Source organism: Bradyrhizobium sp. 31Argb, from assembly GCF_043638955.1.
Classification (GTDB): domain Bacteria; phylum Pseudomonadota; class Alphaproteobacteria; order Rhizobiales; family Xanthobacteraceae; genus Bradyrhizobium.
Genome location: NZ_JBEGDB010000002.1, coordinates 1 through 57013, shown reverse-complemented (window position 1 = coordinate 57013; position 57013 = coordinate 1). Strand labels below are relative to the sequence as shown.

Annotated in this window: 52 protein-coding genes, 1 pseudogene and 2 riboswitches; of the genes and pseudogenes, 31 read left to right on the top strand and 22 right to left on the bottom strand. The window is 61.8% G+C overall.

All coding sequences use genetic code 11. The features are described from left to right. Positions 1–152: 152 nt before the first annotated feature. From AAFX91_RS00805 to AAFX91_RS00780, 6 genes and pseudogenes are all read right to left on the bottom strand, one after another. Positions 153–1265 (bottom strand): ABC transporter permease, encoded by a 1113-nt coding sequence (locus AAFX91_RS00805; protein ID WP_394565264.1) that lies wholly within the window; start codon positions 1263–1265, stop codon positions 153–155. Positions 1266–1267: 2 nt separating this feature from the next. Then, positions 1268–4047 (bottom strand): annotated as a pseudogene (gene rbbA, locus AAFX91_RS00800) (ribosome-associated ATPase/putative transporter RbbA). After that, positions 4044–5114: an HlyD family secretion protein gene (locus tag AAFX91_RS00795; RefSeq protein WP_394565263.1), complete on the bottom strand. Its 1071-nt coding sequence runs from the start codon at positions 5112–5114 to the stop codon at positions 4044–4046. Before AAFX91_RS00795 ends, rbbA begins: the two are co-directional and overlap by 4 nt. Before the next feature lie 205 nt (positions 5115–5319). After that, entirely contained in the window at positions 5320–5805 is a 486-nt protein-coding gene (locus AAFX91_RS00790; protein ID WP_394565262.1) for a DUF992 domain-containing protein, read from the bottom strand. 1 nt (position 5806) lies between these two features. After that, a complete protein-coding gene (locus tag AAFX91_RS00785; protein ID WP_394565261.1) occupies positions 5807–6397 on the bottom strand; it encodes a hypothetical protein in 591 nt (196 codons plus the stop codon). 114 nt (positions 6398–6511) lie between these two features. Then, positions 6512–6757 carry a hypothetical protein gene (locus AAFX91_RS00780; RefSeq protein WP_394565260.1) on the bottom strand — a complete coding sequence of 82 codons (246 nt, stop codon included), beginning with the start codon at positions 6755–6757 and terminating at the stop codon, positions 6512–6514. 334 nt (positions 6758–7091) lie between these two features. Between AAFX91_RS00780 and AAFX91_RS00775 the strand changes: the two genes are divergently transcribed. The 13 genes from AAFX91_RS00775 to AAFX91_RS00715 all read left to right on the top strand — a co-directional run bounded on the left by AAFX91_RS00775 (position 7092) and on the right by AAFX91_RS00715 (position 19279). After that, complete coding sequence (locus AAFX91_RS00775) at positions 7092–7805, top strand: Bax inhibitor-1/YccA family protein (protein WP_394565259.1); 714 nt, start codon at positions 7092–7094, stop codon at positions 7803–7805. A 248-nt stretch (positions 7806–8053) separates the two neighbouring features. Further along, entirely contained in the window at positions 8054–9262 is a 1209-nt protein-coding gene (locus AAFX91_RS00770; RefSeq protein WP_394565258.1) for an ATP-binding protein, read from the top strand. A 72-nt stretch (positions 9263–9334) separates the two neighbouring features. Next, a complete protein-coding gene (locus AAFX91_RS00765) occupies positions 9335–9955 on the top strand; it encodes a response regulator (protein ID WP_394565275.1) in 621 nt (206 codons plus the stop codon). Positions 9956–10160: 205 nt separating this feature from the next. Beyond that, positions 10161–10796 carry a response regulator transcription factor gene (locus AAFX91_RS00760; RefSeq protein WP_130578174.1) on the top strand — a complete coding sequence of 212 codons (636 nt, stop codon included), beginning with the start codon at positions 10161–10163 and terminating at the stop codon, positions 10794–10796. 306 nt (positions 10797–11102) lie between these two features. Next, entirely contained in the window at positions 11103–11405 is a 303-nt protein-coding gene (locus tag AAFX91_RS00755; RefSeq protein WP_130578173.1) for an urease subunit gamma, read from the top strand. A 19-nt stretch (positions 11406–11424) separates the two neighbouring features. Further along, positions 11425–11862, top strand: coding sequence for an urease subunit beta (locus AAFX91_RS00750; RefSeq protein WP_130578172.1), 438 nt, complete (start codon positions 11425–11427; stop codon positions 11860–11862). A gap of 40 nt (positions 11863–11902) precedes the next feature. Then, positions 11903–13624, top strand: coding sequence for an urease subunit alpha (locus tag AAFX91_RS00745; protein ID WP_282529353.1), 1722 nt, complete (start codon positions 11903–11905; stop codon positions 13622–13624). 10 nt (positions 13625–13634) lie between these two features. Beyond that, positions 13635–14327 (top strand): urease accessory protein UreE, encoded by a 693-nt coding sequence (ureE, locus tag AAFX91_RS00740; protein ID WP_282529354.1) that lies wholly within the window; start codon positions 13635–13637, stop codon positions 14325–14327. Continuing rightward, positions 14245–15030: an urease accessory protein UreF gene (locus tag AAFX91_RS00735; RefSeq protein ID WP_394565257.1), complete on the top strand. Its 786-nt coding sequence runs from the start codon at positions 14245–14247 to the stop codon at positions 15028–15030. The genes ureE and AAFX91_RS00735 overlap by 83 nt, the downstream gene beginning before the upstream one ends. A gap of 18 nt (positions 15031–15048) precedes the next feature. Then, positions 15049–15693, top strand: a complete 645-nt coding sequence (gene ureG / locus AAFX91_RS00730; protein ID WP_394565256.1) for an urease accessory protein UreG — start codon at positions 15049–15051, stop codon at positions 15691–15693. Then, positions 15690–16640 carry an urease accessory protein UreD gene (locus AAFX91_RS00725; protein ID WP_394565255.1) on the top strand — a complete coding sequence of 317 codons (951 nt, stop codon included), beginning with the start codon at positions 15690–15692 and terminating at the stop codon, positions 16638–16640. The genes ureG and AAFX91_RS00725 overlap by 4 nt, the downstream gene beginning before the upstream one ends. Before the next feature lie 62 nt (positions 16641–16702). Continuing rightward, on the top strand, positions 16703–17719 hold the full coding sequence (gene yut, locus AAFX91_RS00720) for an urea transporter (RefSeq protein ID WP_394565254.1): 1017 nt from the start codon (positions 16703–16705) through the stop codon (positions 17717–17719). Positions 17720–17833: 114 nt separating this feature from the next. Further along, positions 17834–19279 (top strand): GntP family permease, encoded by a 1446-nt coding sequence (locus AAFX91_RS00715; protein ID WP_394565253.1) that lies wholly within the window; start codon positions 17834–17836, stop codon positions 19277–19279. A 58-nt stretch (positions 19280–19337) separates the two neighbouring features. Here AAFX91_RS00715 and AAFX91_RS00710 read toward each other — a convergent pair whose 3' ends face one another. Further along, positions 19338–19736: a hypothetical protein gene (locus AAFX91_RS00710; protein WP_394565252.1), complete on the bottom strand. Its 399-nt coding sequence runs from the start codon at positions 19734–19736 to the stop codon at positions 19338–19340. Between the two features lie 359 nt (positions 19737–20095). After that, a riboswitch (cobalamin riboswitch) is annotated at positions 20096–20294 on the top strand. Positions 20295–20324: 30 nt separating this feature from the next. On the opposite strand from AAFX91_RS00710, the gene AAFX91_RS00705 reads away from it, so the two are divergent. Both AAFX91_RS00705 and AAFX91_RS00700 read left to right on the top strand, forming a co-directional pair. Next, positions 20325–21284 carry a TonB-dependent receptor gene (locus AAFX91_RS00705; RefSeq protein WP_394565251.1) on the top strand — a complete coding sequence of 320 codons (960 nt, stop codon included), beginning with the start codon at positions 20325–20327 and terminating at the stop codon, positions 21282–21284. A 45-nt stretch (positions 21285–21329) separates the two neighbouring features. Further along, entirely contained in the window at positions 21330–22391 is a 1062-nt protein-coding gene (locus AAFX91_RS00700; RefSeq protein WP_394565250.1) for a TonB-dependent receptor, read from the top strand. A gap of 31 nt (positions 22392–22422) precedes the next feature. On the opposite strand, the gene cobD is transcribed toward AAFX91_RS00700, so the two are convergent. Beyond that, positions 22423–23412 (bottom strand): threonine-phosphate decarboxylase CobD, encoded by a 990-nt coding sequence (gene cobD, locus AAFX91_RS00695; RefSeq protein WP_394565249.1) that lies wholly within the window; start codon positions 23410–23412, stop codon positions 22423–22425. Between the two features lie 9 nt (positions 23413–23421). On the opposite strand from cobD, the gene AAFX91_RS00690 reads away from it, so the two are divergent. Together AAFX91_RS00690 and cbiB are read left to right on the top strand one after the other, a co-directional pair. Beyond that, positions 23422–24303 carry an ABC transporter substrate-binding protein gene (locus AAFX91_RS00690; RefSeq protein ID WP_394565248.1) on the top strand — a complete coding sequence of 294 codons (882 nt, stop codon included), beginning with the start codon at positions 23422–23424 and terminating at the stop codon, positions 24301–24303. Between the two features lies 1 nt (position 24304). Next, a complete protein-coding gene (gene cbiB, locus AAFX91_RS00685; protein WP_394565247.1) occupies positions 24305–25276 on the top strand; it encodes an adenosylcobinamide-phosphate synthase CbiB in 972 nt (323 codons plus the stop codon). Here the strand turns inward: cbiB and AAFX91_RS00680 are convergent. Genes AAFX91_RS00680 through AAFX91_RS00655 form a run of 6 tightly spaced genes read right to left on the bottom strand, consistent with a single transcriptional unit; the run spans position 25249 to position 33088 of the window. After that, complete coding sequence (locus AAFX91_RS00680; protein WP_394565246.1) at positions 25249–26736, bottom strand: cobyric acid synthase; 1488 nt, start codon at positions 26734–26736, stop codon at positions 25249–25251. The two genes, cbiB and AAFX91_RS00680, sit on opposite strands and share 28 nt — an antisense overlap. Beyond that, positions 26736–27365 (bottom strand): cob(I)yrinic acid a,c-diamide adenosyltransferase, encoded by a 630-nt coding sequence (gene cobO, locus AAFX91_RS00675; protein WP_165421081.1) that lies wholly within the window; start codon positions 27363–27365, stop codon positions 26736–26738. Before cobO ends, AAFX91_RS00680 begins: the two co-directional genes overlap by 1 nt. After that, a complete protein-coding gene (gene cobN / locus AAFX91_RS00670; protein ID WP_394565245.1) occupies positions 27362–31072 on the bottom strand; it encodes a cobaltochelatase subunit CobN in 3711 nt (1236 codons plus the stop codon). The genes cobO and cobN overlap by 4 nt, the downstream gene beginning before the upstream one ends. An 18-nt stretch (positions 31073–31090) precedes the next feature. Beyond that, a complete protein-coding gene (gene cobW / locus AAFX91_RS00665; protein ID WP_394565244.1) occupies positions 31091–32104 on the bottom strand; it encodes a cobalamin biosynthesis protein CobW in 1014 nt (337 codons plus the stop codon). Between the two features lie 13 nt (positions 32105–32117). Next, positions 32118–32642 (bottom strand): bifunctional adenosylcobinamide kinase/adenosylcobinamide-phosphate guanylyltransferase, encoded by a 525-nt coding sequence (gene cobU, locus AAFX91_RS00660; protein WP_282529367.1) that lies wholly within the window; start codon positions 32640–32642, stop codon positions 32118–32120. Beyond that, positions 32639–33088 carry a DUF1636 domain-containing protein gene (locus AAFX91_RS00655; protein WP_394565243.1) on the bottom strand — a complete coding sequence of 150 codons (450 nt, stop codon included), beginning with the start codon at positions 33086–33088 and terminating at the stop codon, positions 32639–32641. The genes cobU and AAFX91_RS00655 overlap by 4 nt, the downstream gene beginning before the upstream one ends. A gap of 110 nt (positions 33089–33198) precedes the next feature. Beyond that, positions 33199–33380, bottom strand: a riboswitch (cobalamin riboswitch). Positions 33381–33456: 76 nt separating this feature from the next. Here AAFX91_RS00655 and cobT point away from each other — a divergent pair. Genes cobT through AAFX91_RS00630 form a run of 5 tightly spaced genes read left to right on the top strand, consistent with a single transcriptional unit; the run spans position 33457 to position 36545 of the window. Further along, complete coding sequence (gene cobT, locus AAFX91_RS00650; protein ID WP_207234445.1) at positions 33457–34512, top strand: nicotinate-nucleotide--dimethylbenzimidazole phosphoribosyltransferase; 1056 nt, start codon at positions 33457–33459, stop codon at positions 34510–34512. Then, complete coding sequence (cobS, locus tag AAFX91_RS00645; RefSeq protein ID WP_130578510.1) at positions 34513–35295, top strand: adenosylcobinamide-GDP ribazoletransferase; 783 nt, start codon at positions 34513–34515, stop codon at positions 35293–35295. A 28-nt stretch (positions 35296–35323) separates the two neighbouring features. Beyond that, the gene (locus AAFX91_RS00640) at positions 35324–35623 is read left to right on the top strand and encodes a hypothetical protein (RefSeq protein ID WP_394565242.1); all 300 of its coding nucleotides are present in this window, start codon (positions 35324–35326) and stop codon (positions 35621–35623) included. Positions 35624–35648: 25 nt separating this feature from the next. Further along, a complete protein-coding gene (locus AAFX91_RS00635) occupies positions 35649–35831 on the top strand; it encodes a CbtB domain-containing protein (protein WP_130578508.1) in 183 nt (60 codons plus the stop codon). Positions 35832–35837: 6 nt separating this feature from the next. Continuing rightward, positions 35838–36545 carry a CbtA family protein gene (locus AAFX91_RS00630; protein WP_394565241.1) on the top strand — a complete coding sequence of 236 codons (708 nt, stop codon included), beginning with the start codon at positions 35838–35840 and terminating at the stop codon, positions 36543–36545. A gap of 33 nt (positions 36546–36578) precedes the next feature. Here AAFX91_RS00630 and AAFX91_RS00625 read toward each other — a convergent pair whose 3' ends face one another. Next, positions 36579–37634 carry a hypothetical protein gene (locus tag AAFX91_RS00625; protein ID WP_394565240.1) on the bottom strand — a complete coding sequence of 352 codons (1056 nt, stop codon included), beginning with the start codon at positions 37632–37634 and terminating at the stop codon, positions 36579–36581. Further along, a complete protein-coding gene (locus tag AAFX91_RS00620) occupies positions 37631–38272 on the bottom strand; it encodes a TetR/AcrR family transcriptional regulator (protein ID WP_207234444.1) in 642 nt (213 codons plus the stop codon). The genes AAFX91_RS00625 and AAFX91_RS00620 overlap by 4 nt, the downstream gene beginning before the upstream one ends. A 93-nt stretch (positions 38273–38365) precedes the next feature. Between AAFX91_RS00620 and AAFX91_RS00615 the strand changes: the two genes are divergently transcribed. The 5 genes from AAFX91_RS00615 to AAFX91_RS00595 all read left to right on the top strand — a co-directional run bounded on the left by AAFX91_RS00615 (position 38366) and on the right by AAFX91_RS00595 (position 42600). Continuing rightward, entirely contained in the window at positions 38366–39553 is a 1188-nt protein-coding gene (locus AAFX91_RS00615) for a CaiB/BaiF CoA transferase family protein (RefSeq protein WP_394565239.1), read from the top strand. Next, on the top strand, positions 39550–40770 hold the full coding sequence (locus tag AAFX91_RS00610; RefSeq protein ID WP_394565238.1) for an ABC transporter substrate-binding protein: 1221 nt from the start codon (positions 39550–39552) through the stop codon (positions 40768–40770). The genes AAFX91_RS00615 and AAFX91_RS00610 overlap by 4 nt, the downstream gene beginning before the upstream one ends. 19 nt (positions 40771–40789) lie before the next feature. Beyond that, a complete protein-coding gene (locus tag AAFX91_RS00605) occupies positions 40790–41563 on the top strand; it encodes a crotonase/enoyl-CoA hydratase family protein (RefSeq protein ID WP_394565237.1) in 774 nt (257 codons plus the stop codon). Positions 41564–41566: 3 nt separating this feature from the next. After that, positions 41567–41899, top strand: a complete 333-nt coding sequence (locus AAFX91_RS00600; RefSeq protein WP_394565236.1) for an alcohol dehydrogenase catalytic domain-containing protein — start codon at positions 41567–41569, stop codon at positions 41897–41899. Positions 41900–42060: 161 nt separating this feature from the next. Continuing rightward, positions 42061–42600, top strand: a complete 540-nt coding sequence (locus AAFX91_RS00595; protein WP_394565235.1) for a zinc-binding dehydrogenase — start codon at positions 42061–42063, stop codon at positions 42598–42600. Here AAFX91_RS00595 and AAFX91_RS00590 read toward each other — a convergent pair. The 3 genes from AAFX91_RS00590 to AAFX91_RS00580 all read right to left on the bottom strand — a co-directional run bounded on the left by AAFX91_RS00590 (position 42581) and on the right by AAFX91_RS00580 (position 45900). Next, positions 42581–43606 (bottom strand): glycoside hydrolase family 5 protein, encoded by a 1026-nt coding sequence (locus AAFX91_RS00590; RefSeq protein WP_394565234.1) that lies wholly within the window; start codon positions 43604–43606, stop codon positions 42581–42583. The two genes, AAFX91_RS00595 and AAFX91_RS00590, sit on opposite strands and share 20 nt — an antisense overlap. Further along, positions 43512–44912 carry an O-antigen ligase family protein gene (locus AAFX91_RS00585; RefSeq protein ID WP_394565233.1) on the bottom strand — a complete coding sequence of 467 codons (1401 nt, stop codon included), beginning with the start codon at positions 44910–44912 and terminating at the stop codon, positions 43512–43514. Before AAFX91_RS00585 ends, AAFX91_RS00590 begins: the two co-directional genes overlap by 95 nt. A gap of 172 nt (positions 44913–45084) precedes the next feature. Continuing rightward, entirely contained in the window at positions 45085–45900 is an 816-nt protein-coding gene (locus AAFX91_RS00580; RefSeq protein ID WP_394565232.1) for a WecB/TagA/CpsF family glycosyltransferase, read from the bottom strand. Between the two features lie 529 nt (positions 45901–46429). On the opposite strand from AAFX91_RS00580, the gene AAFX91_RS00575 reads away from it, so the two are divergent. After that, positions 46430–47560: a GNAT family N-acetyltransferase gene (locus AAFX91_RS00575; RefSeq protein ID WP_394565274.1), complete on the top strand. Its 1131-nt coding sequence runs from the start codon at positions 46430–46432 to the stop codon at positions 47558–47560. 118 nt (positions 47561–47678) lie between these two features. Here AAFX91_RS00575 and AAFX91_RS00570 read toward each other — a convergent pair whose 3' ends face one another. Beyond that, positions 47679–48899 carry an FAD-dependent oxidoreductase gene (locus tag AAFX91_RS00570; RefSeq protein ID WP_394565231.1) on the bottom strand — a complete coding sequence of 407 codons (1221 nt, stop codon included), beginning with the start codon at positions 48897–48899 and terminating at the stop codon, positions 47679–47681. A 530-nt stretch (positions 48900–49429) separates the two neighbouring features. On the opposite strand from AAFX91_RS00570, the gene AAFX91_RS00565 reads away from it, so the two are divergent. Beyond that, a complete protein-coding gene (locus AAFX91_RS00565) occupies positions 49430–50776 on the top strand; it encodes a lipopolysaccharide biosynthesis protein (RefSeq protein WP_394565230.1) in 1347 nt (448 codons plus the stop codon). 7 nt (positions 50777–50783) lie between these two features. On the opposite strand, the gene AAFX91_RS00560 is transcribed toward AAFX91_RS00565, so the two are convergent. Then, complete coding sequence (locus AAFX91_RS00560) at positions 50784–52916, bottom strand: GumC family protein (protein WP_394565229.1); 2133 nt, start codon at positions 52914–52916, stop codon at positions 50784–50786. Between the two features lie 280 nt (positions 52917–53196). Between AAFX91_RS00560 and AAFX91_RS00555 the strand changes: the two genes are divergently transcribed. After that, positions 53197–54384 carry a glycosyltransferase family 4 protein gene (locus tag AAFX91_RS00555; RefSeq protein WP_130578522.1) on the top strand — a complete coding sequence of 396 codons (1188 nt, stop codon included), beginning with the start codon at positions 53197–53199 and terminating at the stop codon, positions 54382–54384. A 39-nt stretch (positions 54385–54423) separates the two neighbouring features. After that, positions 54424–56007 carry a hypothetical protein gene (locus AAFX91_RS00550; protein ID WP_394565228.1) on the top strand — a complete coding sequence of 528 codons (1584 nt, stop codon included), beginning with the start codon at positions 54424–54426 and terminating at the stop codon, positions 56005–56007. Between the two features lie 99 nt (positions 56008–56106). On the opposite strand, the gene AAFX91_RS00545 is transcribed toward AAFX91_RS00550, so the two are convergent. Further along, positions 56107–56433 (bottom strand): hypothetical protein, encoded by a 327-nt coding sequence (locus AAFX91_RS00545; RefSeq protein ID WP_394565227.1) that lies wholly within the window; start codon positions 56431–56433, stop codon positions 56107–56109. Positions 56434–57013 lie beyond the last annotated feature (580 nt).

The following is a 57013-nucleotide window of genomic DNA, read 5'->3' as shown; positions in this document are numbered from 1 at the left end:
GATAAGCGTTGCGGCACGGCCCCCGATATCCGCCCGCGTTGATATGGATTGGCGGGGCTTCTCAGTTCGACTGGTCTGCCCACACCCCGCCCATGTCGTGGAGCGCGGTTGCTATCCAATTGCGGCGTCGGCAATACGCCGAAGCTGCTTCGCTATCGCAAGAACTGTCTGAATCGCCAGAGGGAGAATCCGAACAAAATCGCTCCGATCACCAGCAGCGCGGCGATCTGCGGCCAGACCACGTCGAACCCTGCGCCGCGGAACAGCACGGCCTGCGCGAGGATGACAAAGTGGGTGTTGGGTGCGGCGAGCATGATGTTCTGGATGATCTCGGGCATGCTCTCCCGCGGCGTCGTGGCTCCTGACAACATCTGCAGTGGCATCAGCACCAGCATCATCAGGAGACCAAACTGCGGCATGGTCCCGCCGACCGTCGCCAGAAATATGCCCAAGCTGGTCATGGCGAAGACGTAGAGTGCGGTGCCGAACAGGAACAGCGGAATCGAGCCTCCGATCCGGACTGACAGCAATCCCTGCACCACAAACACGAGCGACACGCTGGCGGCGAGAAGCACGACAAGGCCCATCGACCAGATCTTGCTCGCCATGATCTGGAATGGCGTCACCGGCATGACGAGCAGGTGCTCGATGGTGCCGTGCTCGCGCTCGCGGATCAGCGCGGCTCCGGTCAGGATGATCGACAGCATGGTGATGGAGGAGATGACGTTATTGATGGCGCCGAACCAGCCTTTGTTGAGCTCGGGGTTGAAGCGCGCGCGCAGGGCGAGCTCGATCGGGAGAGGCGCGGCCGATCGATAGCGGGCCAGAAACTCGCCGACCTCCTCGTTCACGATCGTCTGGATATAGCCGCCCCCGGTGAAGGCCTGCGACATGCGGGTCGCATCCACGTTGAGCTGGATGGCCGGCGATCGCTGAGCCAGAAGGTCGCGCTGGAAGTTCGGCGGAATGTTGAGCGCGAAGGTGTCGAGCCCCGCATCCATGCGGGGGTTCACGTCCGACTGCGAAATCAGGCGCGGTATCGTGAAATAGGGCGGATTGAACGCGGTGATGATGCGCGTCGATGCCGGCGACTTGTCCTCGTCAACGATGGCGAGCGCGGCCTGATTCAAGGTCTCGGGCTGCGCCCTGGAGGCCGTGTAGATGGAAACCGTGAAGGCATAGACGATCAGGATCATCAGCATCGGATCACGGAGAAGGCCCCGCAGTTCCTTGATGCCGAGTTGAACGACGTTGGCGATATGCATGTCTAGCTCGCCTGTTTCCTCAAGAGCACCACGCCAAGACCGAACAGCACCGGGATGGTCACGAGCAGAGCAACGAACTCGCCCGAGAGGTCACCGAAATCGAGCCCTTTCGAGAAAGTGCCGCGCGTGATGGTGACGAAATGTGCGGTCGGGTAGATTCGTCCGATGACGGCGCCGGCTCCCTGGAGGGACGACACCGGATCGACCAGGCCCGAATACTGGGTGGCAGGAATCATCGTCAGCAGCGCAGTCGCGAAGATCGCTGCGATCTGGCTGCTCATGAACGCCGATATCACAAGCCCCATCGCCGTCGTGATAATGACGTAGAGAAGCGCTGCGCCGGTGAAGGCCGGAAAACTGCCCGTGAATGGAACGCGGAAGACGAACACGGCAAAGGCGGTCAACAGGAAGAAATTCAGCATGGCGAGCGCCACATAGGGAAGCTGCTTGCCGACGAGAAATTCAAGCCGTGTTACCGGCGTTACGTAGAAATTGATGATCGATCCGAGCTCCTTTTCGCGCACGACGCTCAGCGTCGCCAATATCGCAGGTATGATCAACAGGAGGATCGGGATCACGGCGGGAGCCATCGCCACGATGCTCTTGAGGTCAGGGTTGTAGCGATAACGTATCTCAAGCTGGAAATCGCCCGACGCCGCGGCGTTGCCATAGAGCAGTCTGGCGCGCTCGGTCAGCCAGTGGGCATGCATCGCCTGCACATAACCCCTCACGGTCTCTGCGCGCGACGGCATGGCGCCGTCGATCCACGCGCCAATCTGGACGTTACTGCCGCGCGCCACGTCGCGCCCGAACCCCGGCGGGATCTCGAGTGCCAGGCTCAGCTCACCGCTGCGCATGCGGCTGTCGAGATCGTCGTAGTCGGTGATCGGAGGCAATTCGGTGAAAAAGCGCGATCCGGAAATCTGCAGGACGTAGTCGCGGCTAATCCCGGTTTCGTCGCGGTCCATGACGGCGAAGGATAGATTCTCGACGTCCATATTGATGCCGTAGCCCATCACGAACATCAGAATGAGACTGCCGAGAACGGCCAGCGTGGCACGGATCGGGTCGCGCCGCAGCTCGAGCGCCTCCCGGTGGGTGTAGGCGAATACGCGCCGCAGGTCGAAGAAGCGCATGAGTCGGTGGTGTGCCGCGGCGGCTTGGTCGCCCGGCCCGGCTTCGCTCACTACGGCCGGTACGGCGGCCGGCAGCTTGGCGTCCGTCCTGCCGATCGCGTCCTGCAGATAGGCGACGAAGGCCTCCTCGAGACTGCCGCCGCCGCGCTGCTCGGCAAGCCTGGCCGGCGTGTCGCTGACCAGCACCCTGCCTGCATGCATCAGCGAGATGCGGTCGCAGCTTCGTTCATGAAATGGGTCGAGACGAAGATCGTGACGTCGTCCCTGCGGGACAGCTCGGACAGGATTTGCCAAAAGCCGTCGCGCGCCACCGGATCGACGCCGGATGTCGGCTCGTCGAGAATCAGGATGTCGGGCGCATGAATCATTGCTACCGCGAGTGAGAGGCGCTGGCGGACCCCAAGCGGCAACGCATCGGGCAACGCATCGATGACGTCGACGAGGTCGAACCGCTGTGCCATCTCCTGGACACGACCCTCGATGGTGTCAGGGGCAAGCCGGAACAGCCGCGCATGCAGCTCGAGGTTCTGCCGGATCGTCAATTCGGAATAGAGCGAGAAAGCCTGCGACATGTAGCCGACGCGGCGGCGGACATCCATGTCGCTCGGATCGACCTCATGGCCGAATAATCTCGCGATGCCTTCGCTGGCCGGCAACAATCCGGTCAGCACCTTCATGGTCGTGGTCTTGCCGCAGCCGTTTGAGCCGAGAAAGCCGAAGATTTCGCCGCGGGCAATGCGGAAGCTCACATTGTCGACGGCGGTGAAATCGCCGAACCTTACGGTAAGCTGCTCGGCCTCGATGGCGATGTCGTCGGCATGTTCGCTTCCGCGAGGCGGGATCGCCACTTCCCTGTGCTCCCGCCGCTCCTCCTCCGGGAGCAGCGCAATGAAGGCGGCATCGAGATTATCAGCACCGGTCTGCCGCAGCAGGTCCGCAGGCGCGCCGGTGGCGAGCACCCGGCCTTCGTTCATGGCAACCAGCCAGTCGAAACGCGCCGCCTCCTCCATATAGGCGGTGGCGACAACGACGCTCATGCCCGGATGGCTTTGGCGGATCTCGTCGATAAGTTCCCAGAACTGGCGGCGCGAGAGCGGGTCGACACCGGTGGTCGGCTCATCCAGGATCAGGAGGTCGGGATCATGAATCAGCGCGCAGCAAAGGCCGAGCTTCTGCTTCATGCCGCCCGACAGCTTGCCTGCTGGCCGATCCGCGAAAGGCGTAAGCCCCGTGCCTTTCAGAAGCTCATCGATCCTCTGCTCGCGTTCACTCTTGTCGTGGCCGAACAGGCGGCCGAAGAAATCGACATTCTCGAACACCGACAGCGTCGGATAGAGGTTCTTGCCGAGACCTTGTGGCATGTAGGCGATCTGCGGGCACGTCAGCCTCCGGTGCGCGGCGTCGGTCATATCGCCGCCGAGCACTTGGACACGTCCCTGCTGCACGGCCCGAGCGCCGGAGACAAGGGAGAGCAGGCTGGATTTCCCAACGCCGTCAGGTCCGATCAACCCGACCATGCGCCCGGTGAGAATGTCGAGCGTGATGCCACCAAGTGCGCGCGTCGTGCCGTAGGACAGCTCGACCGCATCCAGGCTTATCACCGGCGCCGGTGGGCGAGCTTGCTCTGCGGTCGACAGATCGCTCATTGTACCAGCTTTTCAGTAAGGTTCGCCGGCCACTCGGCGTTCGGGTCGAGCTGGACAAACGCCCTGCCGGGAAGGCCGGTCTTGACCTGTTCGATGTGTCTGCGCAGCAAGTCCGGCGAGATATGCGCCCTGATCCGGAACATGAGCTTTTGACGCTCCTCCTCCGTTTCCACCGTCTTGGGCGTGAATTGCGCAACGTTTGCAACGAAGCTCGCCTTGGCGGGAATGACATATTGGGGCGCGGCATCCAGCACGATGCGGACATCTGCGCCGATTGCGACGCGTCCGGCCTGCGCCGTGGGCAGGAAGAAGGTCATGTAGACGTCGCCGAGGTCGACGAGATTGAGCACGCGACCGCCGGCGGCAAGGACTTCGCCCGGCTGCGCCACGCGAAACTGCACGCGCCCATCGCGCGGTGTTATCAGGATGCTGTCGTTGATGTCGGCCTTGATGCTCTCGATGGCGGCCCTTGCCGCGTCGATGGATGCTTCGGCGTCGACCACTTGCGCCCGGGTGGAACTGATGGCGGCCGCCGCCGCCGCAAGTTGAGCCTCGGCCGCCGCCACCGCGGCCTTCGCCCCTTCGGCGGCCGCCCGGTCGTCGTCGAGCACCTGCTGAGGCACGGCGTTGGTCTTGATCAATTGCTCGGATCGCTGCAGCTTTCGGTCCGCCGTATCCAATTCAGCATTACGCTGCGCAATCACCGCGGTAGCGGATTTCCTCTCGGCTTCTCGCTGCGCGACGAGACTCTTGGCGGTGTCGACGCTGATGATCGCGCGGCGCAACTGCGCTTCGGCTTGACGGAGCTGCGCATGTAGCTGCGTCGTGTCCATGCGCGCGAGCACCTGTCCTACCGTGACAAAATCCCCCTCTCTGACCAGGATCTCCTGGATGCGTCCCGGCGTCTTGGTTGCAATATCGATTTCGACAGCCTCGATGCGGCCGTTGCCGCTGGCGATGCCCGGCGGGAGATTGTCGCTCGAAAGCTTCTGCCAGGCATAGTAGCCACCTGCGGCCAGAAGCACGGCGAGCAGGACGATCAGCCAGCGGTTTCGGCCTTTGGTCATTGCCCACGGACCTCATCCATCACGCTCGGACACAGGGTCCATTGCCCTGTTATGCGGTGCGCCGAGCACGAAGCAGCCAAGCCAGCCGACAGTCGCAGTAAGGCTGATCGTAGCCCTCCGCCCTCCAACGCCGATATCCGACGAAACCCTGAGCCAAAGGTCGGCAATGTTCCGAATTGTTTCGGCAGGAACTGTCGGGGGTGCGTTATTGCCGCCCTCTTTCACCAAGGGTCAAATGCGTCACCGTCGCCGCGAGATTGACGCCGATCGCGCGCTCGACGGAAAGCGGCTGCAGCACGACGCTTCGGCGCGATCCGCCGATCAGAGCGTTGGCGCCAAAGCCGGGACCCAGCGCAACATTGGCGCTGGCCCCCACATAGCTCCCGCGCATAGTGCCGGGACCAATCCGCGAGTTCTTGGCAAAGACGGCCCAGGATAGAACGCCACTTCCGGTGACGCCGACGTCAAGACCGACACGCCTTATTCGCCCAGCGTAAATGTAGCGTTGCGACGAGCCTCGCCGGTAGAATACGCAACGCAGCGACTGCGTCGATCCAACAAGGAATCCGATCCGCGGGCTGCTGGAACACAACAGCCGGCCGACCCTGAATATCTCGGCTTGCGCGGGCGTTGCGACGGCGGAGATTGAAGCGAAAACGCACAAAGCGCAAAGCAACCGTATCGTCTGCATTTCAGGCCTCGACTTGGTCTTCGGTGTTGTGAGGTGCGGCCGCGCGGCCATAGCTAAGCCAAAAGGTCATGCCGATGCCGACCAGGAATACGGCCGCAAGGAGAAAGAAGATCACGGACTGCTTCAGCCAGGAGAGCGCCGGAACTGCGGCGCCCATGGCGATGCCGAGGAAGCAGATCTGCGGCGACAAAAGACTGAGGCCCGCAAGGAAGGTGCCGAGCGCCAATAGTGTCAGAAGCACCAGGCTGGTTGCCGGCGTGGGGAGCAACTGTTGAACGCCGGAGACAAGCATGATGTTCATCGTGACCAGGACGGCCACCCAATGAAGCGCCTGGGTCCAGATCAACCGAAACTGAGCCTGCTTGGTGTCGAGCTCGGACCATTTGGTGACGACGCAGACCACGGCAATGGCAAGCGCCAGGAACTCCCAATAGCCCACGAGCGGCTGATGCGAGATATTGGTATAGCCGACGCCTGCGATGGCGAGCACGAGGGCGACGACATAGGGTAACCGCTGCCAGGCGAAATTGGCTCTTCCCGAAACCGTCGAGGGGTGCGCACCCTCGCTCCGCTGCCCGTCAGTCTCGCTCATCGAACATCCACCGCCGTCGGATTCGTTCCTGTACTGCCTCGATCAGTCATCGATCGCTCAAATTACGTGAGCGGATTGGCCCGCCGCACCAGGCAGCAGGCCGGCAAAAGCGGCTCAATTGGCCGACGGCCGCCCTGCAGGCGCATCGGTGCGAAGGCGCCTGCTGCCGAAATGCGGATGCCGTCCGCCGCGGTGGCGCCAATAGCGATGCTTGTGCGGGTTCATATTTGTATTCGGTGCTGCGCTCTTTGGCGCAGCCGCGCCTTGGTCAGTCGATTGGGCCACGGACGGGCTTGGCGGCGCTGCAATGGCTGCAACAACGCCGACGATCAGGGCGCCGAATACGAGTCGGATGTTCATGCTCGTCTCCATATTCCCATCGGCGATAGCGCAAGCGCCAAAGGCGGCAATGAATGCGGGATGCCCGCCAGCCGATGACTACGATCCTATCGGCGACTTTGCCGCTCGCACATCCGGGATTCTATGTAGGAACGGGCGGCAGAAACTGCGCTTGATAGGCCGGCGAGCGGCAGCCTCCAGTAACACAAGGCATGTCCCCGAAGGAAGGCGCTATCGCGCCGAAGCGGCGTAGTTACCACCCCCGGAAATCGGGTGATCATCTGATATCCCGCATGGTGGCCATCATCATAGGCTTGCCCATCCCGTGCTCGGCGCGACCGCGAGGAGATAAGCCATGTCCAATTATGACGAGAATGCAGTGACCTCCGGTGCGGTCGGCGGCGATGCCATTGCGGTCGATGCCGGCCTCCGCAACTACATGTTGCGCATCTACAACTACATGGCCGCCGGTGTCGGCCTCACCGCCCTTGTGGCCTGGCTGACTTATCAGTTCACCGGTCCCGCATTACTGCAGAGTCCGCTGATGTGGATCTTCATCCTGGCGCCGCTGGCTCTGGTGTTCTTCATCAGTGCACGCATCCATACGCTGTCGGCAACGACCGCACGCTGGTTGTTCTTTGTCTATGCAGCCCTGGTCGGCGTGTCGCTGTCGACTTTGCTCCACATCTACACCAGTTCCTCGATCACGCGCGTGTTCTTCATCGCAGCCGCAACGTTCGGGGCGCTTAGCATCTTTGGGTACACTACCAGGCGTGACCTGTCCGGACTGGGCACCTTCCTGTTCATGGGGTTGATCGGAATCATCGTCGCAAGCCTGGTCAACCTCTTCCTGCGTTCGAGCGGACTTGACTGGCTGATCTCGATCGTGGGCGTCGGCATCTTTGCCGGCCTGGCTGCCTATGACACCCAGCGTATCAAGGCGATGTACGACTCTGGGGATGGTGAGACTTCCGCAGGTCGCAAATCGGTCATCGCTGCGTTGTCGCTCTACCTCAATTTCATCAATCTGTTCATGATGATGCTGCGCCTTGCGGGCAGTCGGCGCTAGACCTCAGGCATTTCCAAAGGCGATATGCGGTTAGTGCCAAGGTCACGAATGGCAGTGCACGAAGAGGCTCCGCGTCGGAGCTCGCGCGCGTGTTACAAGAATTCGCGAGTTCCCGCCTAAAGATTGCTCAACGTCAATGGCGTTCTTCTACCTGACGGTGTATGGTGTGGTTGGGATATCCGATCGGGTCAGGGAGATTGGCCGAGGCAAGGGGTGGCTCTCACTATCGAGAGTCGCGTGGAAAGCGAGTGCGTGCCGTGAAGCAACATGGTGCTCCCACGTACGGGTCGGATCGAACCAATGCGGAGGGATGGTCAGGCATTGGCGCAGCAAGCGCAAGCGATCGGCTGTACTGGAAGCTAGCCTCCGACCTTCTCTTTGTGATGCGCCCTTCATCCGAAGGGCGCTTTGTTTATGAAGATATAAACCCGGCGTTCGAATCGCTTGTTGGGATCGCCTCGGAAGACATCCGAGGGATGGCCGTTTGCGACTGTATGGGGGGGCAGGATGCCAGGTCCGTTCACGAGGCGCTTGATGCTTGTCGCGCCAGAGGTGCCGAGGTTCGGATCCGGCATCGGCTCGCCCTCAGAGGATCCCCACGAACTGTCGAGACGATCGTTGCGCCAATCTGCGATCCCGTAACCGGCTGCATTGCCACCTTTATCGGTAGCCATCGCGTCCTGGAAGGAGCGTCCTCCCAAGACTTTGGAACGATTTCGGACGGTGGTGCGAGCATGGGCGCCACGCTGGTATCCACTCAGGAAGACATGCAGCAGCGCATTGCCTCCGACCTCCACGACTCGACTTGCCAGCATTTGATTGCCGCGAGCCTCGGGATTATGCGGATGCGGAACAGCTTAAGTGAACCGACCAATGCCGAGCGGCTTTGCGACGATATCGATGCGTCGATCGATCAGGCGATCAAGGAAATCCGGGCCTTTGCCTACCTGCTGCATCCGCAAAATCTAACGGTTGCCGGGTTGAAGGCGGCAATAGAGAGATATGCGGAAGGGTTCGCGGCGCGCACATCGTTGAGAGTGGATGCCAGCATCTCGCCCGAGATCGATCGCGTACCTTACGAAACGCAGCGCTCGCTGCTGCGGGTGGTTCAGGAGGCGCTGACGAACGTCTTTCGTCACGCGAAAGCGACGGAAGTCGAGATCGCGATCGAGGCGACCGATGACCACTTCCGGCTGAGGGTCAGCGACAATGGGCGCGGCATGCCGCTCGGCCAGGCCCTCGGCGGAGCGATAGCAGGGCCGCCCGGCGTCGGAATTCCTGCGATGAAGGTTAGACTGCAGCAGATCGGAGGCACCCTCGATATCCGCTCCGGACCGGGAACGGGGCGTCCCGGCACGACACTATCCGCGGTGTTTCCGCGCGGTGCGGTGACCGGGAAGACGCAGCCGGCCAAAGGCCGTTCCCGCCATCATGGTCCGCGCAAACGGGTCCACTAGTCGTGCAGCCGAACTCGCCTCGCTAGCGCCGGCCGAGCCATGCGATCCGATACGAGTTGGAGTTGTCCTGCCATGAAGCGCTTTCTTATCGCCGACGATCATGAAGCGGTGCGGTCGGGACTGCGAGCGGTTCTGGAACAACGTGCCGACTGGGAAGTCGTTGCTGAGGCGAACGACGGCAGCAAGGCCCTTGCCGAGGCGATCGCGAACCAACCCCATGTCGCAATCGTCGATTTCTCCATGCCGCGCATGACGGGAGTGGAGGTCGCGCGGCGGATCAAGGAATATCGTCTGCCGACCGAGGTATTGATCTTCACGGTGCACAACTCCAGCCTGCTGGCGCAGCAGGCATTCGAGGCAGGCGCCCGGGCATTCGTATTGAAATCGGATGCCAACAGGCTGTTGTTGGCGGCGGTTGAGTCGCTTCTGGCGCATAAGCCATTTTGCACCGAGAGCTGTTCGCCTGAATTGAACGAGGTCTCGACCGGAGATCGGGACAGGCTCTCGCCGCGGGAGAAGTTGGTGGTCAAGCTGATTGCGGAGGGCTACAGCAACAAGAGCATTGGCGCGATCCTGAACCTCAGCGTCAAAACCGCCGAAGCGCACCGTGCCGCCGCGATGCGCAAGCTGGACATCCACTCGACGGCAGATCTGGTTCGCTACGCGGTTCGTGCCCGGCTGCTGGAAGCATGACGCACTGGGGCGCTGTCGATCCGGTGCTTGATCTTCCGCCGTTCCAGCTTCTTCTACCATGAACCCCGGAGGCTAAGCTGACCTCGGTATATTCCCCGCGAAATCCTAGGGTTTTGCGGGATAACTGCCGGAAAGCCAATCAGTATGATTCTGACCTCGCTGTCGGCTATCGCTATCGACCGTTCCAACGCATAGGAACGACGCCGTGAAACGCATCCTGATTGCGGATGATCATGAAGTCGTACGTTCCGGGCTTCGCGCGATCGTTGAAACGCGCTCCAATTGGATTGTTACTGCGGAAGCGCCCGACGGCGAGCAGGCGATCGCATTGGCGTTGGAAACGAGACCGGACATCATCATCGCCGACTATTCCATGCCGCTCGTGAACGGACTGGAAGTCAGCCGCCGCGTCAAGACGCTTCGCCTGCGTTCGGAAGTGTTGATTCTCACCATGCACGAGAATGAGGAGATTCTGACCGAGGCCCTTTTGACTGGGGTGCGTGGCTTCCTGCTCAAATCGGACGCCAGGAAGCATCTCATTTCGGCAATCGAAGCTCTGCTCGACGGCCGACCTTACTTTACCAGCGTCGTGTTGGAGAAATTGCTAACCGACTACCAGCTCAACAAACAGAACAAGTCCAGCGCGCTCCTCACATCGCGGGAGCAGAACGTCGTGCAGTTGATTGCAGAGGGACATACCAACAAGGCCATCAGTTCCATATTGAAGCTAAGCGTGAAAACTGTCGAAACCCATCGGGCGTCGGCCATGCGCAAGCTTGGCATGTCATCCACGGCCGAACTGGTTCGCTATGCGATTCGCAAGAAGCTGGTGGCGCCATGACGGCCCAGGTAGTCCAAGGGCAATCCGCGCGGGGTTAGGCGCCCAACGTCAAGGGTGGCGCCTGAAGAGCCGTTAGCGTCGTCGGCAAAAACGAAACGCCCGCGCGCGACGGTCAATCCATCAGGTCATTTCCGGCAACAGACCGCGGAGAACCCTGATTGACACGTCCAAGTGCGCCCTCCCTAATGCTGGGAACGATGCTCACAACGGTCACAACTGGGGCGGCCAGCCAAACTATCTGCTCGCGCGCTGTCTACTCGCGCACCCGCTTTTCCCGGTAAGGCAGTCACGGCTCGGGAGGATCACATGCAGCTAACTCCGAGGGAGTTCGATAAGCTGCTCGTCTACATGGTCGCTGACGTTGCACTAAAGCGAAGAGCCAAGGGCCTCAAGCTCAACTATCCAGAAGCCGTTGCTATCATATCGGCGGTCGCCCTTGATGGCGCGCGTGCCGGGAAGACGATCGAGGACGTCACCAACGAGGCGCGTACCGTCCTGACCAAGGCTGATGTGATGGACGGCGTCGCCGATCTTATTCCAATGGTGCAGATCGAGGCGGTGTTCACCGACGGCAGCCGCTTGGTAACGGTGCATACGCCGATCCAGTGAATGCCTACAGGAGGTCAACATGGCTGGACCAAAAACGGGCCCCGTTGTCGCCGCCCATGTCGACCCGGCGACGGCGAACGTGCCGGTCGGCGGTTACGTGTGCAGTTCGGCAGCGATCACATTCGATGCCGATCGCCCGGTGACGACGCTCAAGGTGCGCAATGCGGGAGATCGGCCGGTACAGGTTGGATCTCACTTCCATTTTTTCGAAGTCAATCGTGAGCTGGAATTCGATCGTGCAGCGGCGTTCGGGCTTCACCTCAATATCCCATCATCAACGGCAACGCGGTTCGAGCCCGGCGACGAACGCGAGGTTCAACTCGTCCCCTATGGGGGCATGCGCGCCGTTTATGGCTTCAACAATCTCGTCGATGGTCCCACCGCCGGCCGTGACGCCGCCACAGTCAAATCCAAGGCGGTGGCGCAGGCGGCGAAGCGAGGCTTTCGTTCCTCATAAATGAAGGCGTGAAACGCAAATCTCTTGAACGAGGGCCACCATGCCTACCATGTCTCGGCAAGAATATGTCGGCCTTTTCGGCCCGACGACGGGTGATCGCATCCGCTTGGGCGATACCGGCCTGTTCGTTGAAATCGAGCGCGACCTGCGCGGCGGCGCCGGCGACGAAATCGTCTTCGGCGGCGGCAAGAGCATGCGTGAAGGCATGGGCATGGATAATCAGGTGACGCGGGCGGCTGGCGCTCCCGACCTCGTGATCACCAACGTGACCGTGATCGACGCTGTGCTGGGCGTCGTGAAAGCGGATGTGGGCATCAAGGATGGCCGCATCTGTGCAATCGGCAAGGCCGGCAATCCGCAGACGATGGATCGCGTCACGCCCGGCCTGGAGGTCGGCCTGGCGACCGACGCTATCTCGGGCTCACATCTCATCCTGACGGCCGCCGGGATCGACACACACATTCATTTCATTTCTCCGCAGCAGGCGCAGGCCGCGCTCTCAAACGGCACCACGACTTTGATCGGTGGCGGCACTGGTCCTTCCGACGGCTCCAACGCGACGACGGTCACGTCGGGGCCTGGCAACATCAGCATGATGTTACGCGCGTTCGAAAACTGGCCGCTCAATGTCGGCATTCTCGGCAAGGGGCACGGACACGGCAAAGCGGCTCTGGTTGAGCAGATCGAAGCAGGCGCGGTTGGCGTGAAATGTCACGAAGACTGGGGCACCACCCCAGCGGTGCTTCGGTCCGCGCTCACCGTCGCTGACGAGACGGACACCCAAGTATGCATCCATACCGATACGCTCAACGAATCCGGCTTTGTCGACGATTCGATCGAAGCGTTTGAGGGGCGGACGGTCCATTCGTTCCATACCGAAGGGTCCGGCGGCGGCCATGCGCCTGATATCATCAAGATCGCCGGCCTTCCCAACGTCCTGCCATCTTCGACCAACCCCACGCTCCCCTACGGCATCAATTCGCAGGCGGAGCTGTATGACATGATCATGGTGTGTCACCACCTCAGCCCGGACATCCCGTCCGATGTGGCATTCACCGAAAGCCGTATCCGCGCCGAGACCATCGCTGCAGAAAACGTCCTCCAGGATCTCGGCGTGATCTCGATGTTTTCGAGCGATTCGCAGGCCATGGGACGCATCGGCGAATGCTGGCTGCGTTGTATCCAAACCGCCGATGCGATGAAGACCGGGCGCGGCAAGCTGCCGGAGGACGCGCCGGGCAACGACAATTTCCGGGTGCTGCGCTACGTGGCGAAAATCACGATCAACCCGGCGATCACGCACGGTATTGCCGACGTGCTGGGCTCGGTCGAGGTGGGCAAGATCGCCGACCTCGTCCTGTGGGAGCCCGCGTTCTTCGGTGCAAAGCCCAAGATCGTCATCAAGAACGGCTTCATTAGCTGGGCAGTGATGGGCGACCCAAACGCGTCGCTGCCGACCCCGCAGCCCACCTACTATCGGCCCATGTTCGGCGCCTACGGTGATGCGTTGCCGGCCAACTGCATCACATTCGTCTCCGGCGCCGCGCATGCTGCCGGGATCAAGGAGCGGCTGGGGCTCCGCCGACAGGTGATGCCGGTGAGAAATGTGCGCAAGATCGGCAAGCGCGACATGGTTCGAAATACCGGCACGCCTAAAATTGAGGTCAGTCCGGAAACCTTCGCCGTGACCGTCGACGGCAAGCACGCGACCGTGCAGCCTTTGACGACGGTCTCGCTGAATCAGAAGTATTTTTTCAGTTGAGGAATGCGCGATGATCCTCATCAAAACCGTTCTGGGCAATATCGGCGATCCCGAATGGGCTGGGCGGCTGTCTGGCGCCGATATAGATCTGATCGAGATCGACCAGTGGGAGGCGCAGAAGACCCGCTTCCGCAAGACGACCACAAAAGGCGCGGAGGTTGCAGTCTCTATCGACCGCGGCACACACATCCACGATGGGGACGTGCTGCTCTGGAATGCCCAGGCGCTCTCGGCACTCGTCGCTCGAATCGAGCTGCGTGACGTGATGATCGTGCACCTCGACGGTCTAACGAGCCTCGCGCCCGAGATGGCAATGCGCACATGCGTCGAACTGGGCCATGCCATGGGCAACCAGCATTGGCCGGCATTGGTCAAGGACAACCGCGTCTATGTCCCGCTGACGGTCGATCGCAAGGTGATGACGTCTGTCATGAATACGCACCGTTTTGATGGAATCCGATACGAATTCGTAGCCGGACGAGAGGTCGTTCCCTACCTCGCTCCGCATGAATCCCGTCGGCTTTTCGGTGGCGCGGAAGGGCCGGTGCATTCACACACGCACGAGAGCTATGCCGGCGTCGAGGCGGAGACCGGACGCGCGTACGGACATCCGCCGACGCATGCCCACTCCCATCCGGGAGCCGCCGCTCACGGACAAACATCGCCGGCAACGGCCGGTTCTGCGCGTGACCACCGAGAATGACCGTGTCGATGCGTCGAGGAGCGCCGCTTATCTCTCGCGGATGCTGCAGTTTGGTGACTCGATGTTCCCCATCGGCGGCTTCTCGTTTTCTTCCGGCCTGGAATCCGCCGTTCAGGAGGGCGTCGTCACCAAAGCGGCTACTCTTCGAGCGTTCGCGCGCACCGCGGTAGAGCAGGCGGCGCGCGGAGACTGCATCGCGCTGATCGCCGCGCATCGCGCCGCAACTGCCGGAGAGGTCGACACCCTCGCCCGAATCGATGCGCAGGTATACGCGCGCAAGCTTTCCGACGAAGCGCGAACAATGTCGGTTCGCATGGGCAAGAAGTTCACGGAGATGGGGGTCGAGGTGGTGGGCGCGCCGCTGCTTTACAGATGGCGTGAATGCATAGCGACGTCCGTTACTCCCGGGTGTTATCCCATCGCATTGGCGATTAATTTCGCCGTACAGAATCTACCTGCCTACCAAGCGTTTGTCGTGCACCAGTATGGCGTTGCCACAACGATCCTCGGCGCGGCCTTGCGACTGATGAAGGTCAGCCACATCGAGACGCAGAAAATTCTCTACGAGCTCACCGGGCAATTAGACGAGATGTACGCGACCGCCGCGGCGGCTCGACTGTCGGACATGGCAGGCTTTGCGCCTTTGACGGAAATTCTGGCCGCCGTTCACACCAGAGCGCATGTGCGCCTGTTCATGAACTGACGTTGAATGGAGCTTGGAATGTCGAAAAGTATCACGCGCATCGGCATCGGCGGCCCGGTCGGGTCAGGCAAGACCGCGATCGTGGAAGCCATTACACCGCGCTTGCTGGATCTCGGCATCAAGATGCTCATCATTACCAATGATGTGGTGACGACCGAAGACGCCAAGCACGTTCAGCGTACCCTCAAGGGCGTTCTGCTCCAGGAACGCATCCTCGGCGTGGAGACTGGTGCCTGCCCTCATACCGCGGTGCGCGAAGACCCAAGCATGAACCTCGCCGCGGTCGAGGATATGGAACGGCGCTTTCCGGATAGCGACGTCGTGCTGATCGAAAGCGGAGGCGATAATCTGACGCTGACCTTCTCGCCGGCGTTGGTGGACTATTTCATATATGTGATCGACGTCGCCGCGGGCGACAAGATCCCGCGCAAGAACGGACCCGGGATCACGTATTCCGACATCCTGGTCATCAACAAGACCGATCTTGCACCCTATGTCGGGGCCAGCCTTGAGGTGATGAAACAGGATTCACAGATGATGCGCGGCAGAAAGCCGTTCCTGTTCACGAACTGCAAGACGGGGGAAGGCATTCCGGAGTTGGTTGCGCTGATCGAACGAGAGTTTCTGTTCGATATCAATCCGCGGGCACGGCGGCCAGCATGATACCGGCGGCCTTCCCTCCCTGGGCCCGCGCCGAAGCGCTCGGCGCATCGATGCCGGAATTCGCTCCGTTCCAGGATGAACCGCCGCAGATGAGGAGTGGCAGTGTCGGCAAGACAGGTCTCCTACGTCTCGGCTTCGAGCACCGCTCCGGCCAAACGATCCTGGCGAACTTGCAGCGGCACGCGCCGTACATGGTGCAGCGCGCGCTGCATTGCGATGAAGAAATGCCTGACATGGCCTGCGTGTTTCTAATCACCACCACCGGCTGCGTGCTGCAGGGGGACCGGCTCGCTCTTGACATTACCCTTGGTTCACGCGCGCAGGCACACCTCACCTCGCAATCGGCAACCAAGATTCACGCGATGGACGCCAACTATGCGGCGCAGAGCCAGACTATCACGCTTGCCGATGACGCATACCTGGAGTTTCTTCCGGATCCCGTGATCCCGCACCGGCACTCGCGGTTTCTCAGCGACACACAGATCTGCGTGGCGCCGTCGGCCACACTGCTGTTTTCGGAAATCATTCAACCCGGCCGCAAGCACCATCGTCCCGACGAGTGCTTCGGAGCAACCGTATTGTCGATATCAACGTCGGCCACGCGGCCCGATGGTCGCCCCTTGTTCGCAGAGAAGCTGGTGATCGAGCCGCGCCGATATCTGATGCGGCAAACTGGCGTGATGAACTCCTTTGATGTGTTCGCCAACGTGATCCTGTGCGCCCCCAAGGACAAGGCAGAACGCATCCACGAGCGTGCGGAAGCCGATGTGAACCTCGCGGAAGGCGTGGCGTCCGGCGCCTGTCACCTGCCCAATGATGCCGGCCTGATCTTCAAGGTGCTGGGCCGTGAAACCGCGCAGGTGAAAGCCAAAGTACGGGAGTTCTGGGGACTGGTACGCAAGGAGGTCATCGGCGCAGCGCTACCTCCGCCTTATCTATGGCGATAGGGATCGACGGCGCCAACAGATGATCTCCAACAGCCGGTGCCGACACGTTCAAGGAGGCTGCAATGGAAACGATCTTGGCAAAGTGGGAACACCTCTCCGCATCGTCAGGTGCATTGCGGTTCTTGGACATCAATTTGCGCAGCATCGGACAAGTTATGTTTCAGAACAACCCGCTGACCGGGATTCTCTTTCTGGCCGCGATCGCCTGGGGTTCACACGCGGCCGGCGTACCCCGAGTGGCAATTGCGGGGATCGTCGCGGTCGTCGTAGCAAACCTAACGGCGCAATGGCTTCACGTCGATAACGAGCCGCTCTATTCCGGGCTCTATGGATACAACGCCGTCCTCGTCGGACTCGCGTTGGCGACATTTTTATCGCCGAGCGCGCTCATGTGGGTGTATGTGGTGCTGGGAGCGTCGGTTTCGGTCATCGTGATGCTCGGGACTGCCAACGCCGTCAAGCCCTGGGGTGTATCCAGCCTCACATTTCCATTCGTGCTGACGACGTGGCTCCTCTTGTTGGCTACGTATGGTTTTTCCGGTCTCGTAGGGACTGCGCTGCCGTCCGGCAACGTCATCACCGCCTTTCAACCCTATGAGGCCAGCCCGCTCAAGCTCATCGACCTCTTCCAGGGCGTGCTTCAAAGCATCTCACAGGTCTTCCTGAAGGCGAGTGCTGTGGCGGCCCTGCTGCTGCTCGCTGGCCTGGCCGTGAACTCATTGACTGCCGCCGCGTTCGCTCTCGCCGGCGCGATACTGGCAGTCCTGGTGGCCCATCTTTTCGGCGCTGAAAGCGACCTGATCACTGGCGGGCTTCTCGGCTTCAGCCCGGTACTGACCGCGATCGCGCTGGGTACCGTGTTCTACCGACCGAGCTGGCGAGTCGCGATCTACGCCATGCTGGGCACGCTGTTCACCGTCATCGCACAAGCGGCGCTGAACGTTGCGTTGACGCCGTTCGCCATCCCCGCGCTGACCGCGCCTTTTGTGCTCGTCACATGGATCTTCCTTCTTCCGCGCCAATGCTTCGAGCCGACTGCGGCTGGCGCTGGCGATGTCGTGAAAGCGCGCACAACCTAGATCAGCACTTTTGGGAGAGCCTGCATGGGCGACCGGAGTTTGGCAGTGCGCGCGGACGAGCACCAACGTCATCGAATCGCATATCTCAAGTCGTTGCTGAGGGAGGCCTGAGCCATGGGACTCATTGGGATATTGCTTGGTTTAGCCCTGCTCATGTGGCTCGCGTACCGTGGAGTGAGTGTTCTGCTGGTCTCTCCGCTGGCGGCGCTCATCGCGGCCGTATTCTCGGGCGAACCGCTGCTCGCGCACTGGACGCAGACGTTCATGGCCGGAGCGGCGCGGTTCGTCGCGCAGTGGTTCCCCATGTTTCTGCTAGGCGGGTTGTTCGGAAAGCTTATGGGCGACAGCGGTTCGATCAGCTCCATCGCGCAGTATTTGACCAACAAGTTGGGAGCCAGCCGCGCGATCCTCGCGGTGGTGATCGCCTCGGCTATTGTGACCTACGGCGGCGTGAGTGTGTTCGTCGCATTTTTTGTGCTGGCGCCCATGGCTCACGAGATGTTCCGGGCCGCGAACATCCCGCGCCGCTTGTTGCCGGCAACGGTCGGCCTCGGTGCATTCACGTTCACCATGTCAGTGATGCCGGGAACCCCCTCGGTCAACAACGCCATTCCGATGCCGTACTTCGGCACCACCACCTTCGCGGCCCCCGGGCTGAGTATCATCGCATCCGCTATCATCTTCGCCTTCGGCATGTGGTGGCTCGGCCGGGCCGAGGCTGCCGCGCGCAAGGCTGGCGAAGGTTACGGAGGCGAGGCGGATACCACTCCTGTCGTTGACGAGATGGTTCGCGAGCAAGCGGCGCCGGCGGGCGACTTCGACCCGGCCGAGTTGCCGCACGGCAAGCAGGCCGAGAATGTGCCTCCCTTCGCCCTGGCCGTACTGCCCCTCATCGTCGTTATCCTCACGAATTTCTTGATGTCGCTTGTCGTATTCCCGCGCCTCGATTTTTCGTTCCTGTCCGAGCCCGAGTGGGGCGGTACTACGATCGGGGCCGTGTCCGGCGTCTGGTCAGTTGTCGTGGCTCTCGCGGCGGCAAACTTGACGGTCCTTCTCATCAACCTCCGACGTTTGCCATCCTTGCGCGAAAGTCTCGACGCCGGGGCGAATTCTGCAGCCTTGCCGATGTTGATGATCGCTAGTCTTGTCGGATTCGGCGCAGTGGTTGCCGCGTTGCCGGCATTTGCGACGGTTCGCGATGCGGTATTCTCGATTTCCGGAGGACCGCTGGTCTCATTGGCTGTCTCTATGAATGTGCTGGCGGGGCTGACTGGTACTGCTTCTGGCGGTATGGCAATTGTGCTCAATGCATTTGGCGACGACTTCTTGCGTCTTGGCACGGAGCATCACATCGATACCGAATTGATGCATCGCATAACAACGATGAGCGCGGGCACTCTCGACGCCCTCCCCCACAACGGCACGGTGTTGCTGCTATTGCAAATCAGTGGTCTGACTCACCGTGAAAGCCATCTCGACACGGTGATGACCGTGATCGTCAGTTGCATTATCGCACTTGTTGCCGTCTTGATATTGGGTTCGGTTTTTGGATCGTTTTGACGGCTGAGATTACCGCTAACTTGGCCGATCGAGCTTGCCCGGGCCGGTCAGCGCAGGCTCATGCACCTCGCGCATCGCGGATTGCCTGAGCGACTTTCGTCGCCTGCGACACTCGTCCGATTCGCGCGCCCGTGACGATCTTTCTTCGGCGCGTGCTCAAGCGCGGCACCATGCCTTCGTTGGCGGTGGATCCGGCGGAGGGATAGGGAATAAAGCTCGCGGCTCGCAGCGCGAGAGCCTTTCGAGCCGCTTCGACATTGGCGATCCGAGCTGCCAGGTTGTGAAGACGCCTGAGCTCGCCGTTTACCCGCTTCAGTGCTGCGGCAAAGACCTGCTTGCGTTCCGAAGGGCGCTCGGCGGTTCCAGGGAAGTTCGCGCCGCGAGCTTGACCTTTTCCGCGCGTCTCTCGCCGCTTTTGTCGGCCGAGCGTTCGCTCCTTATCGCGCATCTTGCGCAAGCGGGATCGCATGTCCGCAAGATCGGTCGGCTCGACGTCATAGATGGCGGGATGATGCGTGAGGCGGATCGTCTCGTATTCGTCGTGGCTGAGGAGGCTGCGTTCGAGTTTGCATGGGAGCGACATTTCCTGTTCCTCCGTTGAATCTGTCGATGCTCACGTCAGCAGAATCATCCAGGTCTAGCGCCGCGTGTGGGTGACATGTCATGCTCGCATAAGGCTGTAGGATTGGCCATCTGCCGTCCTTTCGCCTGTCAGCAACTTTCTGTGTTCGTCATTCAGGTCGCCGCTATCAGCGATCTGGAAAAATGCTGTTGGGTTCTGATCGTTATCGATTTGAGTTTTGCTCCGCCTTGTGCTTCTTTGCGCGCGTCATCGGTGCCCTTGTAGGGTGAAACGGGAACGCGGTGCGGGAATCTTCCCAACGCCGCGGCTGCCCCCGCAACTGTAAGCGGATATTTGCGATCCGAATGCCACTGGACCTGCCAAGCAGGTTTGGGAAGGCGGATCGGGAAACGACCGCGAGCCAGGAGACCGGCCGTTGACGAGTATCAACTCGTTCGACGGTGGGTCGGCGGAAGGGCATTTATGAGCTTGCGGCGTTTTCTTGCCGGGTGTGCGGCCGTTGTCGCATGCAGTCACACTGGCGCGATGGCCCAATCGGGTCCCGAACAGCTTCCTGCTGTTGTCATCAATCCGGAGGTCCGGTCCAAACCTCCCACGAGGAACAGGGAAAGGTCTTCAACGACTGGTCCTGCGCGCCCAGCGCCCAGTACCGAAGCCGCTCCTGCAACTCCCGAAGTCGTTGTCACCCCCGACCGTACGCTGGAGCCGGCGAGCCGTACCGGAAGCTCGGTTAGCGTGGTCACGCACGAAGTGCTCGCGACCAGCAATCCGACCTCGCTCGTCGACGCGCTGCGGACGGTGCCCGGGCTCGATATCACCGAAAGCGGCGGGCCAGGCGCAACGACCAATGTGCGCTTGCGCGGCGCGAATACCGGTCAGACGCTGGTCATGATCGATGGCATCAGGGTCAACGATCCGACCGCCGCCAGTGGCGATTTCGATTTCGCGATGTTCGCCCCGAGCGCGATCGAGCGGATCGAGGTGCTGAAAGGCCCGCAGAGCGCACTCTACGGATCGGACGCGATGGGTGGCGTAGTCAACATCATCACCAAGAAGGGCGCCGGTCCAGCACAGCTCGACGTGAGCACCGAGGGAGGAAGCTACGGCACGGCGAGCAGCAGCGCATCGCTGACCGGAACCTCGGGGCCGTGGTCCTACGCATTCACGGGAAACGGGCAGCATAGCAACGGCTTTTCACGCTACGGCTATCGCATCCCCGCGCTCGAAGCCAAGTATGGTCCCCTCGAGCGCGACGGCTTCGACCGCGTCGGCGGCTCAGCACGCGTCGGCTACGACGCCGGCGAAGGCGTGCGCCTGGAGACGGGCATGCTGGCCTCGTTCACGCGGTCCGCCTACGACCAGGCCAGCGGAACGTTCCCGGACACGCCGTCGAGCGCGACGCGCCTTCTCGAGCAGGTCTGAGGACGCGCCTCATTCGACACGTTCGGTGGCATCCTCACCCATAGCGTGAGCGCGTTTGAAACGCACATCGATCGCTCGTTCGACGACGTCACCTACAAGACCAACAAGCTGCCGCAGAACACGACCTCCATCCTCTCCAATTTCGTCGGCGACAGCACAGGCCTGGAATATCAGGGCAACCTGAAGGTCGGCCCGCTCGGATCGCTCATCATCGGATCGCGCGTCCAGCATGAAACGGCGAGCACCTCCACCACCAACCTGCTGCCGATTGCCGGCGCGCCGACGCCACAGCTCGCCGGGACACAGGACACGAATTCAGTCTTCGCACTGTGGCAACTGCCGATCGGCGAGCGGCTCAACATCACGATGGGCGGCCGGGTTGACGACGTCGTTGACGTCGCACGGTTCGAGACATGGCGAACCACCGCGGCGTACACGATCGCGAAGACCGGCACCAAGCTGCATGCGAGCGCCGGGACAGGCGCCAAGGCGCCAACGCTCTATCAACTGTATGCGCCGACTTACGGCAATTCCGCGCTCAGCCCCGAGGAAAGCTTCGGCTACGACGCCGGCATCGACCAAAGCCTGTTCGGAGGCCGCGTCGTGGTTTCGCTGACCGGCTTCGGCAACCGGTTCAGCAACCTGATCGACTTTGTGACCGATGCGGCGCATCCGCTCGGGCACTACGTCAACGTCTCGCGCGCCGAAACCGACGGACTGGAGCTCGGGGTCAACGTCGATATCCTGCCGGGCTACCTGAAATTCAACGCCGCCTATACCTACCTGCAGGCCAAGGATCTTTCGACCGGCCTGACGCTGGCGCGCCGGCCGGAAAACCTGGCGAGATTCTCGTTCCCCATCACACCGATCAAGGATTGGCTGATCGAGCCGCGCGTGCTCGCGGTGTCGAAACGCTACAGCGGTTCAAACGAGACGCAGCCACTGGACCCTTACGTCCGCGTCGACCTCTATACCGAATACAAGATCGATGAGACCTGGAAGGTGTACTTGCGCGGCGAGAACATTTTCAACGAGCACTATCAGGAAGTGTACAACTACGGCACGACCGGGCCTGCGGCTTACGCCGGGTTCAGTGCCCACTGGTGAAACGGATGTGATGATGAGCGCGCGGGATGCGCTATCCGATCGAGCGAAACGCGCTAGCCAGGCGATCGAGACCATCGTCCGACGCAAGGCCAAATCGCAGCCATTCGCGTGCACAGTCGAAGCTGCGGCACCAGATGTGGCATCGTGCCAGTTCGGTGTGCAAGTTCGGGGCATCGGGATGGGAGGCAAGGCGAAAGAGCGTGGTCCCTCCGACAAGCTGAAGGCCGGCCTCTGTAAGGACATGATCCAGCTTGCTCGACTGGCGAGCGAGCTTCACGCGCGTCTCGTCGGCCCAGGATCGATCCCGCAAGGCGGCCGTGCCCAGGTGGAGCGCCGGGCCGGAGACTGGCCATGGACCCAGCGCCGCCGAGATACGTTCAACGATGTCGCGTCGGCCGATCACGAAGCCAAGGCGAAGCCCCGCGAGCCCATAGAACTTGCCGAAGGAACGCAGCACGAGGATGGGAAGGTCGGCGCTCATTCTGGCCGCACTGATGGCGGGATCGACATCGGCAAAGGCCTCGTCGATAACCAGCCAGCCTCCGCGGCGGTCGAGCCGCTCGGCAACGTGCCGAAACGCCCCGCCATCGGCGATACGTCCATCCGGATTGTTGGGGTTGACGACGACCGCGTGAATGGCGCGTTCAGGCAGCGCGGAGAGATCATTCACTGCGAGAATCTCCCTGCCTCCGCTGCTCCACGCCGCCGAATGCTCGCCATAGGTCGGACTGACGATCGCAACCGCTCCGGGACCTGCGAGATACGGGATCCATTGAATGAGCGTCTGGGTGCCGGTGGCGGCCGCGATATCCGCATCGTCGGGTACGCCGTAAGCTTGGCGCGCCGCGGCGAGGAGGTCCTGCTCGTCGGCCCGCGATGGCAAGCGCGTCCATGCACTGCCTGGAATGGGATGCGGAATCATCCACGGCCAGGGATTGATCCCGGTCGACAGGTCGAGCCAGTCCGCAGGCTCGCCGCCATGGCGCGCAATGGCTTCCGTCAGATCACCGCCGTGCTTCATGATCGCTTCATGCCATCAATCGCGCTCCTGCGCGAGACCCTTGTTGGCCTACTGCGGCCGGCGATCGGCGCAACGTTCGCGTTGCTGGCAGCATTGCTCGGAGGACATGCCGCTCATGCAGCCGATCTACCACGCGTCGCTTCCATCAATGTCTGCACGGACCAACTGCTTCTGGCGCTGGCCGATCCAAGCCAGATTCTCGGCCTCAGTCCCTATTCACGCGACCGCGCCCGCTCCTGGAACGCGGAAAAGGCCGCAGCCTACCCTCGACTATCAGGCGAAGCCGAAGATGTCCTGATATTGCGACCGGACGCGGTGGTTGCCGGCAAGTTCACCAAGCGTGCAACACGGGAATTGCTGAAGGACAAGGGCGTGCGCGTGGTCGAATTCGACGCGGCGCGTTCGCTGCAGGACGTGAAGAGCCAGATTCGGCAAATGGGTGAACTCGTCCACCAGCCGGATCGCGCCGCATCGGAAATACAGCGGCTCGACACGGCAATCCAGCACGCTAAGGAGGCGGTATCGCAGCGCCCCTATCGCGTGCTGGCCTTGTCGCGGCGCGGCTGGGTTTCGGGTGGTGGCAGCTTGATCAGTTCCATGCTGGCCACGATCGGCCTCAAGAACGCGGCAAGCGATTTCGGCTACAAGCTTGGAGGTTTTGCGTCGCTGGAGGCGATCGTTAAACTGAGACCCGATTTGCTCCTTGTATCTGACAGCGGCGACTTCGCGGAGGACGAAGGTGAAGCCTTCCTGTTGCATCCGGCGCTTGAACGTTTCTATCCGCCGTCGAAACGCCTGGTCATCCCCGAGAAACTGACGGTCTGCGGTGGGCCGATGCTTTCGGAGGCGCTGGAACGCCTCGTCTCCGAACTAAGCCGCGTGGCGCGATGATATGCTGGCGGGAAGCGAGACGATCTTGATCGTGGTGCTGGCGATCGCATTCGATGGGCTCATCGGCGATCCGGATTTGCTGTGGCGCCGCTTTCCGCATCCGGTGGCGCTGATGGGCTCGGCCATCAACATGCTCGATCGCGCGCTAAACCGCGAGCAATGGTCGGCCGCACAGCGCAAGGCCGCGGGATGCCTAACCACCGGCGTGCTGGTCGCGATCTGCGCAGGCCTAGGCCTGCTGCTGGAAGCCGCGCTGGGATCGACACTGCTCGGGCAAGCAGCCCAGGGGCTTGTGGCCTCCATCCTGATCGCGCAGCGCAGCCTCTATCAGCACGTCAGCCGGGTCGTCTCCGCCTTCACCGACGGTGGACTTGCCGGGGCAAGGCGCGCGGTATCCATGATCGTCGGCCGCGATCCGGAACAGCTCGACACCAGCGGCGTCTCGCGCGCGGCGATCGAATCCTGCGCGGAGAATTTTTCCGACGGCGTGGTCGCGCCGGTGTTCTGGCTGGCGCTGCTCGGGCTGCCGGGATTGTTCGTCTACAAGGTCGTCAACACTGCCGATTCAATGATCGGCCATCGCAGTCCCCGCTACGAATCCTTCGGCTGGGCAGCGGCGCGGCTTGACGATCTGCTCAACCTCGCTCCTGCAAGGCTGGCCGCCATCCTGATCGCGCTCGTCGCGCCGATCGCAGGCGGCTCCACGGCGCAGGCCTTCAAGATCGTGTGGCGCGACGCTTCAAAGCACAGGTCGCCGAATGCGGGCTGGCCGGAAAGCGCCATGGCAGGTGCGCTCAGTCTCGCGCTGGCCGGGCCACGCCGTTATGGCGACCGCCTCGTCGATGACCCCTTCCTCAATGCCGGTGCCCGGATGGATGCCGATTCTGCCGACATCCGTCGCGCACTCAACCTGCTGATTGCAGCGTGCTCGCTGGAGGCAGCGATCTATGCGGCACTGGCGTTCGTGGTCTGACGGCTCCGTGCGATCTCGAGCATGCGATCGATGTCGAGATGCGCTTCCAGATGGTCGGCGAGCGCATCGAGTGCCGACTCGATCCGCGGCTCATAAGCGACAGACGAAGCGACGCCGAGATTGGCCAGCCACGCCTTTCGGAAGCTGTCATTGACAAACAGCCCGTGCAGATACGTCCCCTGCACACGACCATCGGCCGAGCTGGCGCCGTCGGAGCGACCGTCGATCGTGACCACCGGGCGCACGCAATCCTCACCGCTGGTGCGGCCGAGATGAATCTCATAGCCCTCGATCGGGCTGCCTGTGGCGCAATGAATACCCCGCACGAGCGTCGTCGATTTTTCGGCATCCATCGTCGTGGCGATATCGAGCAGCCCCAGCCCCTCGACCGTGCCGGCCGGACCATCAATGCCATCGGGATCAGCGATCGTCCGGCCGAGCATCTGGTAGCCGCCGCACAATCCGAGCACCTGGCCGCCGCGCCTCGCATGCGCCTTGATATCGATATCCCAGCCCTGCGCACGCAGGAAGGTGAGATCCCCGATCGTCGATTTGCTACCGGGCAGGATGACGACATCGGCGTCGACCGGGATCGGTTCGCCCGGCCTCACGAACACCAGCCTCACGCCGGGCTCCATGCCCAGCGGATCCAGATCGTCGAAATTGGCGATACGCGCAAGCACAGGAACGGCGATGACCTTCCGCGCGAAAGACGTCTGCACGCGATCGAGATCAACGGCGTCCTCGGCAGGTAGCCAGGCTGCCTGAGGTAGCCACGGCACCACGCCGAGCGACGGCCAACTGGTTAGACGCGTGACCGCTTCAAGTCCCTGGTCGAACAGCCTGGGATCGCCGCGGAACTTGTTGATCAGGAAGCCGCGAATGCGCGCGCGCTCCTCGGCCTCCAGCACGAGATGCGTCCCTACAAGGCTGGCGATGACACCGCCGCGATCGATATCGCCGAGCAACACGACAGGTACATCGGCTGCCGTGGCGAAGCCCATATTGGCAATATCGCCGGCGCGCAGATTGATCTCGGCCGGACTGCCCGCACCTTCGACCAGAACGATATCCGCCACTTGCGCGAGACGCGCGAAACTGTCGAGCACCGCGGGCAGCAGCGCCGCCTTCTTTCCGAGATAATCGGCCGCGCGAAGCGTGCTACGCCGCTGGCCCTGCACGATCACCTGCGCACCGGTGTCGGTCTCGGGCTTCAGCAGCACGGGGTTCATATGGACGCTGGGCGGCATCCGCGCGGCGCGCGCTTGCACTGCTTGCGCGCGGCCGATCTCGCCGCCATCGACTGCCACCGCCGCATTGTTCGACATGTTCTGCGGCTTGAACGGCGCGACTTTGAGGCCGCGCCTCACTAGCGCGCGCGCCAGGCCCGCGACAACAGTCGACTTCCCGGCGTTGGAGCCAGTGGCCTGGATCATCAGCGCCGGCGTCGGCCTTGCCATCAGAATTCTATCCCCTTCTGACCCTTCACGCCGGCGCGGAACGGATGCTTGACCAGCGTCATCTCGGTGACCAGATCGGCCATCTCGATCAGCGACGCATGCGCGTTGCGGCCGGTGATGACGACGTGCTTGTCGGCCGGCTTCTCGTCACGGAGAAAGGCAAGCACTTCGTCGATCGGAAGGTAGTCGTAACGGAGGACAATGTTGAGCTCATCCAGCAGGACCATGCGATGGCGATCGTCGCGGATCAGCTCCTTGGCGCGTTCCCAGCCCTTCCGCGCGGCTGCAATGTCGCGCTCACGATCCTGCGTTTCCCAGGTGAAGCCCTCCCCCATCACATGCAAGGTCACGAGCTCTGGAAATTTGGCCAGCAGCCGTGCTTCTCCCGTGTCCCACTTCGGAGATTTCGTGAATTGAACGACGGCGACGGGATAACCGTGACCGATATGCCGAAACACCATACCAAGCGCGGCTGATGTCTTGCCCTTGCCGGTGCCGGTATGGACGATCAAGAGTCCTTTTTCGCCTGTCTTGGTCGCCATGATCTTGTCGCGCGCGGCCTTGTGCTTCCGGGCCTTCTCGCGATGGCGGGCATTCTCGTCATCGGCTTCGTGAGATGGGTTCATCATGCGATTTCTCTCTTTGCTTCGTGCAGACTTTCGGCGATCACATCCGCGGCGCGATTGGAGCGTGGTGTCCATAATCCGCGCCTGATTGCTTCCGCGAACCGGGCAGCCATCTCGCGGAGCGCCGCCGGGTTGGACTGCTCGATGAAATCTCGCACCCGGTCGTCTTCGAGATAGGCCGCGAACAACTGATCGAAATGATGATTCGAGACCGCATCGGTCGAGGCCGCGAAACCGAACAGATAGTCGACGGTCGCAGCCATCTCGAATGCGCCCTTGTAGCCGTGCCGCATCACGCCGGCGATCCATTTCGGGTTGGCGGCGCGGCCCCGCACCACGCGGGATATCTCGTGCGCCAGCGATCGCACCGCCGGCATCTCGGGCCGCGACGTATCGATATGCGCAATGCGCGGCGCCTGCCCGCGCAATGTCGACGCGGCGGCTGCCAATCCGCCCATGAACTGATAGTAGTCGTCGGAGTCCAGGATATCGTGTTCGCGGTTGTCCTGGGCCTGTGCGATCAGGTCGACGTCGGCCAGCCGCTCGACAAGATCGTCGCGGGCAGCGCTGCCCTCCGCCCCGGCGCCATAGGAATAACCGCCCCAATCCAGATAGACGTCGGCCAGATCAGCGCGATCGTCCCAGCCGCCCTCGTCGATCAAGGCTTGCAGCCCCGCGCCGTAGGCGCCGGGCTTTGAGCCAAACACCCGATGAGCAGCGCGGCGCTCGGCGAGCTCGCGGCTGATGCCGCTTGCTTCCAGCGTCTGCCGCCGGCGGCGGACATTCGCGGCGATCGGATTGGCGTCATCAGGTTCGTCGAGCGCCGCGACAGCCGCCACCGCGCTCGCGATGATGTCCATCTGGGTCGGAAACGCATCCCGAAACAGGCCCGAGACACGGAACGTGACATCGATGCGCGGACGTCTCAGTTCAGACAGGGGCGTGATCGCAAAGCCGGTCACCCGTCCAGAGGTCTCCTCCCAGGTCGGCCGGACACCGATCAAGGCGAGCGCCTGCGCAACGTCATCGCCGCCGGTGCGCATGTTGGCGGTCCCCCAGGCCGACAAGGCGATCGTGCGCGGCCATTCGCCGGTTTCCTGCCAGAAGGATTCGACGAGCCGTTCGGCCGCCAATTGCCCGATCCGCCATGCCGAGGGAGTCGGCACCGCGCGCACATCGACAGCGAAGAAGTTGCGACCAGTCGGCAGCACGTCGGGCCTGCCACGCGTCGGCGCCCCCGACGGACCGGGAGGCACGAAGCGGCCATCAAGACCGCGCAGCAATGCCGCCATCTCCTGCGGCGGGCTCGCGTCAATGGCCGGCCGCAATCTCGTCTCGATCCATTCCAGAACAGCCGCGGTGCGCACCCATGACGGATCCGGCTTCATCTCACCCGACACCAGCCGCAACGCCAATTCTTCGATCCGCTCGACCGCGTCTCCCGTCGTCCGCCACAAGCGTGAGCAGAGTTCGACCAGAATCGCCGGCCGTGGCCCAGTGAATGTGCCAGCGAGATCGCGGGTCAGCGGGTCGAAATCGGCAAGACCAAGGTCAAGCACCAGTGACCGCTGCAGCGAGGCGTCTTCCGGCTTGCGGTCCGACCGCGGCACACGCGCAATCGAAACGAGGAGATCGGCGCACTGCCCCGCATCCGGAGCGCGCCCGAACACGTGGAGACCGTCCCGGATCTGCATTTCCTTGATGTCGCAAAGATGCGCGTCCAGCGCGCGCAGCGCCTCGCCGACCGGCACGTCCCGCGTCAGGTTGACATCGGCATCGAGCCACTGCGCCCGCGCCATCGAAAGGATGTCCTCGGCGATAACAGCCGCGCGCTTCGGATCGAGGTCGGTTGCAACCGAATATTCATCCACCATCGATTCCAGCCGCGCCAGATCGTCGTGCAATCCGGCACGGGTCATCGGCGGCGTCAGATGATCGACGATGACCGCGGAGGTGCGGCGCTTGGCCTGGATGCCTTCGCCGGGATCGTTCACGATGAATGGATAGAGATGCGGCAACGGGCCGAGCACCGCATCCGGCAGGCAATCGGCGGAAAGCCCGGTGCTCTTGCCGGGCAGCCATTCCAGATTGCCATGCTTGCCGAGATGAACGATCGCGTGGGCGTCGAAGACGCGGCGCAGCCAAAGATAGAACGCCAGATAGTGATGGGGAGGAACGAGGTCCGGATCGTGATAGGTGCTCTTGGGATCGATGTTGTAGCCCCGCGCCGGCTGCACGCCGACAACGACGTTGCCGAACCGATGCAGGCCGAGACGAAACACGCCATTGGTGACGTGCGGATCATGGACGGGATCACTCCAACGCTCCGTGACCGCACGCTGAACATTGGGAGGGAGCGCACTAAATGCCGCTTCGTATTCCGCAAGCGGCCATGAGGCGCCGCCACGTCGCAAGGCGCGGTCGGCGAGCGCATTGGTCGGTCCCTGCTGCAAGAGCCGCATCATGCCGGCCACATCGTCAGGTGCGCCCGAAATAGCGTAACCCTCGTTCCCCATAGCAGTGAGAATTCCGATCAGGCTTTGCGGCGTATCCAAGCCGACGCCGTTGGCAAGACGGCCGTCGCGATTGGGATAGTTGGCGAGGACGATGGCCACCCGTCGCTGGCTCGCAGGCGTACGGCGCAGCCGCACCCACGCCGCGGCGAGATCGGCTGTAGCCTTAACGCGATCCTCGACCGGCCGGAAAGCTGTCGGCGTGAACGAGCCAAGACTCTGTCCAGCTTCCTTGAACGCAATAGCATTGGCGAAGATGCGCCCGTCGACCTCCGGCAGGACCACATGCATGGCAAGGTCGCGCGGATTGAGGCCGCGGGTCGAGCTTTCCCAACTCTTGCGGGAAATGCCGGCCTGGGCGACCTGCAGCACGGGGCAGTCGGTCTCCGACAATATCCCGGCGTTTTCGCGCGCGGTCGCCGTCGCAAAGGCCGTCGCGTTGACGATGATATCCGGCGGATGCGCGGCGAGCGCCGTGCGGAGAAATGCGATCGAGCGCTCGTCCTTGAGGCTTGTGACATAGAGCCCGACTACATTGAGCCCACGCGCCCTGAGCGCGGAGCACAGCGCATCGACCGCGGCGGTATCGCCGCCTGCGACGAGGGCGCGGTAGAAGATCACGACAGCGTTGGGGCGTTCGTCGGTGGCAGGTTCGCCGTTCCAGAAGCCGGCGGCCGGCATTGGCCGCGCCGACGGCGGCCTGTTGCCGTGGCCGATCAGATGCGCGGCGAAGCGAAGCGCCAACTGCGCGTTGTCGATGCCGCCTTCAGTACAATAGCGCCACAGTTCGTAGGTCTCGTCGGCGCCGAGCGTGCCGCGCGCGGCTAATGCGGCGTTCCAGTCGGTTTCGCCGGGAATGCAGGCGAACAACGCTCCGCGCTGAATCGCGTCGCGCCGAAGACTTTCGACACCGTGCGGCCAATAACTTTCGCCGCCGAGCATCCTGAGTACGACGATCTTCGCTTCGCTCAGCGTGCGTTCGACATAGAGATCGACCGAGGCGGGATGACCAAGAGCCAGCAGATTGGTCAGGCGGACACTTGGGAAGTCCGCAGGCAACGCAGCATGCGCAGCACCGAAGGCCGCCAGATCACTGTCGGCCGCAGACAGGATGACGATCTCGGCGGTTTCCTGCCCGAGGTCGCGAGCGACATCGCCGTCGTCGATGCTGCCGCCGCTGTCGAGTTTCAGATGCATTGATCGCCTTTCGAAAGGCTATCCCGCAAGCGCGCGGCGCGCCGCATCGGCGTCGAAGCCCTTCAGGCCGATCACGACCAGATGCTCGGCCTGCTTGGCGTCAGGCCGCGCGAACGCCAGCTCGACACGGCTGCCGACCGCCTGCACCACGATCGGCGCAGGCTTCTGGGAGATCCGTGCATGGCCCTTGACGCGCAGCACCCCCGAGAGACCGAGGACGTCGCTGACCCGCGCGCGCATCGCCTCGACGCTCTCGGCCGCCGCAGGCGTCACGACGATGCTGTCGAAATCGTCGTGATCGTGCTCTTCTTCTTCGCCGTGGTGACCCGCCCGCGCGGCGAGGTCATTCTCGGCATCGGCTTTCATTCCGATCAGGACATCGGGAGCAAGCGCACCATGGGAGCGGACGACGCGAACACCTTGCCTCAATTGTGCGATGAGCCGCTGTTCGATGCCACCAAGCACCTCCTGCGACACCAGATCGCTCTTGGAAAGGACCACGAGGTCGGCACAGGCGAGTTGATCCTCGAACACTTCTTCGATCGGGTCGTCGTGATCAATCTCTTCGTCCGCGGCACGCTGAGCCCCGACGGCCTGTTCGTCGAGCACGACGCGCCCCCCGGACAGCGCCAGCGCATCGACGACCGTCACGACGCCGTCGACGGTCGCGCGCGTGCGGACCGCAGGCCATGCGAACGCTTTCAGTAGTGGCTGCGGCAGCGCGAGTCCGGAGGTCTCGATCACGATCGCATCCAGCGGTTCGTCGCGTGTCAGGAGCGTGTCCATCGTCGGAATGAAATCGTCGGCGACGGTGCAGCAGATGCAGCCGTTGGTCAGCTCGACGATATCGCCGGGCGCACAGGCCTTGGCCGCGCATTCCTCGACAAGACCGCCGTCGAAACCCGCATCTCCAAACTCGTTGACGATGACGGCGATGCGGCGACCGTCGGCTTGCGTTAGAAGCGAGCGCAACAGCGTCGTCTTTCCGGCCCCGAGGAAGCCAGTAAGCACGGTAACTGGAACACGAGACATATTTCAGGACTCCTTAAGAGGAACGTTTGAGCCACAGCGGAAGGCCGGCCGCGACGAACACGACGTTGGGAACGACCGAGGCGATTACTTGATTGAGACGGCCCTGCGCATCGCGGAATTCGCGGCCGAGCCTGGTTTCAGGCACGATGCCGAGACCGACCTCGTTCGACACCAGGACAACAGGGTTTGCTGCTACGCTAAGAAACCGCGCGAGCCCTTTCGTCTCGACATCGGGGTCACGCCCTGCGAGCATCAGGTTGGAGAGCCAGAGTGTCAGGCAATCGACCAACACCGCGCAGCCGGGCCGCGATACCTGTGTCAAGGCATCAATGAGCGCCAGCGGCTCCTCCACGGTTGTCCAATCCGACCCACGCCGGCCGCGATGATGCGCGATCCTGTCCTGCATCTCTCCGTCGCCTGCGGTCGCCGTTGCCAGATACACGCGTGCAAGGCCGCTTTCGGCAATCATCCGCTCGGCAAAAGCCGATTTGCCCGAACGTGCGCCCCCCAGCACCAGCGTGGTCGAGAGATCAGTCATTTCGGAGCGCTGCCATCCTCGGGCGACCAGCGGGCGGGCGGCAGCCGCGCCACCATTCCCTTGCGCAGGATTTCGGCGCGCTCGCGCCACGGCACCAGGCCGTAGGTCGACTTGCGATAGGAATCGACGAAAGACACGACGGCACTAGCACCCTCGGGCTGGAGGTCGCCGAACAGGAACGTGTAACCATCCGAGCTCGAAACCGCGACCGTGGTCGGCCGCTTGCACACGCTCAAGCACTGCACGCGCCGGACTTGAACGGCAGCATCACGTTCGCTTGTAGCGATCCGGATCGCGTCGAACATGGCAGGGCCAGCCAGGACGCCCTCTGACGTCTTGCAGGTGACGCATACGCTCACGATGACAGAACCGCCAGGCGCGGTCGCAGGCAAAGCTTCGTCCGGGCGAGTATCAGCGTCTTGCTGATCGACGTCGTTGCGATCCATCACAATGCTCAAGTCAGGGCCATGACGGCCGCGAGCTTTGTTGGATCGCGTTCGACGGTGGAACGACCATCGAACTCATTCCGTCCGGTGCACCCCGCCCGACGAACCTCCAAAGCACAATACGCGATGGCAGGTCTCCTGGCTCGCGGGTCGTCGCCTCTCGCCGCCTTCCCGGTCATCCCAGTGGCTTCGGCTTTGGCTCGCCGCTTACAGTTGCGGGGGCAGCGTCGGCATTGCACCGGCTTCCCTTTTTCACCTTCCCGAAGGAAGGACCATCGCCGCCACGCTAGCTGTCCCCGCGACGGCGGTCAACCGCAGTTGACCTGCCCGTTTCCTTCGGCCACTTAAGGCGCGCGCACGAGGAGCCCATGACCTTCCAAATCCCATCTGACTGGCAAATCCCCGCGATCGCTCCAATCGATCAGACGCTTGCCGCAACGATGCGCGCGCGAATCGACGGCAAAGCCAAGCCGCCGGGATCGCTCGGACGAATCGAAGATTTGGCTGTGCAGCTCGGCACGATCACCCATCCGTCGGCCGCAGCGCTGCAGAACGCCGTCCTGCTCGTGTTCGCTGGTGATCACGGGCTGACGGAAGAAGGCGTTTCGCAATATCCGTCCGCCGTGACGGCCGCGATGGTAAGGACCTATCTCGCAGGTCGCGCCAGCGCCAACGCCTTTGCGGCCGCCTCGGATGTCAGGATCCGCGTCGTGGACGCCGGCGTCGCCAGCGAACTGCCTTCCCATCGCGACCTCCTCGCCATCAAGATTCGGGCCGGCACCGCGAATTCTGCGCGCGAGGCGGCGATGTCGGCCCAGGAAGCGCGCAAGGCGCTCGCGGCCGGCTTTGCCATAGCTTTCGGTGAAATCGATGATGGCGCCGACATCATCGCGCTCGGCGAGATGGGAATAGGTAACACGGCGTCTTCGGCGCTTCTGGTGCATCGGCTGGCGCCCGCTCCGCTGGATGACTGCATCGGCGTCGGCGCCGGCCAGGACGAGCCGGGCATGGCGCGCAAGCGCGCTGCCATCCACAAGGCGGCCAATCGTAGCGATGCCACGGCGCCGTTCGAGGTGCTCAGGGAATTCGGCGGCCTCGAGATCGCCATGATGGCGGGCGCAGCGCTTGGCGCAGCGGCGCATCGTCGTCCTGTCGTCATCGACGGCTTCATTTCGTCCGCTGCCGCCCTTGTTGCCGTCAGGCTGGCGCCGGCGACGCGCGACTATTGCGTGTTCGCGCATCGGTCGGCCGAAAAGGGTCACGACATCGTGCTCGCGGCGCTTCAGGCACGGCCGCTACTCGCTCTCGACATGAGACTTGGCGAGGGTACCGGCGCGTTGCTGGCCGTCCCGCTGGTACGGGCCGCGTCCCGCCTGCTGACCGATGTCGCCGACCTCAGCGACGTGCTGGAGGGAAGGATCTAGATGCGCCTGGATCGTTTTCGCGACGCGGTCCGATTCCTTACGATCATCCCTGTCGGCGCTTCGAACGATGCGCCTGATTCCGAGTGGCTGGTCCGCTCGTCGCAATTCTTCCCGCTGGTTGGTGCGATCGTGGGTCTCGTTTCGGCGGCGACCCTTGTGCTCACAGCCCTCGTGTTGGGGCCAGTCATCGCGGCGCTCCTGGCGGTGTTGGCAAGTGTCCTTCTCACCTGCGGATTGCACGAGGATGGCCTGGCCGATACCGCAGACAGCTTTGGCGGCGGCTGGACGGTCGAACAGCGTCTCACCATCATGAAGGACAGCCGGATTGGAACCTATGGCACGCTTGCGCTGATTTTCGCAATTGCATTGCGCGTCGCGGCGCTCGCCGAGATGCCGGCCTGGATTGGCGCGGCGGCGCTGATTGCGAGCGGAGCCGCCGGCCGCGCCGTGGTGCTGCCGATCGTTGGCTGGATGAAATATGCAGGCAACACGTCCGCGATGAAGGTGGCCTATACGCCCTCTCCGCTCCGGGCAGGCGAAATCGGCTTCGCAACGATTGTGGCGCTGCTCGCACTGACGCCACTTGCTGCGGCCTCCGGTACGCATGCCCCAACCGCGCTTATTGTCGGCATCGCTTACGGTATCGCACTGGCAGTTGCGGTCACGCTGTGGTCGCGACGGCTGATCGGCGGCTATACCGGCGACGTGCTCGGGGCCATCGAGCAGGTGTTCGAGGTCGGCTTTCTGCTCGGCGTTGCCGCCGTCATCCGGTCGGCCATGTGATCTGCGCCCATGTTCGAGTGAGTCATCGGTGTCTGACAAGAGCGAACCGATCTGGCGAAGCGACATCGATTCATCGGCATTCCGTCCCACCGGACACATGGGTATATGCGTCATGCACCGGCGCGCATTCCGGACGCTGCTGGGTTACACGCCTTCGCCACGGCAGTGCATCGACTTCTACCTGATACACCGCGATTCGTTCGAAGCGGCGGCCCACGCCAAGCTGATCGCCAGAAGCATCCGAGAAACGGAGAACTTTCATCTCACGAGCCGCGACATCCGTCGCCGGATAAAAAATTCGGTCGCATCGGGCGATGCCGTGGGCTAGAATGACTCGCGGAATGAGGATCACCATGCAGCAGACGCAGTCAGCCGATTTTACAGCCGTTGCAACCGGCACGAATGTCATCGTTCAGGCCGTTCTGGCGATGGCTCTCGGTCTGTTCGTCGTTGGCATGGTCGGCTTTTCGCACATCAGTGCCGTCCATAACGCCGCCCACGACGTGCGCCACGCGAACGCCTTCCCCTGTCACTGACGACAGATGCACGTCTTCAGATCGATCGTGTTTGCGGCGTCGCTTGCCGGGTTGATCGTCGGCGCGCTGATATCGGTCGTGCAGTTCTTCGGAACCGTGCCGCTGATCCAGAAGAGCGAAATCTACGAGAAAGCCGCGGCCGATGCGCAGCAAAAGGCCGCCCATTCCAGTGGTGGTGAAGCGGATCATCATCACGATGCGGAATGGGAACCCGAAGAGGGCTTGCAGCGCAACGCCCTGACCGTCGCCGCCAACATCCTTACCGCGATTGGCTTCGGCCTCATGCTCACCAGCATCTATGCGCTTCGGCAACGACCGGTCCATTGGCGCGAGGGTCTGTTTTGGGGCCTTGGCGGCTTCGTCGTTTTTGTCGCGGCGCCCGGTCTCGGCCTCCCTCCGGAGCTGCCGGGTTTGCCGGTCGCCGATCTCACCGCGCGGCAAATCTGGTGGGTCGCTACCGCCGTTCTGACAGCATCAGCGCTCTACCTCCTGGTCCTGCGCTCTGAACCGTGGGCTGCGGTCCTCGGGCTCATACTCATTATCATACCGCATCTCGTCGGCGCGCCTGTTGCGCCCGAGTCTCATGTCGAAGTGCCGGCCTCCCTTTCTCACCAGTTCGTGGTGACCGTCGTACTCACCGGACTTTTGTTCTGGAGCCTGCTGGGCATCGCAACCAGCCTCGCGTTCGAGAAAGTATCAAGACAACGAAGTTAGGCGGCCGATCGTCAGGCTGCGCCCGCTGGCTCCTCACCGGAATTGCCAGCACCAGGACGGATCGCCGCGATCACGGCGCTCCGTTATGTCGACGCGCATGAAACGATCATGCGCGAGCGCGGCGCCGACCCACAGTTCATTCCAGGCGTCGAACACCGCCGGAGACAGCGGGCCGCGTTCTGCCATCAGGTGCCATGAGGTCTGCCGTACCGTCGTGGTCGCGCCCTGCACGCGCAACTCGGCGTCGTCGCCCTGCCCGCGGGCAATGCGAGCAAAAGCACTGGCGAAGCCCTCAGCGCCGGGACCGACACCGCCGAGCAGCGAAGCGACGTCATCAAGGGTGTGCATCCCCACCAGCCGCGCTGCTGCGCCGGCAAGGTGGCCGCCCTCGTCGGGGCCGAGCACGGCGATGGTTTCCGGCACGATCGACGTGATGTATTCCATCGCATAGTTGCGCAGGACTTTCTGAAGGCGCTCTTCGGGCCAGGTGTTTTCCGGAAGCCGTGGCGCAAGATCAGCTCGAAACGGGGGACATTGCTCGCCGGGCGAGAACTGCAGCCGTTCATCGGGCGTGAGGTCGTGATCCCACTCCTTGTAGTAGCCCTCCAGGCCGGGCTGTCCGTCGACCGTCTGGCCGGTACAGACGAAGCCCAGCCGTGGATTACCGAGGACGACGCCGTTATTGGCGTGCCATCCTCGCAGCATCGCGCGCGACACCTCCGATGGAATGCCGCAGATCGCGGTGCCCGACCAGATCCATCGCGGCGGCGGATATCGTACCCAGGCCTTTTGATCGCTCTCGTAGACATACTCGACCTTAACGCCGCCGACCTGGTTCGAGAGATAATGGTATTGCGCGCAGGCCACTGCGTGCGGGAGCTTGTCGAGCCCCAGCTTTTTCAACCCCGGAACAAAGCGCGCCAATTGCTGGCGTCGGAAGGTCCGAAACACCACCTCGGCCGCGCGCGCCGCGCCGGCGCGGGAAGATAGCATCAGGATGAGGCCGGTGAGATAGGAATGGTAGATCAGTTCGACGGCCCGATAGGCGGCGACGTCATCCTTGGCTCGGCTCTCCGCACTTCCGCTCAATTTTTCTTCTCCAAACCGGCGACCACGAAATCCGCGATCGACTCCGCCACGCGTTTCTTGGCCGCTTGCGTCTCTCCGGGACGCGGTTGGTACCAGCGCGAGGTCCAGTTCAAGGCGCCAAGCAATGGCTTCGCGGCGAGCTTGGCATCGACGGACCTGAATTCGCCGGAAGCGACCCCATCCTTGATCACCCGGATATAGAGGTTCTCGTTGGCCTCGCGCAGCGCGGCGACATCGGCAAGCTCCGCCCTCTCGCTCTCGTTCGTGCGTTCCAGAAGATGCATTTCCAGTCCCTGCGCGATCACGCGCAGATAAGGCAGGTGATCGATGACCAGGATGGTATGGGCGACCGCCATGCCGTGCAGGCGGTCGCGCGCGGAAGCCGGGGTCTCGAAAGATGGCCGGATCGCCGCCTGTGTCAGTTCCATGCCACGGCGGTGCACGGCGAAGAAGAGCTCGGACTTGCTTCGGTAATAATAATAGATCGCGCCTTTGGTCGAACCGATCTCGTCGCTCACCCGATCGAGCGACGTGGCGGCGAAGCCCTGGCGCATGAAAGCGCGCGCGGCAGCGTCGAGAATGTCGATCCTCCGATCCGCCAACGGCTCGCCGGTTTCGATTTTGCCAAGCTTGCTCAAGATACCCCTCCTGCGCTGCGCGCAATTGACATCCAAACATACTACTCGGTAGGCTGCAACATACTACGCAGTATCTAAGAAAAGGCAGGGTGGATGACGGACGATTACGCGGGGCTGCGTGTCCTCGACGTAAGCCAGGGATTTGCGGGTCCCTACTGCGGAGCTATCCTCGCCCGCGGCGGCGCGTCCGTCGTCAAGGTCGAGCCGCCGAGCGGCGACTGGGCCCGCACGATCGGCGGATCGGTCGATGGGCACACAGCCTTCAGCCTCGTTCCCAACATCGGCAAGCGCGCGATCTGCATCGACGGAACCAGGCCGGACGGCCGCAAAGTTCTCGCCGGCCTCGCGGCCTCAGCCGATATCGTGATCCAAAACTTCCGTCCCGGTGTTGTGGAGCGGCTGCAGATCGCCGATGCGCAGTTGCGGCCGGCCAATCCCGATCTGATCTACGTTTCGATCCTCGGCTTCGGCCCCGGCCCCTACGAAAATCGTCCCGCCACCGACACCATCATCCAGGGCTTCACCGGCATGATGGTGATGAATCGCGATAGCCAGGGCACGCCGCGACGGGTTGGAATGCTGGCGGTCGACACCGCCGCCGGTATCTACGCGGCCCAGCAGGTCGGTACCGCGCTCTACCGGCGCCTCTCCGGACGGGGCGGACGTCACATCAGGATCTCGCTCGTCGAGGTCGCGGCGGCGTTTCAGGCGATGCCGATCATCGACGATGCCATGCATCGTGACCGTCCGAGCCCGCCTTTGAGCGTGCCGATCGGAACCTTCGCCACCTTGGACGGCCACATCAATCTCTCATGCGTGTCGAACGCCATGTTCCGGGGCATCTGCCGTGCGCTGGGCAAATCCGACTGGATCGAGGACCCTCGTTTTGCGACCGAAGCCGGCCGCCTGGCGCAGGCTGGCGAAATAACCGGCGAAGTCGTCGACATCCTTCGCACCCGGCCGAGTGCACGTTGGGTTCGCGCCTTTGAGGAGCAGGACGTGCTGTGCGGTCCCGTTCAGGACTACCGGGCGTTCCTTGCAGATCCTCACGTGCAGGGCCTGGGGCTGGCTGCGACGCTTCAGGGCGGCGCCTTCGAAGGCCTTCCGCTCACCCTGCTTCCCGGCACCGCGGCGCCCAATGCACACGCGCCCGCGCCGCCCAGGCTCGGGGAGCATACGCGCGAGATCCTCATCGAACACGGCTATTCGCAAACTGCGGTCGACCGGCTCGTCGAAGACGGCACGGTCATCGAGGCAGACCAAAGGGAGGTAAGAAAATGAAAGCAAGAGCAACAACGAGTGCCATCGCGGCCGGCCTTCTCGCCAGTCCGATGGCATCCTCCGCGGTCGCGCAAGTGTCCGACAACGTCGTACGCATCGGCATCCTCAACGACATGACCGGGATCTATGCCGACGCCGGCGGAAAGGGCTCGATCCTCGCGGCGCAACTCGCAGCGGAGGATTTCGGTGGCAAGGTCGCCGGCGCCCCGATCGAGATCGTCTCGGCCGACCATGCCAACAAGCCCGATATCGCCGCCAATCTCGCGCGCCAGGAATACGACGCGCAGGGTGTCGACGTCATCGCCGATGGCGGATCGTCGGCGGCGGCGCTCGCGATGCAGAACGTCTCGCGCGAGCGCAAGAAGGTCATCCTGCTGTCCGGACCCGCGACCGCCGAGATCACCGGAAAGGCCTGCTCACCTTACAGCTTTCACTGGATGTACGACACCTATGCGCTCGCCGCCGCTCCACCGGAAGGGGTCCTGAAGCGCGGTGGCGACACCTGGTTCTTCATCACCGCGGACTATGCGTTCGGCAAGTCGATGGAAAGCGAGGCGACCAAGCGCATCGTGGCCAGCGGAGGCAAGGTCATCGGCGGCGTGCGTGCACCGCTCGACACTCCCGACTTCTCCTCGTTCCTGCTTCAGGCGCAGGGCTCCGGAGCCAAGGTGCTTGCGCTCGCCACCGCCGGCAGCGACACCAGCAACGCGATCAAGCAGGCGCAGGAATACAATGTGATCGGCTCCAATACACAGGTCGTGACCTTCCTGATGTTCATCAACGACGTCGACGCCATGGGCCTGAAGAACGGACAGGGTCTGGTCTCCTCGACGACCTATTATCACGACCTCGACGACGGCAGCCGCGCCTTCGCCAAGCGCTTCTGGGACAAGATGGGCCGGCCGCCATCGATCGTGCAGGCCGGCGTCTACAGCTCCGTGGTCCATTATCTGAAAGCGGTCGCTGCGACCGGAACGGACGATGGGACCAAGGTGGCCGCCAAGATGCGCGAGATGCCCGTCGAGGACGCCTTCACCCACGGCGCGAAGATCCGCGCGGATGGCCGTTTGCTGCGCGATCTCTACGTGACCGAAGTCAAGAAGCCCGAGGAGTCGAAGGGACCCTGGGACTACTGGAAGATCGTCGCGACGATTCCGGGCGACAAAGCCTGGCGTCCGGCCGACGAAAGCGAGTGTCCACTCCTGAAAACCCACTGAGCCGAGGAGCGCGTCGGGCATGGCCGAGAACCGCAAGCTGCTGGTCGAGAACGACGGCCCGGTGACGATCATCACCATCAACCGTCCGGAAGTCCGCAATGCTCTCGACAATGAGACCGCGGCCGAACTGACCAAGGCGCTGCGGGCGTTCGACAGTGCGCCCGATCAGGCGGTCGCAGTGCTGACAGGCGCGGGAGGAAACTTCTGCGCCGGCGCCGACTTGAAGGAGCTCGCTGCCGGCCGCGAGTACAAGCCTTGGGGCGGCGATCCGGACGGTCCGTGCCACGACTTGCTCGCGAAGCCGGTCATCGCCGCCGTGGCGGGCTACGCGTGTGCCGGGGGGCTCGGCATCGCCTTGCGATGCGACCTGCGCGTCACCGAGGAGAGCGCGACCTTCGCCGTGCTCTCGCGGCGATGGGGCGTTCCCATGAGTGACGGCACGACGGTGAGGCTGCCTCGCCTCGTCGGCGCCGGGCGCGCCCTCGATATGTTGCTGACGGCGAGGAAAGTATCGGGCGCGGAAGCAGTCGCGATCGGACTTGCCGACCGGCTGGTGCCCACCGGGGAAGCCCTCTCCGCTGCCGTCGCGCTGGCGCACGAGATCGCGGCCTTTCCGCAAATCGCGATGCGCTCCGACAGGATGTCGGCCATTCGCCAGTGGAATCTGTCCGAAAAGGAAGCTCTCGCACTTGAAACGAGCCTGTCGCTGGAGGCTCGTCAGAAGGAAGCACGCGGTGGCGCCACCCGCTTTGCGTCCGGCGCGGGACGTCATGGCTCGATCGAGAAGGACTAGCGCATGCGGGCGGTGATCGGCCGGCAATTCGGCGGCATAGACGATTTATCCTTCGAAGAGGTCCCGAACCCGTCTCTCGAAGCCGGAGCAGTTCGGATCTCGGTGCACGCCGCCGGAGTAAGTTTCGCCAATCTGTTGTTCATTGCGGGCAAGCACCAAAACCGTCCATCGTTACCCTTTATTCCAGGAACGGAAGTCGCCGGCGTCGTCTTGGAAATCGCCCCCAATGCAACGACCGAGCTAAGGGTCGGTGATCGTGTCTGCGCCGGATTGCCGTCCGGAGGATTCGCCGAGGAGGCGATCGTCGATGCCGCCAACGTCTTCCGGATTCGCTGAGCTTCGCCGGCGCCACGCTGTTCCCGACGATCTACGCCACTGCCTATGCGGGCCTTGCGTGGCGGGCAAACCTCAAGCCCGGAGAAACCCTTCTGGTCCATGGCGCCGCGGGCGCGAGCGGGTTAGCCGCCGTCGAGATCGGCCGCGCGCTCGGCGCGCGCGTGATCGCGACCGCCGGTGGAGAACGCAAGACCGCTGTTGCCGCAGAATATGGCGCGCATCACGTGATCGATTACAAGCACGACGATTTTCGCAGCTCCGTGCTCGAGATCACGGAAGGCCGCGGCGCCGATGTCGTATTCGATCCGGTCGGCGGCGACGTCTTCGACAATTCCTTGCGCTGCATCGCTCCGCTCGGCCGCCTTCTGCCGATCGGCTTCGCATCCGGCCGCATTCCCCAAATCCCTGCAAACATCATCCTGGTGAAGAACCTGACCGTGATCGGGCTCTATTGGGGGTTCTACATGGCGTGGGGCAAGTCCAAGGCGGACGCCGTCTTGCGTGCAAGGGTGAAAAACCTGTTCGAGGAACTGTTCGCACTTCACGAAGCAGGCAAGCTTCGCGCGCCAGTCGATCAGACGCTTCCGCTGCCGCAATTCGCAGACGCCCTCCGACGGGTCGAGCGGCGTGAAGTTATCGGCAAGATCGTTCTCGCGCCGGGAGACAGGGCCGCCGACAGCTTCACTGCGCAGACGGCATGAGAGCGTGCAAAACGTCCCAATTCCAGGTTTGACGAACGCTGTCGAACGCAGCGAAATCGTGGTCGAACTGCCAGTAGGCCCATGCCCAGCCAAATCGGTCGGCGTTTCGCGCCACGAACGACAGGTATCTCTGGCGGCTTTCAGATGGCGCGCGTTCATAAACCCCAAACTCGCCAAGATAGATGGGACGTTTTTCTCGCTGTGACCAGAGATTGATTCTGGTGAAATCAGCGACAACTCTCGCTTCGTCCTCGCGGGCACCCCAATCCAGGGGCCGAATCGTCGAAAATGCTCGGGACCATGGCGCGCCTTGATGCGTAAACCTGATGGGCGCGTAATAGTGAAAAGTCACGATCAGTTTTCTGTCGCCGGCCGGAAGAACCAATTCGTCAATAGGCGCATCGTCGGTGTTGAGAACAGCGACAATTACAGTTCGCTCAGGGTTCGTGACCCTGATGATGCCAAGACATTCATTGAGCAGTGAGTTCCATTCAGCCGAGGTCATATGTCCCCCGGGCTCGTTCAGAATTTCGAATAAAAGCGCAGGATACTTCCCTGCATAACGCGACGCGATCTGCTTCCAGAACGATTTGAGCTTCTCGGCACATCCCGAGATATAACGCTGGCAAAAATCGGTGTCGTGCTCATCCAGAATGGGAATGAGCTTCCTTGCAAAAACCTCTTCGATAACTCTATCGAGGCGCTTCAAGACGGCTTCATCAAGGATGTTATTCGAATCCATATGCTTGAAGCCGAAGAAATTGATTCTGACATGCGAGAAACCAGCCCTTTGAATTGCAGTCAGGTTCTCTAAACGGAATGGCGCATTCTCGGCCCCTTCCCAGATGCCATCATACCCCAGAATATTGATGCCACGTCCCAAGCCCGCGACCTCGCGGAATGCGATCTGCTCAGATCTGTAGGCCCGTGGCATCCACGCCGCAAAGACGAAGGCCAGCGGGAGAAGCTTGAGCGCTTTTGGCCAACCGGCAAGTATAGCAATCATTCCTGCGCCAACTCACGATAGCTGTGATCTTCCGGCAGTACCGGCCGACAGTTGCGAGGAAGAACACCAGCAACAGCACGGATGTAAACATCGTGGAACGAAGAAATATCGTCTCCGTAAAATTGGTCTGAAAACTGAGGACGGAGAACCCTATGATCAGGGCACAATGGAACCGATCGATCGATCGGGATGAAATCAGATGGAGCACCTTGTTCGAAAACAGGAAGACGCTTGCCGCAAAAAGCAGGTAACCCAAAAGTCCCGTTTCCATGAGAATGGTGATGTAGCCGCTGTGGTAGTTGTCGAGCACCCAACCGTGGTTCTGCTCGAAGTAATCGTAGATCGATTGGGTCGTCCAAAATCCGTTTATCCCAAAACCGAGCAATGGCGCATCGTCGAAGTGGCTTATCGCATACTGCCAAATGAAGGTTCTCTCCGTGAAGTCGATGCTCAAATCAAAGAGATGGATGGCGTCATATCCAGTCAGGTAAAAATACAGGATCAGGAAGCCCGCCATGATGCACATGACAAAGGGCAACACCGTATAGACTTTCATGCATTTCACCGACCGCAGGGAGGTGAAAAGCAAACCGCAGGCCGCCAACGCCACAGCACCGGCGCCTCGCGAGCCCGAAGCCAGGACGCACGTTGAAGCGAGCAGGAATGTAACAAGGAAGGGTAGCCATCTCTGCCCTGTTATCTTTCGATAATAGGCAAAGAACATGAGATAGGCGCCCACAAAGCCGAGCGTCTGCTTTGATTCGTAAACACCTTGCCATTGACCGTTGTGCATCCAACTGCGGTCAATTCCGATATCCGGCACGAACATCGCGAAAAAAGCGGATGCCGCAACCAGTACAAAGAGGCCCCGAGTGATCGATTTGACGATATCGTCGATGTCAAGTCGCGTGATAAGGCAGAATGCGCCGAAGGTTGTTATGACAAGAGCCGCGCTTTTCATGATGGCCGCAAGGCCCAGATTTGTCCAAAGCACGGAAACGGCGGCAAGGACGTAGAACGAAACGATCGCGATCAGGTCGAGATTGAACCCCAGCCGCAGGTTGGGGCGCACAAACGCGCTTGCATAAATCAGCACAATCCACATCGACAACGCAGCGAACTGCTGCAGGAAAGTCTGTTCCACCGCCAACAGGGCAGTGTTGAAGGTCCCCATCGATGCCACCACATTGATGGTGATGGACCAATTCATGATGGCCTTAGCGGCCCGCTCGATGTCGATACCGCGCGTTTGCCGGATCGCGCCGTCAAGCGCGCCCGTGTCCATCTGAATTTGTGCTCCGGTCATGGAATGAGCTTCGTGAAGCACGGTTAATTATTTGCTATCGTCGCCGGTCGCGGCGGGTGCGCAGGACGCCACGCCAATGCGGCTCCGGCAAATGCCAATCTCAATGGGTACAGATCGCGCCGCACTGGGCGGGCCGAGAATACATCGCGGCGCATTTTCGAGCTGCGCAGCGTCAGTCGTGCTTGGTTGGCGTGGAATGGCTCCTGTTAAATAGCAGGTACAGCGCACGCGGGTTGGTGGTCAGATAGCGCCAGAACAGCCGGCGCGGCTCGAGCCAGACCCGCCAGGCCCATTCCAGCCCGACATTCTGCATCCATTGCGGCGCGCGGGGGCGGCTGCCGGAGAGAAAGTTGAACAGCCCGCCCGAGGTCTTGATGACACCGACGTTGGAGAGCCCGGGCGTGAACTCCTCGACAAAGGCCTGCTCGTAGGGCACGCCGAGCGCGACCCAGAGATAGTCGGGCGCCAGCGCATTGATCTCGTCGACCTTGGCGCGCAGCGCGTCGCCGCGCAGATAGCCATGCGAATGACCGACGATCTTCAGCTTCGGATACATCCTGCGGACATTGGCGACGGCGGCGGCATTCTCCGCCTCGTCAGCGCCGAACATGTAGAAGGAGAGCCCGGCCGCCTCGGCCTTGCGAGCGACGATGTGGAACAGGTCGGTGGTGGCGACCCGCTCCGGCAGCGGCTGCGATGACTTGAACCGTGACACCGTGACCAGCGGCTGTCCGTCCGCATTGATGAGGTCCGCGGCGCGAAACAGGCGGTCCGTCATCGGCTCGGTCGAGCAGCGCGCCACCACCTCGCCATTGGCCGAGGTCAGATAAAGCGGACGGTTTGCACGGCGTTTTGGCGAAACCTGCTCGATCATGAAATCGGCGGTCTGCTCGAGATCGAGCACGGCGAGCCGGAGCCCGCCGACGGTGACACGCGGAACCTCGGCGGTGGCCGCTCTGCCGATGAGGTTCGCGCGACGTTCACGCACGCTGTCTTTCTGCGACGGTTCACCGCGTGAAGTTGGGCCCGTTGACACTTGTGTCGGCGCTTCGCGCGGAGTGTCACAAATCCGGACGGTCGAGACAGTCCGACCGAATTCGACACGCGACTTGCGTTCGTCCTCGTCCCGTGATGTCGAAATCGGGCCGGAAACTTGCTCTTTCATCATGACTCAAGCGCTTCAGTTAAAGATTCCGATTGTTGTCTACGCGAACTGCAATATGCGGTCCATTGGCGGCTGCGAGTGCTCGCGACAGTTCGAAGCTGCCTGAACTGGTTAACCGTTAGCAAACGGTGCGACGGGCTCGCTAACCATAACGAAACGTTACGCGCTGCGCGGCGGTGGCAAGGTCGGCCGGTTATCAAACATTTGCTAAGAATCCGCGCACCGGGCGACGACCACAATACATTAATCCAAATCGCACTCTGCCCGTGTCTCCGCCGGTCTGGCTGTGCTAGAAGGTCGCAGCTCCGGCTCGACCGGCGCGCTGAAAAAGTCCGGTTTGCCTTTCGCACGTATGAACAAGAATAATAACGACGCGTTCGATGTCTGCATCGACAACGCATTTGATTTTCTGAATCAAGAGTACGCCGAACTGTTTGATGGCTCGGACGCGACAGCGTTCCAGCATCCGGTGTGGCTGAATACGCTCTACCGTAAGCTCGCGCCCGCCGCGGCAGCCAAACCCCTGATCGTCACGATCCGCCGTCGCGCGACCGAAAAACTGGCGATGGTATTGCCTTTGATGCGGGTGTCGCGCGGGCCGATGCAGACGGTTGAATTCGCTGATCTCCGCGTGTCCGATTATCTGACCCCTGTCGGCACGGCCGAGGTATTTTCCGAGCTGCTCCAGGACGAGGATGCCTGCCTGACGCTCCGGCAGCTCGTCAGGCCATTCGACCTCTTGCGAATGTGCAAGCTTCCTGATGGAAGAATGCCGATCGAGAATCTTCTTGCAGCGCCTCGTCGCATCGTCATGGAGATGAACGCGTACGCGACAGTGCTAGTCGCCCCCTTCGAGCAATGGCGGGCGAGCGCGCTGAGCCGCTCCTATCAGAAGGAACTCGCAAAGAAGCTGCGCCAGCTCCAGAAGAAGGGCACGTTGAGCTTTTCATGCTGCGACGACAGCGCATCCATCATGGCGGCGATGGAGATGATGAAGAACTTTCGAGGCCCGCGTTTCCGAGGCGACGGCGACGGCGACGGCGACCTGTTGCAACGTCCCGAATATTTCGACTTCTATTCCTCCGTGGCGCTCCGCGGCCTGGGTGCCTTTATTCGTCTCTACACCATGAAAATGGACGGCAACCTGATTGCGGCAGTGCTGGGATTGTGCCACCGCGGCAGTTTCCTCATCATTATGAGCGCATTCGACATCGCGGGATACAAGAGCCAATCCATCGGCGCGCTGATGTTCGAACAAGTCGCCAGGGATTGCATCGAGCGCGAGGATCAGATCCTGGACTTCACCATTGGCGACGAGCCGTACAAGAAGATGTTTGGCGGCCAGCCCTCCCCGTTGTGGAGCGTGACTCAGGCGGGTAGCGTCGCCGGCTCCCTTGCTCTGTTCGCGTTACGACAGGCGCCCTGGATCAAACTGGCCGCCAAGAGGATGGCCGAATTCAAGCTGCTGCCGGTCCGCACCTGAACTTAAACGTGCTCGCCAAAGCGCGATGGCTTTTCTTCGAATCGTCATCCGGTTTTAGCTCTTTGTTTGAGCATGATCATTTTTCGGAAAACCGGTATCCACTTTTCCGGATCATGCTTTAGGCACGAAGCGCGCCACGGACTCGTGCGATCCATCCCGGCCGAATCCCGTCGACCCGATGGGTGATATTGCGTCGAAGAAAATGCACCCTGCGCCGCACGTTCCATCTTATGTCGCTGCTCGACGTCAGTGCCTGCCGAAAGCGCGCCATTTGCAGGGAGTGTTGGTCGGCAGCAATCTTGTCCGGATCGGAATAGAACTCCGATATCTTCTCCTTGCCCATGCCGCTGGTTTCGAGCCAGCGTGGCACATACTCCGTGCAAAGACGTTCAACATCCACCAGAAGACGGCTCACTCCGGTGCCGGCTGCCGGACAGTTGGTTTGAAACGCGTCGCCAATCAACACGACGCCCGGCTGCAGATGTCCTTCGGCGGCAGACAGGTCCATCACCCAGTTCTGCACCTGACCGATGACGCTGAAATCTCCGAGATAGGATTGCAATCTCGGCATGAATCGGAACAACGTCGATCTTGTCTCCCGTCTCAGCTCACGCATGATCGGGTCGGTCGGATCGCGAAACAAGAACAGATTTGCCCGCATACCGGCCCGCACCGGAAACAGACTGAGATAGTCGACGCCATCGATGGCCCGCTCGCCATAGCAGGTTAGCGCCTCGAATTCGAACGGCGAACTGTCCGGACGCGCAATCGTGAAGCCGAACGAAACCGAATGGCGCTCGGCAAGAATCCGCCGCGTGATTCCGAGACCGTATCCAAGAGCTCCGGCCATGCCCGTCGCCAGGATAACGAGACGCGCAGTGACGCGCTTTCCGGAGGCCAAAACGAGATGTTGAACGTCATCGCTGCAACTCACAGCGGTCACCTGGTCGACAATGAAGCCGGAATGACCCGGCATCAGACGTCGTGCCATGGCAACGAGGTCGGCATAGGGAAGGCCGTAGGTTTGGCCGGCACTGACGTCGACCACCCGGCCTTCCCTGATATTGATCACGCGGTCGTACACACACGCGACCGCCTCGAGTTCGCGGATGAAACCGAGCCTGCGAAAGACATCGACTTGTCGTCCGGCGATCTTCTCGACGCGGAATTCTTCCGGATAAACCGCGCGCTTGTCGATCAGCACAACCTGGCAGCCAGCCCTGGCGAGGACTGCCGCCGCGAGCGATCCCGCCAGCCCGCCGCCGACAATCGCAACGTCCGTGGTGATGGTTTCACATCCCTCTTCCGCGATCGGTTGTATCACCCTATTCACCATCATGGTTGCTGGCTCCGACGATTGATGGCGGCCGAACTGCAATTTTCTCGCCTGATATCCACTTCGCCGAACCAGCACGATCATTTTTGAGCATCGCAGTTAACGCCCGCGTCCTAGTCCAGATCGGGCGGCGTCCCGGCACGCGCCTTGCTCAAGGAGGATCGTGAAATCTATTCCCCGCTTACTCAGCAGTCCGGTGGACCATTGTTTATCGTCAGGTCAGCAGGTCATTTTCGTGCAAACGGCCGGTGGCTGCGCAGATTTGGCTTCGGCAATCCTCTTCGTGCCGCCGCAGCGGCTATCCTGGGAAACCATCGTTTGCCCTGTCTGAAGACAGCCGGGACAGCGGCGTTCCAGAACGAAGCAAGGCTGCAGGTTCGCCGGACAGGGCAAGTTTGCGCCGGTGCATTTGCCGGGTGGGGAGAACGAAATCTTAGGTACCGAACATTAACACTCTCGGCTCGCGTGCGTGTTAGGCATTGGGCCGTTGTCAGCTACGAGCATCTTGAAAGGAAAGATGCCTTGTACTTCGCATGATCGAATCCATTCTCCAGTTGATGCGACGCGACGTGACGCGCGGTGTTGCCGGGACCATCCTTCTCAAGGTTGGCAGCGGCGGCCTTGCGTTTGCGGTCTTCTCGCTGGCAGCACGAACCATGTCGCCGGATGCGTTCGGCGCTTTCGCGATGTGGCTTTCTGTCGCCCAGATCGCATCGGTCGTGGGGCTGGTCGGCCAGGAACTGCTCCTGGTTCGGTTCTTGAACGAGTACCAGGTGCGCGAACAGGCCGATCTCGCCAAAGGTGTGCTGCTATCGAGCCTGAAGATCTCCTCCATTGGGATGCTGGTCGTCATTGCCGCGATCGCAGCCGGCGCCAGCGTGCGTGGTGACGGATGGCTGCTGATCCTGGCCGTATCCGCCTTTACGGCCGTGAATGCAGGGCTGATGCTTGGCAGCCAGATCGCGCGATCGCTCATCAGCATTCTGATGGGGGAAGGCAATCGGGAGTTTTTCTGGCGGGTCGTCGTCGTGCTGTTTTTGGTAGCGATATTGTTCGGCCATGGGGTGCTCGATCCCGCACAGTTGCTTACCGTGATGGCGATCGCCATGGCCATGGGGCTCGCCGTTCAGGTCATTTCGATTGCACGCGCCCTTCCGAATTTGCGCAATGTGCCGGCGCGCTCGGAGAGCTCCCGCTGGAGATCGAGCGCGCTTCACTTCTGGATTTCTTCCATTCTTGAGGCGGCCAATCAGTACTTCGATGTGATCCTGATTTACTGGATGCTGGATCCGGCCACAGCCGGCATCTATTTTGCCGCATCCCGTCTGGCGAACATCTTCGCCATGCTCTCGGCCGCACTTTATAGTTTCGGGGCGCGTCGTCTGCCCTCGCTCTACTTCAGCAAAAATCATCAAGAGTTCGGCCACACGCTTCAGCTCATGGCGGAGGTGACCGCGCTTTGCGTTGTCGCCGGGCTCGTCCTTGTCTGGATCGGCGCGCCCCATCTTCTCGGCCTGTTCGGGCCTCATTTCGCCGCCCAGCAGTGGGTGCTGATCGTGCTTGCGCTCGGGCCGGCCTTTCAGGCCGCCGGCGGTCCGTCCGCAGCCATCCTGCAGGTGACCGGCCATGAGGGTGACTATGTTCCCGTCATCGCCGGGAATGTCGTGCTGCGGCTGATCGGATTTCTCGTACTAATTCCCTGGCTCGGCGTGCTCGGCGCCGCGATTTCGGCCACTGTTTCGCTGGCGGTCGCCACCATCGCCCTCAACATCCTGTGCCGCCGCCGCACGGGCGTCGATCCTTCGATCCTTGTGCTTTCTCGCCGCTTGTTCTCGAAAGCCGAACCGTATCCGGTTCGTGTCGCAGACTCGAAGGACTAGAGGCCGTTCAGCTCACCAGCCCCAACGTCTCGCGCTGAGATTGAACAATGACGGAACTGATGGATACGCGATTGACGACAAGCCCCGTCGGCACTGCACCGGACTTCGACAGGCCGGCCGTAGCCCGTTGAATTGCCGCCGGAGCGGCGGCCCCGTCACGGACGACCACGACGATCAGATCGGCATGGGCCGCCAGCGTCCTCACGTCGGGTTGCGCAGCAAGGGATGACGCATCGACGACGATCAGATCGAACTCCTTGCGAATGTCGTCGGCAGGGCGCGCGCCTGTTTGCGTGCTGGCACTCAAGAGTACATTGACAGAGCGAAGGTCTGTCTTGGTGATGCCCTGCTCCTGCCGGTCGGCCGCGGCGGGCTTTACTGCAGGCAGATCCGATTGCAGCTCGATCAGAACGCTGAGCATCCCCTTGTTCAGGGCCGAACGATTGAGCGATCGCGCAACAGTGCTGCCTCCCGCGCCGTTCTCGATCGACATCACGAGGGCTACCTTGCCACCAGACCCCGGCAACTCGTCGATTTTCCCGATCAGCGAGCGCAGGTAGGCACTCAGATCGAGCTCGGCGGCTGCCGCAATCGGCTTTTGCCAGACGCTTCTGGTGAATTCTCGTGCCGGAAGATCGGGAATGCGGGCCCAGACCGGCAGCTTCAGCGGCAATTCGGGCTGGGGGGGTAATGAGAGCTGGGGCAATTCGGGCTGGAGCGAAGGTGAATTTGCTCGGCGAACCTTCGGGGTGGGCTTCTCTAGAATGTTCTTGATGTCCGGTACGGCAACTACCGCCGTCGATATCAGTATCGAGGCAATCGCGAGCGCTGCGAGGAGCAACGTGAGCGGCGGCCGGGTCGGACGAAGCGGCGGAATGGCAAGCGAAGCGATCTTGGTCTGCGAGCTCTGCAGCAGGCGCTGCTCATTGGTGGTCTTGAACCGCGATAGAAACTGCTCGTAGATATTCCTGTTGGCTTCCGCATCGCGCTGCAGCTCCTGCAGTCTGACGAGCGCCTGGCCGTCGACCAGTATCTGCGATTCGACCGCCTTCAACTGATCTTCCAGCGATCTCTGCTGCTCGCGTTGGGCTTCATATTCGGACTTTGCAGTTTCGATGTTCTTCTTCCGCTCGATCTCAATCTGCCTGTTGAGATCGTTCAACTGGCTGTACGATATGACGAGGTCGGGATGGCGATCGCCGAACACCGCACGTTTCTGCGCGATCTGGTCATTGAGCGCCGACCGCTGAGCTCGCAGGGCACTCAATAGGTCCTGTCTGACCGGCCCATCGACATTCGCCTTTAGGTCGCGTTGCGCTTGCTCATAGCGGGCTTTTGCTTCTTCGGTACGAGCGCGAGCAGCAGAAACCTGCTGCGTCAGATCGGTAACGCGCAGTTGCTGGGTCGTGGCGTCCTTGCCCGCATTGACGATCCTGTGCTCGAGCTTGAAGGCGGCAACCGCATCTTCTGATGCCCTCAGCCGGTCGTTCAATGTCTTGAGGCGGCTACTGAGCCAGTCGGCTGCTTCGTCGGTCGCCTCGGTGCGGACACGGCCCTGGTTGGCGACGAACGCTTCAGCTATGGCGTTGGCGTAGTAAGCGGCTCGATCCGGTCGGTTGGAGGTGAATTTGAAGCCGATAACGTAAGTCAACCCGCGGCGGGAAATATCGAGCCGGTTACGGAATCTTTCGAGCAGACGCGTGGTGTCGGTTTGACCGCCGGCGATATCCTCGTCGTCTCGAACCTTAAGCTGTTCGATAAGCGGCCGCAGAAAACCGTCGGACTTGGCGATTTCAACCAGGCTCTGAAGCGCGGCCGCATCCTGACCGATACCCGGCAGCACGTCCTGATCCGTAGTCACGCGCTGCTCTCGAGGATCGACAACGACCAGCGCGGTGGCTGCATACCGAACCGGAATCAGCAACAGAGCGATGACGCCAATGGCGAAGATGGCCAGCGCGAGCATCACGATGCGTCGGCCGTTTTCCCGCAGAAAGGAAAGCGTGCCGGAGAGGGTCAGCAATCCCTTAACGCGTTCGGCGGATCCGGTGCCGGGCGGCGGGCGCGGAGCTTCCCACGACGCCGCCGTGGGCTCCGTCTCACCGGAACGTCTCGGGCCTGCGCGGCTACCGAACATCATGGGTTTTGACTCGAATTCAACTGGCAGACACTGTTCAGTGGCCCTGCCCCCAACGTAAATATCTATGGTTAATCGCCGGTTACCCTCTCTCGGCAACGCCATGACCAATTAGTTAACGAACTGGCTCTATGTTCCGCGCGGTGCAACGAGATCTCCCCAGTGAACGAGGTGTGCTGCATTAACCCCATTGTGCGCTGGCCGGTGTAGGACCGAGCAACGCGTGATAGGCATTGCGAAAATGGGGGGAAGAATCCCCACTCCCTCAACCGTTGAGGAATCCGTGTTCCGTTACCAGCCAAGCACAGAATTGCGCGAGGCACCGATACGATCGTCGGCAGCGTCACGTGATCGGTCAAACAGCATAAAGCCGAAGCGACGTGTCGTTCTGGTGCAGACCCAGGCGGAGAACGCCGGTGCTCAGGAGATCACAAGGCTGCTTGGTGCCGGCCTGACGGCGCGCGACTATGAGGTCTTCAATCTCTTCTTTTTCCGCAAATCAGATTCCTTCGACGAACCGCCGAACACGTTCTATTGCGCGCAGAACCGGCCAGGAGATCCGGTGGCGCTGTTGCGGATGCTGTGGAAGCTCGGCAGCCATATCAGGGCCATCAGACCCGATGTCGTCCTCACGTTCCAGCATTTTGGCAATGTGATCGGCGGAGGCGTATCGCGCCTCGTCAGTCGCGCTCCGGTTATTGCCAACCAGGTTTCATCCGCGATGTCGATGAGCTGGCCGGTCCGCGCCGCCGACATCGTCATGGGCAGCGTTGGCTTCTACAATTGCATAACGCTCAACTCGCGGGAGATGGAGCGCGAGTACGCGCGCTACCCCGCCCCTTATCGATCGCGCATGAAGCATGTCCCACACGGCTTCGACGACAAATCGCTCGATCTGCCGAAGGATATCGCGCGGCAACAGTTCAAACTGCCGCCCGATCGCGTGCTGCTCGGTTGTGCTGCAAGATTGCACCCTCACAAGCGGCTCGATGCGACGATACGTCTCTTAGGCAGCGAACCGTCCTGGCATCTTGCGCTGGCCGGTCAAGGCGCGGACGAGACACGGCTGAGGCTGTTGGCAGACGAGTTGAAAGTATCCGACAGATTGCATCTTGTCGGCGAGATTCCGCCGCGACGGATGGCGGACTTTCTCGCCTGTCTCGACGTATTCGTGTTCCCGACGCAAGCTGAAACCTTTGGCCTGGCCGCGGTTGAAGCTGCGAACGCAGGTGTTCCTTCGGTCGTGAACGATCTCCCCGTTTTGCGCGAGGTGCTGTCTTTTGAAGGAAGACCCACGGCGCTCTTTGTCGATGCCTCGGACAATGCGAAATTATCGGCCGCCGTTTCCACAATTCTAACGAACAAAACGTTGAGCGACGAACTGCGGCAAAACGCCAAAGGCCTGAGGTCGCGCTATTCGGTAGACACAATGGTCGAGGAATACGTCCAAATTCTCAGCCAGGCTGTTTGATCAGTACGCATTAGGCACATGGGCGCAGATGGGCCGGACATGATTATCGAATTTCGCTGCGAACGCGAGCATGCACGGCAGTGGATGTCCCGTGAGGCGCTGTCCGTCAACGGCCGGGATGTCCCGGTTCAAATCGCGTGGACGCCAACTGCGGAAGCTCGGCCTGCTGGCTTGGAGGCGCTGCTCGAGCTTGAACGGATGGTATTGCGGAGGGGCCAGCGCGGTGGCGCCGACAAACTGAAAGTCATCCCGGAACGGTCGCAGGCCCAGGCCGGCAGGGCCGACGTGGTTGTCGATTTTACACGCGCCGCCCGGGATCCGGACTGCTCCGCCCGGCTATATCTCCGTCCGCTGTTTAATGGGGTACAAGGCGAAAACGCCGCGCTGGCAGCCATACTCGCGGGTGACTTGCCGACTATCGAAATCGTCAATGAACTCGACGGCACGGTCCTCGATCGCGGTCATCCGTCCGGAGAAATTGCAGTCGGCTTGAGCGGCGCGCTCGAAACAGTCATGGCGCGAACCCTGAGCATGCTTGCTGCGATTCTGTCAGGAGCGCCAAGAATAGTTCCGGAGCTGGCTTCGTCGGCCGGCAAAAGCGCCCCACGACCGGCAGCCACATATGTTCTGCGCGGCCTGGCCTTGTCGATCGCGAAGGAAATATATCGCCTTTGCTGTTATGCGCCTCATTGGCACATCGGGTGGCGCTACAGCGAAAATGCCGACGTGTGGCGGACCGGAGATCTATCCGGGCCGGACTGGAAAGTGCTCGGGGATCCCGGAGATCACTTCTACGCGGACCCCTTTCCGGTCAAATGGAAGGAAAGGACATTCGTCTTCTTCGAAGATCTCGATCACAGGGTGGGCAAGGGTATCATTTCCGCGGTCGAGTTCGACCGCACTGGTCCGGTCGCAAACGTCGTCCCCGTGCTGGAAGAGCCCTGGCATCTGTCCTATCCGTTTCTGATTGAGGATAATGGCGAACTCTGGATGATCCCGGAAAGCACGGAGCATCGGGACGTCGCGATTTACAAATGCGTTCGGTTTCCGGACAAATGGGAGCGTCACTGCACGCTGCTGTCGGGGCTCGAACTGGCCGACGTGACCATCACGCGGCACAACGGCATGTACTATCTGTTCGGAGCCTGGCGCGACGGGACCGGAGGCTATTCCGACACATTGGCGATCTTTTATGCCGAGCAGCTCTTTGGACCCTGGTTGCCGCATGCGAGCAATCCGGTTCTGATGGATCGCGCTAGTGCGCGACCGGCAGGCAACTTTGTGACCATCAATGGAAGCTTGTGGCGGCCGGTCCAGGATTGCTCCGACGGATATGGCGCAGCGCTCGGTCTTGCGGAAGTTCTCGAACTGTCGCCGACCACATTCAGACAAGTCGTTCGGCACTCTCTCAAGCCAGGGCCTGCATGGCCGGGCAGGAAGTTGCACACACTGAACCGCTGCGGCCAGCTCGAGGTGATAGACGGATCGCGGGTTCAGCCGAAGTTCAAGGCTTTCGTAGACGGACCTGTATCGACCGTTTCGGCATCCTCCGGGAGTGACGCTGCTCGGCGGAAGCCCGCCCGATCGCGAAGCGCCCCTAACAGCGTTCAGGCCGCTGATTAGTTTCGCGCTGGTCAGCGACCATCGCCGGTACGGTTCGCGCTTATCAAGTCAGCCAGATGTAAAAAGAAAGCCCGCGTCGTCGCGGGCTTTCGTTCTCCGCTACCAGCCGCGATAGGCGCCGCTACCGAAGCTGAAGGTGACACCTGGCCCCCCGCCGTAGTACGGCCGCTGATATCCATAGCTGTTGTAGTATGGGCGATAGTAGCCATGCCGGTGGTGGCCGTAGCGGTGATAGCCGTAGTGATGGTGATGACGGTGTATTCCGTAGTGATGATGGTGATGGCCCCTTCCCCGAGCGCTCAGATCGGTGGACTGACTCTCATAGCTGCCCGTCTTTGCTGCCGCCTGCCGATCCGCCGCATTTGCGGCCGAACTACCAATCAGCGCTGCAGCACCGACCGCCAACGTGATAGCTAACCTCTTCATGGTCGCACTCCATTTCGTGTGTGAAGTTCAATCCCATAAGGAGCGCCACGTTCCGGGCTGCGACATAATACCCAGCCGTTTAGCTGCGGTTCATCTCCATGAACAAATCCCTTTCGCGAAGTGGATGCAGGCAGTGGGCACGGCTCGAGGACGCAGAGTTGAGGTCAAGCGATGACATTCCCTGCGCTAGCCTACTGCTGTCGCACTTCACACCGGTGTCGTCCCTGCGAAAGCAGGACCCATAACCACAGGCAATTGTTGTGGCGCGAGCAAGCGGTTGTAGAGGTGTAGGGTGGGCAAAGGCGCACTTGCGCCGTGCCCACCATCCAGCGCCGTGCTCGCGATGGTGGGCACGCTTCCGCCTTTCGCTCGTTGAGCTACGGCGGACAAGTCGCTTTGCCCACCCTACAGCATCGCCGCGAGTCATGATTCAATTTTCAAACAGCATGAGGATGCGAGTCCGCATTCTCGCGGCGCGTTGCGTCCGAGCTTTGCGTACCTTTCCACCCTCCTCGATATCAGAGGGCGCAGGGAAAGCCGGGTGCCGGTTGCACCCATGGGTCCCGTGCAACAAAAAGCA

Coding starts and splice junctions, on each gene's coding strand:
- AAFX91_RS00805 (WP_394565264.1), bottom strand. CDS start 1,265: ATGCATATCGCCAACGTCGTTCAACTCGGCATCAAGGAACTGCGGGGC.
- AAFX91_RS00795 (WP_394565263.1), bottom strand. CDS start 5,114: ATGACCAAAGGCCGAAACCGCTGGCTGATCGTCCTGCTCGCCGTGCTT.
- AAFX91_RS00790 (WP_394565262.1), bottom strand. CDS start 5,805: ATGCAGACGATACGGTTGCTTTGCGCTTTGTGCGTTTTCGCTTCAATC.
- AAFX91_RS00785 (WP_394565261.1), bottom strand. CDS start 6,397: ATGAGCGAGACTGACGGGCAGCGGAGCGAGGGTGCGCACCCCTCGACG.
- AAFX91_RS00780 (WP_394565260.1), bottom strand. CDS start 6,757: ATGAACATCCGACTCGTATTCGGCGCCCTGATCGTCGGCGTTGTTGCA.
- AAFX91_RS00775 (WP_394565259.1), top strand. CDS start 7,092: ATGTCCAATTATGACGAGAATGCAGTGACCTCCGGTGCGGTCGGCGGC.
- AAFX91_RS00765 (WP_394565275.1), top strand. CDS start 9,335: ATGAAGCGCTTTCTTATCGCCGACGATCATGAAGCGGTGCGGTCGGGA.
- AAFX91_RS00755 (WP_130578173.1), top strand. CDS start 11,103: ATGCAGCTAACTCCGAGGGAGTTCGATAAGCTGCTCGTCTACATGGTC.
- AAFX91_RS00750 (WP_130578172.1), top strand. CDS start 11,425: ATGGCTGGACCAAAAACGGGCCCCGTTGTCGCCGCCCATGTCGACCCG.
- AAFX91_RS00745 (WP_282529353.1), top strand. CDS start 11,903: ATGCCTACCATGTCTCGGCAAGAATATGTCGGCCTTTTCGGCCCGACG.
- ureE (WP_282529354.1), top strand. CDS start 13,635: ATGATCCTCATCAAAACCGTTCTGGGCAATATCGGCGATCCCGAATGG.
- AAFX91_RS00735 (WP_394565257.1), top strand. CDS start 14,245: ATGCCCACTCCCATCCGGGAGCCGCCGCTCACGGACAAACATCGCCGG.
- ureG (WP_394565256.1), top strand. CDS start 15,049: ATGTCGAAAAGTATCACGCGCATCGGCATCGGCGGCCCGGTCGGGTCA.
- AAFX91_RS00725 (WP_394565255.1), top strand. CDS start 15,690: ATGATACCGGCGGCCTTCCCTCCCTGGGCCCGCGCCGAAGCGCTCGGC.
- yut (WP_394565254.1), top strand. CDS start 16,703: ATGGAAACGATCTTGGCAAAGTGGGAACACCTCTCCGCATCGTCAGGT.
- AAFX91_RS00715 (WP_394565253.1), top strand. CDS start 17,834: ATGGGACTCATTGGGATATTGCTTGGTTTAGCCCTGCTCATGTGGCTC.
- AAFX91_RS00705 (WP_394565251.1), top strand. CDS start 20,325: ATGAGCTTGCGGCGTTTTCTTGCCGGGTGTGCGGCCGTTGTCGCATGC.
- cobD (WP_394565249.1), bottom strand. CDS start 23,412: ATGAAGCACGGCGGTGATCTGACGGAAGCCATTGCGCGCCATGGCGGC.
- AAFX91_RS00690 (WP_394565248.1), top strand. CDS start 23,422: ATGCCATCAATCGCGCTCCTGCGCGAGACCCTTGTTGGCCTACTGCGG.
- cbiB (WP_394565247.1), top strand. CDS start 24,305: ATGCTGGCGGGAAGCGAGACGATCTTGATCGTGGTGCTGGCGATCGCA.
- AAFX91_RS00680 (WP_394565246.1), bottom strand. CDS start 26,736: ATGGCAAGGCCGACGCCGGCGCTGATGATCCAGGCCACTGGCTCCAAC.
- cobO (WP_165421081.1), bottom strand. CDS start 27,365: ATGATGAACCCATCTCACGAAGCCGATGACGAGAATGCCCGCCATCGC.
- cobN (WP_394565245.1), bottom strand. CDS start 31,072: ATGCATCTGAAACTCGACAGCGGCGGCAGCATCGACGACGGCGATGTC.
- cobW (WP_394565244.1), bottom strand. CDS start 32,104: ATGTCTCGTGTTCCAGTTACCGTGCTTACTGGCTTCCTCGGGGCCGGA.
- cobU (WP_282529367.1), bottom strand. CDS start 32,642: ATGACTGATCTCTCGACCACGCTGGTGCTGGGGGGCGCACGTTCGGGC.
- AAFX91_RS00655 (WP_394565243.1), bottom strand. CDS start 33,088: ATGGATCGCAACGACGTCGATCAGCAAGACGCTGATACTCGCCCGGAC.
- cobT (WP_207234445.1), top strand. CDS start 33,457: ATGACCTTCCAAATCCCATCTGACTGGCAAATCCCCGCGATCGCTCCA.
- cobS (WP_130578510.1), top strand. CDS start 34,513: ATGCGCCTGGATCGTTTTCGCGACGCGGTCCGATTCCTTACGATCATC.
- AAFX91_RS00635 (WP_130578508.1), top strand. CDS start 35,649: ATGCAGCAGACGCAGTCAGCCGATTTTACAGCCGTTGCAACCGGCACG.
- AAFX91_RS00630 (WP_394565241.1), top strand. CDS start 35,838: ATGCACGTCTTCAGATCGATCGTGTTTGCGGCGTCGCTTGCCGGGTTG.
- AAFX91_RS00615 (WP_394565239.1), top strand. CDS start 38,366: ATGACGGACGATTACGCGGGGCTGCGTGTCCTCGACGTAAGCCAGGGA.
- AAFX91_RS00610 (WP_394565238.1), top strand. CDS start 39,550: ATGAAAGCAAGAGCAACAACGAGTGCCATCGCGGCCGGCCTTCTCGCC.
- AAFX91_RS00605 (WP_394565237.1), top strand. CDS start 40,790: ATGGCCGAGAACCGCAAGCTGCTGGTCGAGAACGACGGCCCGGTGACG.
- AAFX91_RS00600 (WP_394565236.1), top strand. CDS start 41,567: ATGCGGGCGGTGATCGGCCGGCAATTCGGCGGCATAGACGATTTATCC.
- AAFX91_RS00590 (WP_394565234.1), bottom strand. CDS start 43,606: ATGATTGCTATACTTGCCGGTTGGCCAAAAGCGCTCAAGCTTCTCCCG.
- AAFX91_RS00585 (WP_394565233.1), bottom strand. CDS start 44,912: ATGACCGGAGCACAAATTCAGATGGACACGGGCGCGCTTGACGGCGCG.
- AAFX91_RS00575 (WP_394565274.1), top strand. CDS start 46,430: ATGAACAAGAATAATAACGACGCGTTCGATGTCTGCATCGACAACGCA.
- AAFX91_RS00570 (WP_394565231.1), bottom strand. CDS start 48,899: ATGATGGTGAATAGGGTGATACAACCGATCGCGGAAGAGGGATGTGAA.
- AAFX91_RS00565 (WP_394565230.1), top strand. CDS start 49,430: ATGATCGAATCCATTCTCCAGTTGATGCGACGCGACGTGACGCGCGGT.
- AAFX91_RS00560 (WP_394565229.1), bottom strand. CDS start 52,916: ATGATGTTCGGTAGCCGCGCAGGCCCGAGACGTTCCGGTGAGACGGAG.
- AAFX91_RS00550 (WP_394565228.1), top strand. CDS start 54,424: ATGATTATCGAATTTCGCTGCGAACGCGAGCATGCACGGCAGTGGATG.
- AAFX91_RS00545 (WP_394565227.1), bottom strand. CDS start 56,433: ATGAAGAGGTTAGCTATCACGTTGGCGGTCGGTGCTGCAGCGCTGATT.